At 66.9% G+C, this 56192-nt stretch carries 55 protein-coding genes (1 of these 55 running past the window's edge); 20 read left to right on the top strand and 35 right to left on the bottom strand.

Going from position 1 to position 56192, the window contains the following annotated elements; translation table 11 throughout:
- Positions 1–146: the 5' end (the start) of an MFS transporter gene (locus tag ACT535_RS13405; RefSeq protein WP_476364769.1), read on the bottom strand. 1321 nt of this gene lie to the left of the window's left edge; 146 of the gene's 1467 nt are visible here — the first part of the coding sequence; its start codon is at positions 144–146; the stop codon falls past the left edge of the window.
- A gap of 201 nt (positions 147–347) precedes the next feature.
- Between ACT535_RS13405 and ACT535_RS13400 the strand changes: the two genes are divergently transcribed.
- On the top strand, positions 348–1103 hold the full coding sequence (locus tag ACT535_RS13400; protein ID WP_476364768.1) for an SDR family NAD(P)-dependent oxidoreductase: 756 nt from the start codon (positions 348–350) through the stop codon (positions 1101–1103).
- Between the two features lie 376 nt (positions 1104–1479).
- On the opposite strand, the gene ACT535_RS13395 is transcribed toward ACT535_RS13400, so the two are convergent.
- From ACT535_RS13395 to ACT535_RS13370, 6 genes are all read right to left on the bottom strand, one after another.
- Entirely contained in the window at positions 1480–2526 is a 1047-nt protein-coding gene (locus ACT535_RS13395; protein WP_476364767.1) for an acyl-CoA dehydrogenase family protein, read from the bottom strand.
- A complete protein-coding gene (locus tag ACT535_RS13390) occupies positions 2523–3677 on the bottom strand; it encodes an acyl-CoA dehydrogenase family protein (RefSeq protein ID WP_476364766.1) in 1155 nt (384 codons plus the stop codon). The genes ACT535_RS13395 and ACT535_RS13390 overlap by 4 nt, the downstream gene beginning before the upstream one ends.
- Positions 3664–4104 (bottom strand): Zn-ribbon domain-containing OB-fold protein, encoded by a 441-nt coding sequence (locus ACT535_RS13385; RefSeq protein WP_476364765.1) that lies wholly within the window; start codon positions 4102–4104, stop codon positions 3664–3666. Before ACT535_RS13385 ends, ACT535_RS13390 begins: the two co-directional genes overlap by 14 nt.
- Position 4105: 1 nt before the next feature.
- Positions 4106–5272: a thiolase family protein gene (locus ACT535_RS13380; RefSeq protein WP_476364764.1), complete on the bottom strand. Its 1167-nt coding sequence runs from the start codon at positions 5270–5272 to the stop codon at positions 4106–4108.
- A gap of 106 nt (positions 5273–5378) precedes the next feature.
- Positions 5379–6167, bottom strand: a complete 789-nt coding sequence (locus ACT535_RS13375) for an ABC transporter ATP-binding protein (protein ID WP_476364763.1) — start codon at positions 6165–6167, stop codon at positions 5379–5381.
- Between the two features lie 5 nt (positions 6168–6172).
- Positions 6173–7000: an ABC transporter permease gene (locus ACT535_RS13370; protein WP_476364762.1), complete on the bottom strand. Its 828-nt coding sequence runs from the start codon at positions 6998–7000 to the stop codon at positions 6173–6175.
- Between the two features lie 222 nt (positions 7001–7222).
- Here ACT535_RS13370 and ACT535_RS13365 point away from each other — a divergent pair, with 222 nt between their 5' ends.
- Complete coding sequence (locus ACT535_RS13365; RefSeq protein ID WP_476364761.1) at positions 7223–8194, top strand: LysR family transcriptional regulator; 972 nt, start codon at positions 7223–7225, stop codon at positions 8192–8194.
- Here the strand turns inward: ACT535_RS13365 and ACT535_RS13360 are convergent.
- The 6 genes from ACT535_RS13360 to ACT535_RS13335 form a co-directional block, all read right to left on the bottom strand.
- Complete coding sequence (locus ACT535_RS13360) at positions 8181–9179, bottom strand: ABC transporter substrate-binding protein (protein WP_476364760.1); 999 nt, start codon at positions 9177–9179, stop codon at positions 8181–8183. The genes ACT535_RS13365 and ACT535_RS13360 overlap by 14 nt on opposite strands.
- Positions 9180–9230: 51 nt before the next feature.
- On the bottom strand, positions 9231–10016 hold the full coding sequence (locus tag ACT535_RS13355) for a crotonase/enoyl-CoA hydratase family protein (RefSeq protein WP_476364759.1): 786 nt from the start codon (positions 10014–10016) through the stop codon (positions 9231–9233).
- Positions 10017–10069: 53 nt separating this feature from the next.
- The gene (locus tag ACT535_RS13350) at positions 10070–12208 is read right to left on the bottom strand and encodes an acetate--CoA ligase family protein (protein WP_476364758.1); all 2139 of its coding nucleotides are present in this window, start codon (positions 12206–12208) and stop codon (positions 10070–10072) included.
- A gap of 358 nt (positions 12209–12566) precedes the next feature.
- Complete coding sequence (locus ACT535_RS13345) at positions 12567–13748, bottom strand: thiolase family protein (RefSeq protein ID WP_476364757.1); 1182 nt, start codon at positions 13746–13748, stop codon at positions 12567–12569.
- Positions 13749–13795: 47 nt separating this feature from the next.
- On the bottom strand, positions 13796–14824 hold the full coding sequence (locus ACT535_RS13340) for an aldo/keto reductase (protein ID WP_168458851.1): 1029 nt from the start codon (positions 14822–14824) through the stop codon (positions 13796–13798).
- Between the two features lie 108 nt (positions 14825–14932).
- On the bottom strand, positions 14933–15370 hold the full coding sequence (locus ACT535_RS13335; RefSeq protein ID WP_476364756.1) for a MarR family winged helix-turn-helix transcriptional regulator: 438 nt from the start codon (positions 15368–15370) through the stop codon (positions 14933–14935).
- 130 nt (positions 15371–15500) lie between these two features.
- On the opposite strand from ACT535_RS13335, the gene ACT535_RS13330 reads away from it, so the two are divergent.
- The 5 genes from ACT535_RS13330 (at position 15501) to ACT535_RS13310 (ending at position 21519) form a co-directional block, all read left to right on the top strand.
- Positions 15501–15947: a (2Fe-2S)-binding protein gene (locus ACT535_RS13330; RefSeq protein ID WP_476364755.1), complete on the top strand. Its 447-nt coding sequence runs from the start codon at positions 15501–15503 to the stop codon at positions 15945–15947.
- 4 nt (positions 15948–15951) lie between these two features.
- The gene (locus ACT535_RS13325) at positions 15952–18189 is read left to right on the top strand and encodes a xanthine dehydrogenase family protein molybdopterin-binding subunit (protein WP_476364754.1); all 2238 of its coding nucleotides are present in this window, start codon (positions 15952–15954) and stop codon (positions 18187–18189) included.
- A gap of 155 nt (positions 18190–18344) precedes the next feature.
- Positions 18345–19313, top strand: a complete 969-nt coding sequence (locus ACT535_RS13320; protein ID WP_476364753.1) for a GlxA family transcriptional regulator — start codon at positions 18345–18347, stop codon at positions 19311–19313.
- 74 nt (positions 19314–19387) lie between these two features.
- Positions 19388–20638 carry an MFS transporter gene (locus ACT535_RS13315; protein ID WP_476364752.1) on the top strand — a complete coding sequence of 417 codons (1251 nt, stop codon included), beginning with the start codon at positions 19388–19390 and terminating at the stop codon, positions 20636–20638.
- A gap of 77 nt (positions 20639–20715) precedes the next feature.
- Complete coding sequence (locus tag ACT535_RS13310; RefSeq protein WP_476364751.1) at positions 20716–21519, top strand: SDR family NAD(P)-dependent oxidoreductase; 804 nt, start codon at positions 20716–20718, stop codon at positions 21517–21519.
- Positions 21520–21745: 226 nt separating this feature from the next.
- Here the strand turns inward: ACT535_RS13310 and ACT535_RS13305 are convergent, their stop codons facing one another.
- The 5 genes from ACT535_RS13305 to ACT535_RS13285 are packed head-to-tail and all read right to left on the bottom strand — an operon-like array spanning position 21746 to position 26663.
- Entirely contained in the window at positions 21746–22591 is an 846-nt protein-coding gene (locus ACT535_RS13305; protein ID WP_476364750.1) for a fumarylacetoacetate hydrolase family protein, read from the bottom strand.
- Positions 22592–22628: 37 nt separating this feature from the next.
- Positions 22629–23366 carry an SDR family NAD(P)-dependent oxidoreductase gene (locus ACT535_RS13300; RefSeq protein ID WP_476364749.1) on the bottom strand — a complete coding sequence of 246 codons (738 nt, stop codon included), beginning with the start codon at positions 23364–23366 and terminating at the stop codon, positions 22629–22631.
- Entirely contained in the window at positions 23363–24625 is a 1263-nt protein-coding gene (locus ACT535_RS13295; RefSeq protein WP_476364748.1) for an ABC transporter substrate-binding protein, read from the bottom strand. The genes ACT535_RS13300 and ACT535_RS13295 overlap by 4 nt, the downstream gene beginning before the upstream one ends.
- A 36-nt stretch (positions 24626–24661) precedes the next feature.
- Positions 24662–25426, bottom strand: coding sequence for an acetoacetate decarboxylase family protein (locus tag ACT535_RS13290; RefSeq protein ID WP_476364747.1), 765 nt, complete (start codon positions 25424–25426; stop codon positions 24662–24664).
- A 46-nt stretch (positions 25427–25472) separates the two neighbouring features.
- Entirely contained in the window at positions 25473–26663 is a 1191-nt protein-coding gene (locus tag ACT535_RS13285) for an alpha-hydroxy acid oxidase (protein ID WP_476364746.1), read from the bottom strand.
- A gap of 166 nt (positions 26664–26829) precedes the next feature.
- On the opposite strand from ACT535_RS13285, the gene ACT535_RS13280 reads away from it, so the two are divergent.
- The gene (locus ACT535_RS13280) at positions 26830–27819 is read left to right on the top strand and encodes a GntR family transcriptional regulator (RefSeq protein WP_476364745.1); all 990 of its coding nucleotides are present in this window, start codon (positions 26830–26832) and stop codon (positions 27817–27819) included.
- 78 nt (positions 27820–27897) lie between these two features.
- Here ACT535_RS13280 and ACT535_RS13275 read toward each other — a convergent pair whose 3' ends face one another.
- Positions 27898–28932 (bottom strand): LysR family transcriptional regulator, encoded by a 1035-nt coding sequence (locus tag ACT535_RS13275; protein ID WP_168458841.1) that lies wholly within the window; start codon positions 28930–28932, stop codon positions 27898–27900.
- Between the two features lie 136 nt (positions 28933–29068).
- Between ACT535_RS13275 and ACT535_RS13270 the strand changes: the two genes are divergently transcribed.
- From ACT535_RS13270 to rhmD, 4 genes are all read left to right on the top strand, one after another.
- Positions 29069–29911: a fumarylacetoacetate hydrolase family protein gene (locus tag ACT535_RS13270; protein WP_168458840.1), complete on the top strand. Its 843-nt coding sequence runs from the start codon at positions 29069–29071 to the stop codon at positions 29909–29911.
- Positions 29912–29922: 11 nt separating this feature from the next.
- The gene (locus ACT535_RS13265; RefSeq protein ID WP_476364744.1) at positions 29923–30675 is read left to right on the top strand and encodes an SDR family NAD(P)-dependent oxidoreductase; all 753 of its coding nucleotides are present in this window, start codon (positions 29923–29925) and stop codon (positions 30673–30675) included.
- A 137-nt stretch (positions 30676–30812) separates the two neighbouring features.
- On the top strand, positions 30813–32123 hold the full coding sequence (locus tag ACT535_RS13260; protein WP_476364743.1) for an MFS transporter: 1311 nt from the start codon (positions 30813–30815) through the stop codon (positions 32121–32123).
- A gap of 69 nt (positions 32124–32192) precedes the next feature.
- The gene (gene rhmD / locus ACT535_RS13255; RefSeq protein ID WP_476364742.1) at positions 32193–33377 is read left to right on the top strand and encodes an L-rhamnonate dehydratase; all 1185 of its coding nucleotides are present in this window, start codon (positions 32193–32195) and stop codon (positions 33375–33377) included.
- Between the two features lie 314 nt (positions 33378–33691).
- On the opposite strand, the gene ACT535_RS13250 is transcribed toward rhmD, so the two are convergent.
- From ACT535_RS13250 to ACT535_RS13205, 10 genes are all read right to left on the bottom strand, one after another.
- The gene (locus ACT535_RS13250) at positions 33692–35317 is read right to left on the bottom strand and encodes a gamma-glutamyltransferase family protein (protein ID WP_476364741.1); all 1626 of its coding nucleotides are present in this window, start codon (positions 35315–35317) and stop codon (positions 33692–33694) included.
- Between the two features lie 25 nt (positions 35318–35342).
- A complete protein-coding gene (locus tag ACT535_RS13245; protein WP_476364740.1) occupies positions 35343–36425 on the bottom strand; it encodes a PLP-dependent cysteine synthase family protein in 1083 nt (360 codons plus the stop codon).
- Positions 36422–37960: a class I adenylate-forming enzyme family protein gene (locus ACT535_RS13240; RefSeq protein ID WP_476364739.1), complete on the bottom strand. Its 1539-nt coding sequence runs from the start codon at positions 37958–37960 to the stop codon at positions 36422–36424. Before ACT535_RS13240 ends, ACT535_RS13245 begins: the two co-directional genes overlap by 4 nt.
- Positions 37957–38739, bottom strand: coding sequence for a VOC family protein (locus ACT535_RS13235; RefSeq protein WP_476364738.1), 783 nt, complete (start codon positions 38737–38739; stop codon positions 37957–37959). Before ACT535_RS13235 ends, ACT535_RS13240 begins: the two co-directional genes overlap by 4 nt.
- A gap of 10 nt (positions 38740–38749) precedes the next feature.
- Positions 38750–39169: a PaaI family thioesterase gene (locus ACT535_RS13230; RefSeq protein ID WP_476364737.1), complete on the bottom strand. Its 420-nt coding sequence runs from the start codon at positions 39167–39169 to the stop codon at positions 38750–38752.
- Between the two features lie 11 nt (positions 39170–39180).
- On the bottom strand, positions 39181–40197 hold the full coding sequence (locus tag ACT535_RS13225; protein ID WP_476364736.1) for a quinone oxidoreductase family protein: 1017 nt from the start codon (positions 40195–40197) through the stop codon (positions 39181–39183).
- Positions 40198–40270: 73 nt separating this feature from the next.
- Positions 40271–41248 (bottom strand): ABC transporter substrate-binding protein, encoded by a 978-nt coding sequence (locus ACT535_RS13220; RefSeq protein WP_476364735.1) that lies wholly within the window; start codon positions 41246–41248, stop codon positions 40271–40273.
- Between the two features lie 48 nt (positions 41249–41296).
- Entirely contained in the window at positions 41297–42088 is a 792-nt protein-coding gene (locus ACT535_RS13215; protein WP_476364734.1) for an ABC transporter permease, read from the bottom strand.
- A 56-nt stretch (positions 42089–42144) separates the two neighbouring features.
- A complete protein-coding gene (locus tag ACT535_RS13210) occupies positions 42145–42891 on the bottom strand; it encodes an ABC transporter ATP-binding protein (RefSeq protein WP_476364733.1) in 747 nt (248 codons plus the stop codon).
- The gene (locus ACT535_RS13205; RefSeq protein ID WP_476364732.1) at positions 42888–43658 is read right to left on the bottom strand and encodes a GntR family transcriptional regulator; all 771 of its coding nucleotides are present in this window, start codon (positions 43656–43658) and stop codon (positions 42888–42890) included. The genes ACT535_RS13210 and ACT535_RS13205 overlap by 4 nt, the downstream gene beginning before the upstream one ends.
- A gap of 345 nt (positions 43659–44003) precedes the next feature.
- On the opposite strand from ACT535_RS13205, the gene ACT535_RS13200 reads away from it, so the two are divergent.
- The gene (locus tag ACT535_RS13200; protein WP_476364731.1) at positions 44004–44507 is read left to right on the top strand and encodes a MarR family winged helix-turn-helix transcriptional regulator; all 504 of its coding nucleotides are present in this window, start codon (positions 44004–44006) and stop codon (positions 44505–44507) included.
- A 47-nt stretch (positions 44508–44554) separates the two neighbouring features.
- On the opposite strand, the gene ACT535_RS13195 is transcribed toward ACT535_RS13200, so the two are convergent.
- Together ACT535_RS13195 and ACT535_RS13190 are read right to left on the bottom strand one after the other, a co-directional pair.
- A complete protein-coding gene (locus tag ACT535_RS13195; RefSeq protein ID WP_476364730.1) occupies positions 44555–44785 on the bottom strand; it encodes an AlbA family DNA-binding domain-containing protein in 231 nt (76 codons plus the stop codon).
- A gap of 62 nt (positions 44786–44847) precedes the next feature.
- Positions 44848–45225, bottom strand: coding sequence for a winged helix-turn-helix transcriptional regulator (locus ACT535_RS13190; RefSeq protein ID WP_476364729.1), 378 nt, complete (start codon positions 45223–45225; stop codon positions 44848–44850).
- Positions 45226–45311: 86 nt separating this feature from the next.
- Between ACT535_RS13190 and ACT535_RS13185 the strand changes: the two genes are divergently transcribed.
- Both ACT535_RS13185 and ACT535_RS13180 read left to right on the top strand, forming a co-directional pair.
- Positions 45312–45932, top strand: coding sequence for an FMN-dependent NADH-azoreductase (locus ACT535_RS13185; RefSeq protein ID WP_476364728.1), 621 nt, complete (start codon positions 45312–45314; stop codon positions 45930–45932).
- Between the two features lie 27 nt (positions 45933–45959).
- Positions 45960–46601, top strand: coding sequence for a DsbA family oxidoreductase (locus ACT535_RS13180; protein WP_476364727.1), 642 nt, complete (start codon positions 45960–45962; stop codon positions 46599–46601).
- 330 nt (positions 46602–46931) lie between these two features.
- Here ACT535_RS13180 and ACT535_RS13175 read toward each other — a convergent pair whose 3' ends face one another.
- The 4 genes from ACT535_RS13175 to ACT535_RS13160 are packed head-to-tail and all read right to left on the bottom strand — an operon-like array spanning position 46932 to position 50161.
- Positions 46932–47429 (bottom strand): HPP family protein, encoded by a 498-nt coding sequence (locus ACT535_RS13175; RefSeq protein ID WP_168458823.1) that lies wholly within the window; start codon positions 47427–47429, stop codon positions 46932–46934.
- Between the two features lie 15 nt (positions 47430–47444).
- Positions 47445–48206, bottom strand: a complete 762-nt coding sequence (locus ACT535_RS13170) for a haloacid dehalogenase type II (protein WP_476364726.1) — start codon at positions 48204–48206, stop codon at positions 47445–47447.
- 30 nt (positions 48207–48236) lie between these two features.
- Positions 48237–49787 (bottom strand): solute symporter family protein, encoded by a 1551-nt coding sequence (locus ACT535_RS13165; RefSeq protein WP_476364725.1) that lies wholly within the window; start codon positions 49785–49787, stop codon positions 48237–48239.
- A complete protein-coding gene (locus ACT535_RS13160; protein WP_168458820.1) occupies positions 49784–50161 on the bottom strand; it encodes a DUF485 domain-containing protein in 378 nt (125 codons plus the stop codon). Before ACT535_RS13160 ends, ACT535_RS13165 begins: the two co-directional genes overlap by 4 nt.
- A gap of 173 nt (positions 50162–50334) precedes the next feature.
- On the opposite strand from ACT535_RS13160, the gene ACT535_RS13155 reads away from it, so the two are divergent.
- The 5 genes from ACT535_RS13155 to ACT535_RS13135 all read left to right on the top strand — a co-directional run bounded on the left by ACT535_RS13155 (position 50335) and on the right by ACT535_RS13135 (position 55965).
- The gene (locus ACT535_RS13155) at positions 50335–51729 is read left to right on the top strand and encodes a sigma 54-interacting transcriptional regulator (RefSeq protein WP_210254504.1); all 1395 of its coding nucleotides are present in this window, start codon (positions 50335–50337) and stop codon (positions 51727–51729) included.
- 518 nt (positions 51730–52247) lie between these two features.
- Positions 52248–52706, top strand: a complete 459-nt coding sequence (locus tag ACT535_RS13150) for a YadA-like family protein (protein ID WP_168458818.1) — start codon at positions 52248–52250, stop codon at positions 52704–52706.
- Between the two features lie 424 nt (positions 52707–53130).
- Positions 53131–54372 (top strand): EAL domain-containing protein, encoded by a 1242-nt coding sequence (locus tag ACT535_RS13145; RefSeq protein WP_476364724.1) that lies wholly within the window; start codon positions 53131–53133, stop codon positions 54370–54372.
- Positions 54369–55121, top strand: coding sequence for a MarR family winged helix-turn-helix transcriptional regulator (locus ACT535_RS13140; protein ID WP_476364723.1), 753 nt, complete (start codon positions 54369–54371; stop codon positions 55119–55121). The genes ACT535_RS13145 and ACT535_RS13140 overlap by 4 nt, the downstream gene beginning before the upstream one ends.
- Before the next feature lie 160 nt (positions 55122–55281).
- The gene (locus ACT535_RS13135; protein WP_476364722.1) at positions 55282–55965 is read left to right on the top strand and encodes an FkbM family methyltransferase; all 684 of its coding nucleotides are present in this window, start codon (positions 55282–55284) and stop codon (positions 55963–55965) included.
- Positions 55966–56192 lie beyond the last annotated feature (227 nt).

The raw sequence follows: 56192 nt of genomic DNA, 5'->3' as shown, positions 1-56192 counted from the left end.
ATGGTCGCGTCAAGCTGGCCGACGAAGGCACCAATGCAGACGAGGCCGACGACGATCCAGGAATGCCACGGCAGGGCTTCAAGAGCTGCGAGGGGCGCCGGTTCGTGCGTGAGGCGGGCGAGGCGCGCCCTCAGTGGACTGCGCACGGACCCGTCCTGTGCGGCGCTGCCTGAAAGTCCCTGCTCCATCGATCCATCGTCGCTGTGTACGGCTGTGTTCTAGTCGAAGGCGATATCTCTTGTCATGCGGGTACGGTGCTGCCGCGCAAGGCTGGAGATCGGCCGGGCGATCTTTTATCACCGCCACGGTCGGCCGCTGCGGCGGCGCGACGCAACCGGGGACGGAATATGGCGCGAAGGCTCAATCTGACGGGGCGGGTGGCGGTGGTGACGGGTGGGGCGAGCGGCATCGGCCTTGCCGCCGCAACCGCCATGGCCGAGGTCGGTGCCCGCGTCATCCTCGCCGACCGTGACGGGGACGCGGCCGCGCGCGCCGCCGCCGGCATCCCCGGCGCCGAGGCGCTCGCGCTCGACGTGACCGACGAGGCGGCGGTCGCAGCCGCCTTCGGGCAGGTGGTGGCCGGCCATGGCGGCCTCGACATCCTCGTGAACAATGCCGGCCTCTCCATCCGCAAGGGGCTGACGGAGCTGGACCTCGCCGACTGGGAGAAGGTGTTCGCCGTGAACGTCACCGGCGGCTTCCTCTGCGCGCGGGCGGCGGTGCCGTCCATGACGGCGCGGGGCGGCGGCGCCATCGTGAACGTGTCGTCCATCATGGGGCTGAGCGGCGGGGGGCCTTATCCCAACCCGGCCTATCAGGCGAGCAAGGGGGCGGTGGTGAACTTCACCCGCGCGCTGGCCATTGAACTGGCGCCGGTGAAGATCCGCGTCAATGCGGTTGCGCCCACCTGGGTACGTACGCCCTTCATCGATCCCCTGATGCGCGATCCGGACAAGCTCGCCGCCATCGAGAGGCTGATGCCGCTCGGCCGCATCGCCGAGCCGGAGGAGGTGGCGGACGCCATCCTGTTCCTCGCGAGCCCCATGGCGGCCATGGTGACGGGCCACGTGCTGGCGGTGGACGGAGGGTTCCTGGCGCAGTGAGGAACGGTGGTTCAGGCAGGTCGGGGACGGTGGTGCCGGAATTAGGGATGATCGGAGTGTATAGCTAAGCTGGATGGCCTCGCAGTGGTTCGAATTTCCTGCATGGCGGAGAAAAGGGTTTCAAATTCCGCGAGTTCCATCGGGTCATAACTAAGGTAGTTCCCGGCGTTTCGCACGAGAACGACGTATGAATCTCCGTCACGTCCTTGTTTGAGGCGGAGCGAAATTGTTACGGCACCCCCACCGATTGAGATGTCGATCTTTTTGACTACGCGACCCGTGAAAACGCGCCTTAAGCCGCGGAAAAAGTGCCACACCATTACTTCTCCTGCCAAGGCTGTCGGCCAAAACAGCGTCACATTATCCTGAGTGTCGCTTATCTTTCCAACTGGCTTTGGCTGCGAGGAATCGAGTTGGCGTGAAAGGAAGCCTGCGGCGTGCCGTAGGCGGAGGCGAGGGTCGCCACCCGGCGGAACAGCGGGGCGAGGACGTATTCATCCGAGAAGCCGATGGCCCCGTGCATCTGCACGCAGTCCTTCAGCACCATGCGCGCGGTCGCCGAGGCCTTCGTCTTCGCCATCGCGCAGGCGGTGCGCTCCGTCTCGCCGCCGACGCTCAGGGCGGCCTCGCATACGAGTGCCCAGGCCGCCATATGGGCGACATGCAGCGAGGCCGCCCGGTGCTGGAGCGCCTGGAACGCGCCGATGGGTTGGCCGAATTGGGTGCGCACGCGGAGATAATCCATCGTGAGGGCGAGCGCGCTGCGCACGAGCCCCATCAGGCTGGCAGCTGCGCCGAGGCGCAGCCGGTCGATGGCCATGTGAAACGCGGCCATCGCGCGAGGCCCCTGCGCCAGTTCGCGGCCGGCGCCACGCGGCAGGGAAAAGACGCGTTGCGCGCTGCCGTCGATGGTCCGGCGCAGCGGTACGGCGTCTAGCTCGGCGGTCCGTATGGCGGTGATCCGGAAGGACTGGCCCTCGCCGTCCGCGTAGATGATCTCGTCAGCCCAATGCGCGTCGAACAGCACCAGGTCCGCCCCGGGCGACATGGGGAAGGCGCCGGGTTCCGCCAGCAGGACGATCGCCTCTCCGTCGAGCACCTGCCGCAGGAGAGCCGCCGCCGCTGCGCTTTCGCAATCGGCGAGAAGCGTCGCGATGGCCAGCACGGCCGGCAACGGCTCGGGCGCCAGCGTCGCGGCGGCGCCCTCGAGCAACATTACCATGTCGAGTGCGGTGCCGCCCCATCCGCCGGAGGCCTCGGGAACGAGCAGCCCCGCCCAGCCCGCGCCGGCGATCTCCGCCCACGGAGCCCGGTCGATGCGCGGCCACGCCTCGCCAGCGGCGCGGATCCGCGCCACCCCGTCGCCCAGAAGCTGGACCAGGCTGTCCCGCATGAGAACCTGCTCGGGCGTGGGCTCGATCATGGCCGCTTCCCCTTTGGAAGTTTCAACACGCGGTCGGCAATGAGGCCGCGCTGGATCTCGTTGGTGCCCCCGTAGATGGACAGGCGGCGGGATTGGAGGAACAGCTCGCTAAAGTCGATCATGGTGCCAGCCACCATCTCGGGCGCCTTCAGCGGTGCGGCGGAGCCGGCCAGTTCCTGGGCGATGTCGAGCACGCGCTGGGTGGTCTCCGTGGAGAGAATCTTGAGGCCGGAAGGATCCCCTGCCTTGCCGTGCTCGGCGGCGGTCAGGATCTGCAGAAAGGCCGCAGTCAGCGCTGCCACCTCCATCTCCGCCTCCGCGACCTTGAACTGCCCGTAGTCCCCAAGCGCCGGCCCAAGCGCCCGCGCCATGCGCCGCACACGCTCCAGCGCGCGCAGGGCGTGAGAGGGGGCGCCGAGCTGGATGCGCTCTTCGTCGAGAAGGGCGGTCACGATGTTCCAACCGCCGTCGAGCGTACCCACCACGTTCGCGCGGGGTACCCGAACGTCATCGAAGAACACCTCGCAGAACTCGCACTCATCGGCGAGGGTGCGGATGGGGCGCCGGGAGATGCCGGGCGACTTCAGATCGATGAGGAGGAAGGTGATGCCTTGCCGGCGGGGTAATTCCTCGTTGGTACGCACGAGGGCGTAGATCCAGTCCGCATGATGGCCCCAGGTGGTCCAGATCTTGTGGCCGGTGACGACAATCTCTTCGCCTTCCACGCGCCCGCGCGTCCTCAGCGACGCGAGGTCGGAGCCTGCGCCGGGCTCCGAATAGCCTTGGCACCAGATGACAGCCCCGTTGAGGATCGCCGGCAAATGGCGCGCCTGCTGCTCCGGCGTACCGAAGCGCTGGAGGATGGGGCCGATCTGGTTGAGCCCTTGGGTCGGCAGCTCCGGCGCGCCGATGCGCGCGGCCTCCTCCATCAGGATCACCTGCTCCACCGGCGAGGCACCCATGCCGCCGAACGCCTTCGGCCAATGGGGCGCGATCCATCCGCGCTGTGACAGGCGGCGATACCAGGAAAGCGCCTGCGCCGGCTCGGGCCGGAAGGTGAGGTCGCGCAGGTCATGGGGAAGCTCGGCCGCGTACCAGTCGCGCACCTCGCGGCGGAAGGCCTGCTGTGCCTCGGTCTCAATCCTGAGCATCGGCCGCCCCCTGCGCCAGCGTCCGGAAGGCGGGGTAGGGCGTGCCGTCGCCGAGATGGTCCCATGCCAGCTCCACCGCGGCGCCGATGCACGCGCGCTCGGACGGGCTGTCGATGATGTTGGCGATGAGGCGAACGCCCTCGGCCAGTTCCACCGTGGCCACGGTCAGCGGCAGCCGGCCGGCAAGGCCCGGCCCCGGCACCCGCACCACCGTCACGGCGTAGATGGTGCCGAGGCCGCTGACCTGCCGCCATTCGACGTTCTGGCTGCCGGTATAGAGGCTGAGCGGATGGGGCGGGTGCTGGAAGCGGCCCGTATCGAGGCACATCTGCAGCATCAGCCGCCCCTCGCGGGCACCGTCCCAGAAGGGCTGCGAGGGGACGTAGCGGTTGGCGGCCGGCACCGGCCTTGCTTCGGTTTCGGCCATCTCACACCTCCAGGATCATCGCGGCGCTGCAACCCCAGTTGCGGCCGTAGGGGATGACGCCGATGCCCGTGACCAGCGCGTTGCGCACCCCCGGCACCTGCCGCTCGCCACCCTCGCCGAAGAGCTGCCGCACCGCCTCGGCCAGGTTCAGCCCGCCGCTGGCAAGGCCCGGCTGGCCGGCCGAGATCTGGCCGCCCCCGGTGTTGAGCGGCAGCGTTCCGGTGAAGGAGAAATCTGTGTCGAGGACGAAGGCCGAGCCCTCGCCGGTGGCGCAGAAGCCGAACGCCTCCAGCTGCATCAGCACGGCGATGGTGAAGTCGTCATAGGGCTGGAACATGCCAACACCGGCGGGGGTGAGGCCGGCCTTGGCGAACACCTTCGGCGCGATGCGATAGAAGCCGTTGTCGGTGATGTCCGCCAGCGGATCGGCGCCGTTGTGGTTGGTCACCTCGGCATAGGCGGTGGGATGGGCCACCTTCTCGATGCCGCGCGCGCGGGCCTCCTCTTCGCTCATGACGAGGAAGGCATTGGCGCCGTCGCAATACATCACGCAATCGAGCACGCGCAGCGGATCGGCGATCGGGCGCGAAGCCAGATAGTCGTCCATGGTCAGGGGCTTGCGAAACTTGTCCAAAGCGTTGGGATTGCGCAGCGCGTGCTCGCGCTGGGTGATCGCGATCTTGCCGAGCGCACGGGGATCGAGCCCGTACTGGTGATCGTAGCGGCTCATGAGCAGGCCGAAGGTGGCCGGTGGCCCCTGCACGCCCTGCGGGTCCTGAAATTCAGGCCGGTAGGCCCCGTAGTTCGCTCGGAAGGCGGTGCTCGGCGCGTCGGCGGAGAGGACGACCGCAATGCGGCACGCGCCCTCGCAAATGGCCCACATGGCCCGCGCAACGCCGCCTGCCGCCGAGCAGCCGCCGATGCCGCCGGCATTCAGCCAGGTGGGAGTGAGGCCGAGGGCATCCGCCATGTAGACGGCGAAGAAGGGATTGGTGCCCTCGCTCAGGGCCAAGGTCACCGAAAGGCCGTCGATTTCGTCTTTCCCGATGCCGGTCATCTCAAGCAGCTCGCTCAAGGCAAGGCCGGCGAAATCATAGGCGGATCGGCCGCTCTGGTAGACCACCTTGGTCTCGGCATAGCCGGCGATGACCACGTCTGTCCGTGCCATTCTGGCACCTCCGGATGATGAAGCTGGGACGGCCGGCCCAAGGCACGGCTGGCCGATCACCGGCGGCGCGCGGCTGCCGATGCTGAAAGGGTGATGCGCAGGCGGGTCAGCCGGCGATGACGGGGGCGGTGCTCTCCTCGTCGTCCGCCTCGCCCTCGTCGCCCATGGCCTCGGCGATGCGGGCGTGGCAGGCGCGCACGCGGGACGGGTCGCCGCGCAAATCGGGCGTGATCTCTTCCGTCAGCACGATGCGCGCGCCCGGATTGAGCACGATGGCCCGGTCCGCGATCTCGATGGCATCCTCGATGCGATGGGTCACGAACAGGCAGGTCTTGCCGAACTCCTTGGCGATGCGGTGGAAATCGCGCCGCAGCTTGCCCGCCGTTGCATGATCGAGCTGGCTGAAGGATTCATCGAGGAAGACGATGGCCGGGTCCACCGCCAAAGCGCGGGCCAGCGACACGCGCTGGCGCATGCCGCCGGACAGCTCGTGGACATATTTGTCCTGCGCGCCCTTGAGGTTCACACGCTCCAGCCATGCCAGCGCCCGCGTGCGGGCTTCGGCCTTCGGCACGCCGAGGATGAGGAGGCCGAGCTCGGCATTCTCCACCGCCGTGCGCCACGGCAGCAGCCTGTCAGTCTGGAAGGAGACGGCGATCCGTCCCTTCAGCTCGCGGAACTGGGCATGGGGATCGAAGCCGGCGACGCGGATCGTACCCTGATCGGGGCCGATGGTGCCCATGACCAGATTGAGCACGGTGCTCTTGCCTGCGCCGGTGCGTCCCAAGAGCGCGACGATCTCGCCGGGCTCCACGCGCAGGCTGAAGTCGTCCACCGCGACGAAGCCGCCGAAGCTCTTGTGGATGTTACGGATCTCGATGACCGGATCAACCATGCCCATCACCGCACCGCCACTTCCGGCCGCCACTTCAGGAACAGCTTCTCGATGGCCGAGACGCCCCATTGCAAGGCGATGTTGAGGATGACGAGCAGGAAGGTCCAGGCGAAGACCTGATCGATGCGGAAGCTCGACTGGGCAAGGCTCATGCGCGAGCCGATGCCGATGGCCGAGGCGACGAGTTCAGCGAAGACCGCCATGCGGATGGCGTAGCCGACGACCGATTTGGTGGTGATGAAGATGTAGGGGACGATGTGCGGCATGATCATGTAGCGCAGCATCTGCCAGCGGCTCGGGCGGAAGCTCTCCACCATGTCCACGAGATCCTTCGGCAGCGCGCGGATGCCCTCGTAGACGTTCATGGCGTAGAAGGGCAGCAGGATCACCGTGAGGATAAAGAAGATCCGGGTCTCGGTGTCCTTGAACCAGAACACTGCGATCAGCATCCAGGACAGCGCGGGGATGCCGGTGTCGATGACGATGATGGCGCGCAGGAAGGGGCGCACCAGCGGCACCATGCCCATGATGGCGCCGACGATCACCCCCGCGACCAGCGAGAAGGCCAGCGCCGCGGCGAGGCGCGCCAGTGTCACCAGCACGTGCATGCGGTCGCCGAAGAGGATGTCGCCCGTGGCGTGGAGCACGCTCATGGGCGAGGGCATGATGTAATCGGGAACGTGGCCGCTGGCGATCTGCATCGCGATGACCATGGCCGCGACCACGACAAGCGTCGCTACGACGTCGCTTTGTCCCGAGCCACGCCTCGAAGCCTTGCGGGCGGGCGCAGGCCGCAGGGGCGGCCGCCCTGTCGCAACAAGGTTGTCGCTCATCGTGTGCCTTTTCCTCCCGCATTGCCCGCCTTCGGGTCGCGCACATCGGCGCGGGACCGGCGGATTGGCGCCGTTGCGGCCCTGGGCGCCGAGCGCCCGGAGCCGAAGCACCTTCGTTGGAGGGGACCATAGCACCCCCGCCAGCGGCACAAAGCGCGGATTTGCACAGCGCGTTGTTCCAAAATTGGGACAATGCTAGAAACCATCGCCCGGGAGGAAGAGATGAACTTCGACCTTAACGCGCTGGTGGTGTTCTTCGAGGTGGTCAACCAGGAAAACATTACTCGAGCTGCGCGGTTACTTGGCCAGCCCAAGTCGACCGTCAGCCGGAAGATCAAGCATCTGGAAGATCAGGTCGGCGCGGCTCTGCTCAAGCGCACCAGCCGGCGCATTCTGGTCACCGACGAGGGGCGCCGTTTGCACGATCACTGCTCCCGCATTGCCGCGGAGCTGGAGAGCGCGGGGTTGCAGACCACGCAGCGGCGCACCAGCCTGCGCGGCAAGCTGAGGGTGAGCATGCCCATCGATTTCGGCACTGGCTGGATCAGCAGCGCCATCGCGTCCTTCGCCGAAAAGTACGCGATGATCGACCTCGACGTGCACGTCAACGGTCGGTGGGTGGATGTGACGGAGGAGACCTACGACATCGCCATTCAGCTCGGCAGCCACGTCAATCCGGGCGTCCCGTCGCGCCGGCTGACGGCGCTCACGCGCGGGATTTACGCCAGCCCGAAGTACTTGGGGCGGCTCGCCGCAGCGCCCCGACGCCTTGCCGACGTCAAGGGCGTGCTCACGGAGCAGCAGGTGGCGGAGGGGATCTGGCAGGAGGAGGCGCGCGGAGAGGCGGATCGCCACGGAACGGTGCGCGTCAACAATATCGGCGTCGCGCGCGAACTGGTGATCGCGGGCCTAGGGGCGGGCGTGCTGCCCAATGTGATGTGCCGGGGCGACGTGGCCAACGGCCGTCTGGTGCGGCTCGAAATGGAGGAGGAAATCCCGGCGCTCCAGGCGACGGCGACCTATTTTGCGGGCCGCCATGTGCCGCAGCGCACCCGCGTTTTTCTCGACCACGTGGAGGCCTTCCTGGCCGCCGACGGGCCGGCGCGTCTCGACCGGCGTGACCAGGCCGAGCCGGTGCGCCGCCGCCCGGTGGGCGACGCGCGCAAGGACCCCGCGAACGTCAGGACGCGATGAAGAAGCCCGGATCGATGGACTGCTTCAGCAGTCCGTTCCGCTTCAGGAATTCGCCGGCCTTTGTCATCTGGGCGCGCTCGTCCGCCGAGGCCATGGAGCCGAAGCGGAAGCTCAGCCGCTTCGAGGTCAGCGCATCGAGAAGCACGGGCGCCGGCGCGCCGGCCGAGTCCGCGACAAGGCTCACCGCTTCCTTCGGATCGGCGATGATGCCGTTGATGGCGGCCTCGAACGCTGCGCGGATGCGGCGCACCCGCTCGGGATCGCGTTCCGCCAGCTCGCGCCGCACCGCGATGCCGAAATAGGGCAGCTCCGCGCCGCCGCTGATCTCGCGATAGGCGTTTCCGGCGTTGAAGATGAGCGAGAGGTCCTTCCGCCGCGCCAGCGCCGAGCTGATGTTCGGCTCCCACGAGAGCCCCGCGTCCGCCCGGTTGGCGAGAACCATGGTCATGGACGAGGCCGGATTGTCGACGCCCTGGATGTTGATGTCACGCCCCAGCTCCAGGCCGTAGCGCTCCTTGATGAGGCTCGACACCATGCGGAACGTGCCGGTGGATTGCGGCGCCGCCAGCGTCTTGCCCTTCAGCTCCGGGATACCCTTGATGGATGGCTCGCCGGTCAGGATGGAGATCATGCTCGCGGTGGTGATGGTGCACAGCATGCGGATGGGCACGCCCGCCTCGAAGCGCTGGGCGAAGACGTCCCAGCTGCCGATGCAGACATCGTAATTGCCGGCGGCGAAATCGTTGTAATAAGTGGAAACGGTGGCGTATTCGCTCGGTGCGGCGAGGCCGACGCCGGGCGCGTCGCCGAGCTTCTTCTGCTGCATGTAGCGGGCGATGAGCACGGTGAAGCCGGGCACAAGATAGGCCCAGCGCACGGCATCGCCCTGCGCCCATGCTCCCCGCATCGGAAAGCCCGCCAGCGCGCCCGCGCCGGCACCGAGGCCGGCCCGCAGGAGCGTCCGCCGATCGACGAGATGGCCCATTTCGTCCTCCCTGTTTTTTTATGATGCTGATTTGTGTTCTCGGGTTCTTCTCTATTCGGGCCGCGCGAGGGCGGGTGCGCGCTTTTCAAGGAAGTCTTCCAGGCGCTTCAGGGCCTCGGGCGGCCGCGTCATGGATGTGTTGAGATATTCCATGAACAGCCCGTCGTCGTGCGACAGGTCGTTGATGCGCGGCAGGACGTTGGTGATCATCCAGTTGGTCTGGGGCACGTTGGAGGCGATGACGCGGGCGAGCGCCTTGGCCTTGGCCAGCGCTTCGCCGGCCGGCACCACATATTGCGCGAGGCCGCAGCGGCTGCCCTCCTCGGCGGTAAGGAGGCGGCCGGTCAGCATCATGTCGGCCATCATGGGATAGCCGATGATGCGCTGGGTGCGCACGCTGCCGCCGCCGCCCACGAAGATGCCGCGCTGGCCCTCGGGCAGGCCGAAGAAGGTGGTCTCGTCGGCGACGCGGATGTGCGTCGCGGAGGCAAGCTCCAGCCCGCCACCGATGGTGGCACCGTGGAGCGAACAGACCACCGGAAAGTTGCCGCGGGCGATGAGATCGAAGGTGGAGTGCCACAGATGGCGCGGTCTGCGCTTGCGGGGCGCCTGCCCCTCGGGCGTGAGGCGCTTCGACAGTTCGGCGAGATCGAGCCCGGCGGAGAAATTCTGCCCGTGGCCGAAAAGCACGGCGGCATCGATCTTGTCGCCGGCGTCGTTGAGCACGTCGCGAAGCTCCATCAGCAGCGCGTCGTTCATGGCGTTGCGCTTATCCGGCCGGTTGAGGCCGATCAGCGCGATATTGTCCTCGACCTCGTAGGTCACGAGCGCGGGCATGTCAGGCTCCGATACTTGGTGCGTTACTGTCGCTTTGCTTTCCGCCGGAAGCTCTAGCTTCCGGTGCTGACGATGAGAGCATCGAGCGCGACGGCGCCGCGGCCGCGCTCGTAGACCATGAGCGGGTTGATCTCGACATCGGTGATCTCAGGCGTCGCGAGCAGCAGGCGGCCGATGGCGACTGCCACGTCGGCGGCCGCCTCCACATCGACCGGCGGCTGGTTGCGGAAGCCGTAGAGCATCTTCGACGCCTTCAGCTTCCCGAACTCGGCCACGAACTCCTCGCGGCTGGCGTCCGCCGCGACGAGCCGGACATCGCCCAGCGCCTCGACCATGATGCCGCCGAGGCCGATGAGCACCACCGGGCCCCAGCGCGGATCACGCCGGCCGCCGACCACCAGTTCCAGCCCCTTCGCCGACATCTTCTCCACCAGCACCCCGTCCAGCGCGAGGCCGGGCTGGGCGCGGGAAATGTTCGCGTGCAATGTGGCCCAGGCGGCGGCGAGCGCATCGGCATCGGCGAGGTTGAGGATGACGCCGCCCGCCTCCGTCTTGTGGGCCAGCGCGCCGGCCTGCGCCTTGATGACGACGGGATACCCGATGGCCTCGGCCGCCGCATGCGCCTCATCCAGGGTCTGCACGAGGCGTCCGCCGGGAATTGCTATGCCTTCGCCTTGCAGCAGACTTTTGCCCAGCCATTCCGGCAGGGTGCCCTTCGGCAGATCGCGCGCCCGGGTCGATGCTGCGGCAGCGGGCGCCGGGCGCGGATCGGGCTGGCGGACGATCCGCGCCAGCGCCTTCAGCACCCGGTCCGACGAGCGGGAGACGATCACCTTGCTGGTGCGGGCGATCTCCAGAAACTCAGGCGGCAGGGGCAGTTGATCGCCCAGCATGGCCATCGCCACCGGCTTCGTGCTCTGGCCCCGCGCCTCAACCACCTGCTCCACATAGGCCTTGGCATGAGCAGGAGACACAATGGGGATGGAGATGGCGACGGCGCCGATGGCCGGCTCCTTCAGCAGCGCCGCGACGCCCGCGCCCACCAGTTCCGGCCGCCACACCGCCTCGGTGCCGAGATCGATGGGATTTTTCGGCGAGATGAACGCTGGCAGCAACGCCTTCAGCTCGGCTTCGGTGGCCGGCGAGAGAGCCGGAATGTCCACGCCGATATCGGCGCAAAAATCATGGGCGATGCCGCAGAACGCGCCGGAGAAGGTGAGGATGCCGAGCCCCCCTCGGGAGGGCGCCGGATAGCGCGAGAGAATCTCGGCAACGTCCATGAATTCGTCGAGGGTCTCCACCAGATGGACGCCGGCGCGCTCCACCATGGCCTTCATCACCGCATAGTCGCCGGCCAGCGCGCCGGTGTGCGACTTGGCGGCCTCCTGCGCATGGGGGCTGCGGCCGGGGAACAGCATCACCAGCGGCTTGCCCATGACCCGGGCGCGCGACGCGGCGGCAAGGAACACGTCCGGCCGCCGGATATCCTCCGCATAGATCATGATGACCCGCGTCGCCGGATCGCCCACCAGATGATCGACGAAATCGCCGAGGCCGAGATCCATCTCGTTGCCCGTGGAAATGTTGTAGGAAACCGCCACGCCGCGCGAGTTCAGACCGTGCCGCAGGTGATTGGCGAGGCCGCCGGACTGGGAGACGATCGCGACCGCATCGCGCGTTCCCTCCGGCATCACCGGCACCTTGTTGACGCCCACGAAGGTGATGCTGAAACCGGCCGCGTAATTGGTGAAACCGAGGCAGTTCGGTCCGACGACGACCATGCCCCCCGAGCGCACCCGGGCGCCGATGCGCTCCTGCTCCCGCCGACCCTCCTCGCCCGTCTCGGCAAAGCCCGAGGCGAAGACGATGGCGGAGCCCACCTGCCGCCCCATGCACGCTTCCAGCGTCGCCTCGACGCTCGCCGCCGGGACGGTCAGCACGGCGAGGTCCACGCCGAGCGGCAGCTCGGCCATGTCTGTTGTGACAGTGAGGCCGTCGATGACGCCAGGGGTGCGCCCCACGAGATGGATCGCCCCGGCAAAGCCGTTCTCGCGCAAGTTTCTCAGCACGATCTGGCCCGCCGACTGAGGCTTGGCGGACATCCCGATGATGGCGACCGACTTTGCGTCGAGCAGGCGGTCCAGGCCGTGGGTTCGCTTCGCCTCGGTCGCCAGCTTGATCGGCATTCCCATGTGTTCCTCCGCCGTCGGAAACCCCGCCACAGGTGGGAGAGTCCGGCTGCCAATTGGTTGTTTTGGCAGTTCTCAGAGGTGGGGTATCAGCCGGCGCGGCCAGCGGAAAGCGCGCATTGACTGCCCGCCGCGTTCCAAAATTGAGACGATGACCCAAGAGAAAAACCCGCCGCTCGGCCGGTCTTGCTGTCGCGCATGCGCTATCGCCTGCGACGCGCCACGTCGATGCGGACGGAAATGCGGTGGGGTCGGCCTTGCTCCGCGCAGGACGCTCCTGGCCGACCCCGAGCGGCCTGCATCAGGGGCGGCGTAGGTCGATGAACAGGTAGCACCAGATGGCTAGGACTATCCCGGCCCCTCAGATCGCTTCGAGCGCGAGGGCGATGCCCTGTCCGCCGCCGATGCACAGGGTGACCATGCCGCGCTTCAGCCCGTCTCGCCGCATGGCGTGGAGCAGGCGGGTGATGAGGATGGCTCCCGTGGCGCCGATGGGATGGCCATGCGCCACCGCTCCGCCCTCCACGTTCACGATGTCCTCCGGCAGGCCCAGTTCGCGCGCGACGGCGATGGGCACGGCGGCAAACGCCTCGTTGATCTCAATGCGCTCGATGTCGCCGAGGGACCAGCCGGCGCGCGCCAGCGCCTTGCGCACGGCCGGCACCGGGCCGAGGCCGAACAGGCCCGGCTCGACCCCGGCGATGCCGAAGCCGGCGAGCCGGCCGAGGGGCGCGATGCCCTTCGCCTCGGCGAACGAACGCTCGGCCACGATCATGGCGGCGGCCGCGCTATTGAGCCCCGGCGCGTTGCCGGCCGTGATGGTGCCTTCGGGGCGGAAGGCCGGGCGCAGCTTTGCCAGCGTCTCCATCGTGGTGTCGGGGCGGGGCGCCTCATCCGTGGCGAAGGCTTCGACGCCCCTCTTGCCCTTCACAGCCACCGGGATGATCTCCTCCACGAAATGACCTTCGGCCTGTGCGGCGGCGAAGCGCTGCTGGGAGCGCGCGGCGAAGGCGTCCTGCTCGGCGCGGGTGATCTGGAGCTTTTCGACGAGATCTTCCGTGTGCCAGCCGGAATGCTTGCCGGAGAAGGCGTCGTCGAGCCCGTCCGTGAGCATGCTGTCCAGAATCTGCGCGGGACCCATGCGATAGCCCCAGCGCCCGCCATCCATCAGATAGGGCGCGCGGTCCATGTTCTCCATGCCGCCGGCGATGCCGACGTCGTGGACGCCGGCGGCGATCTCCAGCGCCGCGGAGACGACCGCCTGCGCGCCGGAGCCGCAGACGCGGTTGACGGTCATTGCGGGCACCTCCACAGGCAGGCCGCCATGGATCGCCGCCTGCCGCGCGGGGTTCATGCGGTTTCCGGCCTGGATGACGTTGCCCATCACCACGCTGCCGATGGATGCGGGATCGAGCCCGGAGCGGCGCAGGGTCTCGCGCACGGCGATGGCGCCGAGTTCGGTGGCCGGGGTGCCCTTCAGCGTGCCGTTATAGGTGCCGATGGCAGTACGCACCGGATGGGCGATGATGATGTCTGTGGTCATGATGATCTCCTTGATCGGACGATGCGGCGGCCGGCATCGCGGGAATGTCAGGCGACCGGCAGGGCCGGGCGTTCGGTGTCGCCCGCCGTCTGCGCCACGGCCGGAGCGGTGGAGGCCTTTTCCTCCGCGCTGGCCGCATCGAGGCGGCCAATCTGGTCGGGCGACAGCACCAGCGCGGCGGCGCCGAGATTGCTGGTCAGCTGGGCGAGGGAGCGCGGGCCGATGAGTGGGATGGCGCCGGCGCGGCCGGCTCGGTCCCGCTTTGCCCAGGCGATGGCCACCTGATCGGGGCTCGCGGCCTGCTCGGCCGCCACTGCGAGCACGGCATCGAGAGTAGCGCTGCGCCGGGGAGAATTCTCGGCCTGGAACACGCGCCCGCCCAAGGCCTCGGCGCGCCCCTTTTCACCCCCGCGATACTTGCCCGTGAGCATGCCGCCGCCGAGGGGCGACCAGGTGACGGCGCCGAGGCCTAGCGCCGTGCAAGCCGGCAATAGATCACCCTCCGGCTCCCGGCGCACGAGGCTGTATTCGAACTGCGCCGCGGCGATGGGGACGGCGCGGGTCAGTTCTGCCAGCGTGACGGCACGGGCGAGGCGCCAGGCGGGGAAATTGGAGAGGCCCGCGTAAAGGATCTTGCCGGCACGGGCGAGATCATCGAGGCCGCGCACGATCTCCTCGGCCGGCGTCACGTCATCTGGATGGTGCACCCAGTAGAGATCGATGCGGTCCGTCTTCAGGCGCTTCAGGCTCGCCTCCAGCGAGGCCACCATGGCCTTTCGGCTGTTGCCGGTGACGAGGCGGTTGGCGTTCGGTGCGGCGCCGTTGGTGAACTTGGTGGCGAGGAGGAAATCCTCGCGCCGGCCGTCCAGCAGGGGCGCCAGGAATTCCTCGGACTGGCCGAACTGGTAGACGTCGGCGGTGTCGATGAAATTGCCGCCGGCCTCGGCATAGGCGTTGAAGATGGCGGCGCTCTCGTCCGTATCCGCGCCATGGCCCCAGCGCCCGCCGAAATTGGCGGTGCCGAGGGCGAGTTCGGAAACCCTGAGGCCGGTGCGGCCGAGCAGTCGGTACTTCATCGTGGTCAACTCCTTCTGGGGCGGCGGCAAAGGTCCGGCCGCCTTCGATCGTAAATTACGGGCATATGCCCGTATCTGGCGAAGCAAGTAGTAGGACCATCCTCAGTCTCAGAGGGCGGCGAGGAGATCCCGCAGTTGTTCGAGCCTTTCCTTGCCCAGCCGCTCCTCCATCGTCTTCTGGCCCCGGTTCCAGGCCACGACGGCGGTCGTGAGGAGTTCGGTGCCCTGCTCGGTGAGGGCGATGCAGGACACGCGCTGGTCGTCCTTCCCGTGCCGCATCTCCAGCAGTCCGTGCTTCGACAGGACGCGCACGTTTCGGCCGACGGTGGAGCGGTCCAGCTCGAGCATCCGGCCGAGCTCGGTCATGCTGACCTCGCCCTTGTCCCGCACGGTGCGCAGCAGAGAATACTGCGCGACGTTGATCCCGAGTGGGACGAAACCCTCGTCATAGATAGCGCTGATCCGGCGCGTCGCCCGGCGCAAATGGGCAGAGTGGCAGGGGGTATCCATAATTCGTGTATATACCCGTAACTGACCGCCGTCCATCCTCCGCTGCATGGCGCCCGGGCCCGGCGCATCGCCGGCAACTTGTCCGGAATCGCCTCGTCTTCGTCCTGCGGCGGGGGATCTGGTCGCCCTAGGCTCGGGGCGAACCCCCTTCACACGGAACCAGCGCATGACCACCATCACCGTCAACGGCACGGCCCATAAGGTCGATGCCGAGCCGGACACCCCGCTCCTGTGGGTGCTGCGCGACACGCTCGGCCTCACCGGCACGAAATACGGCTGCGGCATTGCCCAGTGCGGCGCCTGCACGGTGCTGATGGACGGGCAGGCCGCGCGCTCCTGCCAGATGCCTCTGGAGAGCATCGGCACCGCCGACATCCGCACCATCGAGGCCATCGGCGAGGATGCCGTTGGCCAGAAGGTGGTGGAGGCGTGGGTGGCGCAGCAGGTGCCGCAATGCGGCTACTGCCAGTCCGGGCAGGTGATGGCGGCGACCGCCCTCCTCAAGCAGACACCCAAGCCCACCGACGCCGACATCCTCGACGCCATGACCAATCTCTGCCGGTGCGGCACCTACAACCGCATCGCGGCGGCCATCCATCAGGCGGCGGGGTGAGGCCATGGAAGCGCTGACGAAAGTCCGACCGGCCCACGCCGTCCCGCTGATGCCCTCAGAGGGCATCGCCAACCTGTCCCGCCGTGGCGTGCTCGGCCTCGGCGGCGCCGCGCTGATACTCGGCGTGCTGATGCCGGCGCTTCCGGGCCGGGCGCAGGCACCGGCCGCCATCAAGCCCGGCACCCGCGTGCCGGCTTTCCTCGTCATCGGCCGGGACAACAGCTTCAAGATCCTAAGCGCCTTCGTCGAGGGCGGACAGGGGATCAGCACCGGCATCGCCCAGACCATCGGCGAGGAGCTGGACGTGGACCCCGCCCGCTTCACGGTGGAGTGCGCCCCGCCCGGTCCGGACTATGCGGTGATCGACGGGCTGCGCATGACCGGCGGCAGCTTTTCCACCCGCTCCAGCTACACCGTCATGCGCCGGCTCGGCGCCACCGCGCGGGAGATGCTGATCCGTGTCGCCGCGGCCCGCCTCGGCGTGACGGCAGAGAGCCTCACCACCCGCGACGGCGAGGTGATCCATGCGGCGACCGGCCGGCGCATTCCATACGGCGCGCTGGCCGGGGAGGCTCTAGCCCTCGATCCGCCGGTCGAGGTGAAGCTGCGCGATCCGGCCACCTTCCGCTGGCTCGGCAAGGCCGTGCCGCGCATTGATGTGCGGGCCAAGTCCACCGGCAAGGCGGTCTATGCCATCGACCAGAAGCTCGACGGCATGCTCTACGCCGCCGTCCAGCACGCCCCGCATCTTGGCACAGAGCCCACCGCCATCGCCAACGAAGCCGCGCTGAAGGCGATGCCGGGCGTTCATGGCATCCATCGCCTGCCAGGTGCCGTCGCCGTTACGGCGGACAGCTGGTATCGCGCCCGGAAGGCGGTGGAGGCGGCCGAGGTCTTGTGGTCCGCCCCGCCAGCGACGGGGTTCGATGCGGTGGCGGCGGATTTCTCCTCCGCCGGCTTCCTCAGTGCCCTCAAAGCGAGCAAGGCGCCTGCCGTGCCGGCCGAGCAGGACGGCAAGGCCGAGGCAGCTTTCGCCAACGCCGCCAACGTCATCGAGGCGGAGTATGACGCCCCCTATCTGGTCCACGGCCAGCTGGAGCCGGCCTCCTCCATGGCGCGCTTCAACGCCGACGGCACGCTGGAGCTGTGGGTGCCGAACCAGATGCCCGAGGTGTTCCAGCAAGTGGCCGCCAAGGTCTCCGGCCTGCCGCCGGAGAAGGTGATCCTCCATTCGCCCATCCTCGGCGGGTTCTTCGGCCGGCATTTCATGTACGGCCCGGGCAATCCGTTCCCGCAGGCGATCATCCTGGCGAAGGAGACGGGGCGGCCGGTGAAGGTGCTGTGGTCGCGGGAGGAGGAGTTCAAGCGGGATGCGCTGCGCCCGCTCAGCTACAGCCGTTTCCGCGCGGCCATCGGGGCGGATGGCAAGCCGCAGGCCATCGAGGTGCGCACGGTAGGGGAGGGGCCGCTCGGCCGCTATTTCGGCTTCGGCGCCAATGGCGGGGTGGACCCCTCGGCGGTGGAGGGCATCATCGAGAAGCCGTACGCCATCCCCAACCGCCGGATGGACTATGCCAAGGTGGCCCATCCCGTCACCATCGCCTTCTGGCGGTCGGTGGGACACTCCATGAACGACTTCTTCTACGAAGGCTTCTTCGACGAGATGGCCCTGGCCGGCGGGCAGGACCCCTTCGAGCTGCGCCGCGCGCTGCTGAAGGAGAAGCCTCGCCACCTGAAGCTGCTGGAGACGGTGGCCGCCATGTCCGGCGGCTGGAAGCGGGGGCCGTTCGAGGCTCCGGGCGGCAAGCGCGCGCGGGGCGTCGCCATGGCCTCCCCGTTCGGATCGGAGACGGCGACCATCGCCGAGGTCTCGCTGGAGGGCGGCGAGGTGAAGGTCCACGAGCTGTGGATCGCCTTTGATCCCGGCAGCGTGGTCAATCCGGCCATCGTGAAGGCACAGGTGGAATCGGCCGCCGCTCTGGGCCTCTCCGCCACCTTGTTCGAGGAACTGGCCTACGCGGATGGCGTGCGGCAATCGCATAATTTCGACGACTATCCCATCCTGTCGCGCGCCAACATGCCGAAGGTGAACGTGGAGATCGTCGAGAGCGGCGCACCCATGGGCGGCGTCGGCGAGCCTGGCCTGCCCGGCGTGCCGCCAGCCGTTGTGAACGCCGTCGCGGCGCTTACGGGGCGGCGCATCCGCACGTTGCCGCTGGCGAAGACGAAGCTCGGGGCTTGAGGCTCGGGGCTTGATACCCCGCGCAGACGGACGAAAACGCGGCGATTCCGGTCATCTGCCCCGTATGGCCCACTGCGACGGGGCAGGGCGACTTGCATTCTCGATGCTATGTCCCAGATTGCCTTAAGCGGCAAAACGGGACATCGGAGCGGGACATGCGGCACATCGGCTTCATGGTCGAGGATGGGTTCCAGATGATGGGGCTCGCTGCGGTCTCGGCCTTCGAGCTTGCCAATACGGTGCTGGAGCAGCCGGGCTATTCCCTCACGCTGATGTCGCAAAAGGGCGGGGGCGTCTCCTCCTCCCTCGGGGTCTCGGTGACTACCCAGCCCCTCGGCGCCTATCCCGACACGCTGGTGGTGCTGGGTGAACTGGTGCCCGGCCCCACGCCGGAGGCATTGCGCGCCTACATCGCACAAGCGGGCGAGCGGTCGCGTCGTGTGGCCGGCATCTGCACCGGGGCCTTCCGCCTCGCCGAGGCCGGCCTGCTGGAGGGCAGGGCCGCGACCACTCATTGGGCGCACGCCCGTGCCCTGCAGGAGCGCTATCCCGCCATCCGTGTGGAAGACGACCGCATCTTCATCCGCGACGGCAACGTCTGGACCTCCGCCGGCATGAGCGCGGGCATCGATCTCGCCCTCGCTTTGATCGAGGACGATCACGACGCCGCGCTCGCCCGGTCCATCGCCCGCAAGCTGGTGGTCTATCATCGCCGACCGGGCGGACAGTCGCAGTTTTCCGCGCTGCTGGAGCTGGAGCCGCGCTCCGACCGGGTCCGCCGCGCGCTGACCTATGCCAAGGAGCACCTGCGCAACCCGCTCACCGTGGAAGAGCTGGCCGAGGCCGCGAGCCTGAGCCCACGGCAGTTCAGCCGGGTGTTCCGCGAGGAGACGGGGGAATCTCCCGCGAAGGCGGTGGAGCGGCTGCGCCTCGAGGCGGCGAAGGCCATGCTGGAGGAGGGGCGTTACGCCATGGATGTGGTGGCCCGCGACACCGGCTTCGACGACCGCGACCGCATGCGGCGCGCCTTCCTGCGCCACTTCGGCCATCCGCCCCAGAGTCTGCGCCGCAGCCTGCGCTACATCGAGGGGGCCAAAGACGGCTCCGAAAGTGGCGCGAATTGACGTTTGCATGTCATTTGAGACATGACTGACCGCGCCTAGGGTCCAGCCATCGCACGATGCGTCTGGAGGCCGTGATGGCCAATCTCATTTCGGAAGACACTCCGGCGGCTTCGGCCGCCTTTGCGCCGGCCAAGGCGCCGGCGATGCCCTACGCGGCCAGTTCGTCGCTGATGCCTGCGGTTTTCCTCGCTTTGGGGACGGCCGCCATCGGCACCGAGGGCTTCATGATCGCGCCGCTCCTGCCGACCATCGCGGCGGACCTCGGCATGAGCCTGTCGGCCACGGCGACCCTCGTCGTGGTGTTTACCCTGATGATGGCCGTGTCCTCGCCCATCACCACGGTGGCGACGGCGGGCCTCGGGCGGCGGAGCGCGCTGCTGCTCGCCATGGGGCTGTTCACAGCCGCGAACCTCGCGGCGGCTTTCTCCTCATCTTTCACGACGCTGCTTATCGCACGGATGGCCATGGCCATCGCCTCGGGCCTGTATGTGCCCGGCGCCAACGCGCTGGCGGGCGTCATCGTGGCGCCGGAGAAGCGCGGGCGGGCGCTCGCCATCGTCAGCGGCGGGATGACCGTCGCCATCGCCCTCGGCCTGCCCCTTGGTGCACTGGTGGGGCACGCCTTCGGCTGGCGCGCGACGTTCCTCGGCGTTGCAGGGATGGGGCTCGTCGCCATCATCGGCATATTGCTGGGCATCCGGCGCGATGCGGGCGCGCAGGTGGCGGTGGCGAGCCTGTCGGAGCGGCTGGGCGTGGTGCGCCAGCCCGCAGCGCTTGGCCTGCTCGGCGTCACGCTGTTCTGGTCGGTGGGCGCCTTCGTCGCCTATCCCTACATCGCGCCCTATCTGGCCGAGGTGCTGGGCTTCGGGCCCGCCGGCATCAGTGCCAGCGTGTCGGCCTGGGGCCTTGCTGCGGCGGTGGGCGTCTCCGTGGGTGGCAGCCTCAACGACCGGCTCGGCTCGCGTCGGGTGGTGATGGGCTCCCTTGCGGTGCTCGCTTTGTCCTTCCTGACGCTCGCGCTGGCGACGCGGCTTCCCCCCGCGCTCGCCCTCGTGCCAGTGCTGGCCGGCGTGGTGGGATGGGGTTTCAGCGTATGGTCCTTCTATCCCGCCCAACTCGCACGGCTCATCGCGGCCGGGCCGGCGGCACAGGCGCCCGTTGCCCTCGCGCTCAACACCTCCACCATGTACCTGGGCTTTTCCCTCGGCTCGGCGCTGGGCGCGGGCCTTGTCGCCGGCGGGCTCATCTGGGCCATCGGCGCAGTCGCCGCCGCGTCCGAGATCATTGCCCTTGTACTCGATCGACGTCGCACGCTCATGTCCTGATTTGCCGTTTCTTTGACATTCAAGACATGCCGCCTCACGCCTAGTCTCCCCGCATCACGAACGACCGGGGATCGGCCATGAACACGCAACAGAATAAGGGCATCGCGCTGGTCACCGGCGCCTCCGGCGGCATCGGCGCCATCTATGCGGAGCGGCTGGCGCGCCGCGGCTATGACCTCATCCTCGTCGCCCGCAACGCGGCGCGGCTGGATGAGGTGGCGGCCCGCATCAAGGCTGCCACCGGACGCGCGGTGAAGACGGTGCCCGCCGATCTCAACGATGCAGCCGACCTCCGCCGCATCGAGGCGCTGCTGCGCGAGGACGCCGGCATTTCCCTGCTCGTCAACAATGCCGGCTTCGGTGCCGCGACCGCACTGCTCGACAGCGATGTCACCCGCATGGAGGAGATGATCGCCCTCAACGTCACGGCCCTGACCCGCCTGACCTACGCGGCGGCGCCGGCCTTCGTGGCGCGGGGCGGCGGTACCATCATCAACGTCTCCTCCATCGTGGCGCTGGCGCCGGAGGTGCTGAACGGGGTCTATGGGGCGAGCAAGGCGTATGTGCTGGCGCTCACCCAGTCGCTCCAGCACGAACTCAGCGCGCGTGGCCTGCGTGTACAGGCGGTGTTGCCCGGCGCCACGGCCACCGAATTCTGGAACATCCCCGGCGTGGGCGGCCACGGGAACCTGCCCAAGGAAATCGTGATGTCCGCGGAGGAGATGGTGGACGCCGCGCTCGCCGGCCTCGATGCCGGAGAGGTCGTCACGATCCCGGCCCTGCAGGACGGCGGTGAATGGCTCGCCTATGACGCCACCCGCCGGGCCATGGCGCAGCACCTGGGCGGCTCCGTCCCGGCACAGCGCTATCGCGCCGCCTGAACGCCTGTGCCGGCGCTGCGTTCTTGACGCCGGTGAGGATCAGCCAAGGGGGAAGCGGGCCGGGTGAGGGCGCTCAGTTCTCATCAAGCTATCTGGAAATGGTTGGAAGACTTCCCCCTGTCGATGCCGACAGTGCCAACCCGCAGGCGGAGAGCGCGGGAAGCATCCCAAGCTTGAGCCGGAACATGGCGAGCAGGCCATCGGCTTTGCGAGGGCTGGCCGCCCCTCACCTGTAGGCGGTCACCTGCTGCCGCTGCCGGCCAAGCCCAGCGATTTCCAGTTCCACAACGTCCCCGGGGCGCAGCCATACCGGCTCGGGTTTCATCCCCATGCCGACACCCGGCGGGGTACCGGTGGCGATGATGTCGCCGGGAAGGAGCGTCATGTAGCGGCTGCAATACGCGACGAGTTCGCGCACGCCGAAGATCATGGTGCGCGTGTTGCCGGCCTGCATGCGCCGCCCGTTCACGTCGAGCCGCATGTCGAGGTCCTGCGGATCCGGCACCTCGTCTTTGGTTACGAGGAACGGCCCCACGGGGCCGAATGTGTCACAGCCCTTGCCCTTGTCCCATTGGGACGACTGCATCTGGAAGGCGCGCTCCGACACGTCATTCACCACGCAATAGCCGGCGACGTGATCGAGCGCCTGCGCCTCGTCCACGTAACGGGCGGTGGTGCCGATGACGACGCCCAGTTCCACCTCCCAATCGAGCTTCGTCGTGTGCGGCGGCGCGATGATGGGATCGTCAGGGCCCGACAGCGCGGACGGCGCCTTGAGGAAGATGATGGGCTCGCCCGGCACCGCCATGCCGGCTTCCGCCGCGTGGTCCGAATAGTTCAGGCCGATGCAGATGAACTTGCTCATGCCGGTGAACGGCACGCCGAGCCGCGGCTCACCCTCGACCACCGGCAGAGTGGCGGGATCGATCGCAGCAAGGGAGGCGAGCCCCTCGGGGGACAGTTCGCGCGGGCCGATATCCGCACAGACGCTGGAGAGATCGCGCATCCGGCCATCGCGGTCGACGAGCGCCGGCATCTCGGCGCCGGGAGCGCCATGGCGGCATAGCTTCATGGGGGAAATCCTCGGGTAGGGACGGGCTTAGAGGGGGTCAGGGCACCGTGGCGCCGGCATCGATGGTCCAGGCGGCACCGTTGACGTGGGCGGCCGCCGGCGAAAGGAGGAAGGCGACCACCGCCGCCACATCCTCCGGCGCGCCATAGGCGGCGGTCCCCGCCCGGCGGATGCCGCCGGCAGCGGCCGCCTTCTCGTCCAGCGCATGGATCATCCGCGTCTCCACCGGACCCGGCAGGACGGCGTTGACCCGGATGGCCGTGCCCGCGACATCCAGCGCTGCGACGCGGGTGAGGCCGAGCACCGCGTGCTTGCTCGCCACATAGCCGGCGAGCCCCGGCCGGCCGCGGATGGAGGAGGTGGAAGCGGTGTTGACGACAGCCCCCCTTCCTCTCGGCCTCATCCGTGCCAGCACGTGCTTGAGCCCGAGGAAGACGCCCCGCACATTCACCGCCATCACGGCGTCGAAGGCGTCGTCCGGATAGTCGTAGATGGGCGCGACAGCGCCCTCGATCCCGGCATTGTTCGCGAAAAGCGCGATGGGGCCGAGCTGCCCTTCGGTCTCCGCCACGAAGTCCGCGACCTCTGCGGAGGAGGAAACGTCGGCAGCGAGAAACAGGGCGGCGGTTCCAGCCTTCTCGACCAGCCGTGCCGTCTCGGCCCCGAGCGCCACGTCGCGGTCGATCACCGCCACGTCGTGACCGGCGGCGGCGAGCTTCAGTGCGATGGCGCGCCCGATGCCGCCACCGCCGCCCGTGACCAGCGCGACGCTCACGACTTGACCAGCGCACAGCCGCCTTCCGACAGCGGACGCCACACCTGCTCCGGCGGAATGGACTTCACCACCGTGTAATAGTCCCACGGATACTTGGACTCGGCTGGCGTCTTGACCTGGAACAGGAACATCGGGTGGATCTTGCGGCCATCGATACGGATCGAGCCCTTGCCGAACAGCGGATCATCGGTGGGCAGCGCCTTCATCTTGTCCACCACCGCCACGCCGTCGGTGGCACCTCCAAGGGCAGACACGGCCTTGAGATAGTGCAGGGTCGAGGCATAGGCCCCGGCGTGCAGGGCGCTGGGATAGCGCCCGTCGTTGCGCGGCGCGAAGCGCTTGGTCCAGGCGCGGGTGCCCTCGTTCAGGTCCCAGTAAAAGGATTCCGTGAACTGGAGTCCCTGCGCCACCTTCAGCCCCAGCGAATGCACATCGGTGACATAGAGCACTGTGGCGACCAGCCGCTGGCCGCCCTGCGGAATGCCGAATTCCACCGCCTGCTTGATGGAATTGATGGTGTCGCCGCCGGCATTGATGAGGCCGACCACCTGCGCGCCGGATGCCTGCGCCTGCAGCAGGAAGGATGAGAAGTCCTGCGTGTTCAGCGGGGCACGGACGCCGCCGATCACCTTGCCGCCGGTGCGGGCGACTACGTTGCGGACGTCCTGCTCCATGGCATGGCCGAAGGCGTAGTCCGCGGTGAGCGTGAACCAGTTCTTGCCGCCGGATTCCACCACCGCGGTGGCGGCGCCGGTGGCGAGGGCATAGGTGTCGTAGGTCCAGTGCACGGTATTGGGCGAGCAGGCCTTTCCGGTGAGGTCCGAGGAGGAGGGACCGGAGGCGATCATCACCTTGTTCTTCTCGCGGGCAATCGCGGCCACGGCGAGCGCGACGGCCGAGTTCGGCACGTCCACGATCATGTCGACTCCCTCGGTGTCGAACCACTTGCGGGCGATGCCGGCGGCGACATCGGCCTTGTTCTGGTGGTCGGCGGCGATCACCTCCACCTTGAGCGGCTTGGCGGCCGCGTTGAAGTCCTCGACCGCCATCTGGGTCGCGACCACCGAGCCCTTGCCGGTCACGTCCGCATAGAGGCTGGACATGTCGGTGAGCACGCCGATCTTGATCGTCTTCTGGTCCTGCGCGAGAGCGAGCCCCGGCATCGCCAGCATCAGCGCGCCGGCGGCCACCATGGCCCGGCGGGAGAGCGTTGGCGGGCGTCGGAGCCGGGGGATGGTCTCGTCTGTCTTTCGGGTCATGGATAGTCCTCCCTTCGTTCTTGTTCTGGGGGCAGCTCAGGGAATGAGCCGCTTGAGCAGACGACGGTCCTCCACCGCAAAGCCGCCGCCGTACACGTCGGAGACCATGAACTGCGCGGAGAGGACTTCCGGCTCCAGCTCGGTCAGCGGATCGAAGGCGCTTTCGTGTAGGTTCATGACCGCGCGGCCGGCGACCGGCGCGGAGTAGGCGATGGGCGTGCGGCGGTAGACGACATCGGCATAGGCCGTCTCAAGGCGCTCGGGGTGCGGCAGCCGACGCACATGGATCTCGCCGCCGGGCTGCTCTGCGCCGTCCACGAGGCGCACGATGGGGGCCTCCGGGTCCGGCGTGAACGACACCTCCGCAAGCGGCACGCCCCGCCGGATCACCGCGCTTTCGATGGCGCCGGTCTCGGCCTCGTCGAAGCGATAGGTGCAGTCCTTCTTGGTGTAGCCGAACAGCTCGCGGCCGGCCGCGATGCCCATGGGGTCGGAGCAGTACATGTAGATGTGTGTCTGCGTGAACAGATCCTCATAGCGGACCGCCACCGTCACCATCAGGTCGAACATGCGGCCCTGATGGAGAGATAGAGTGTGTCCCGGCGAGGCCATGAATCGGAAGGCGACGCGGTCGTTCACCAGCTCGAACGGCGTTTCCGCGAGCAGCGCCCGCGTCTTCGCGGGATCGACGCGGGTCATCACCTCCAGCGTCCGCAAGGCGCATTCCCACTCCACCGGATAGGCCGGGGAATAAGGCGGGTTGACCCCGCTGCCGGGGTGCATCTGATACTTGCCGAACATCGGTCGTCTCCTGTGGTCGCGGGCCCCGGCGTGCGGGGCATGTCGGTCAGACGGGTGCCGCCAGGCGCGCGGCGGGTTCGCGATAAGCGGGCGCGTCCAGCAAGGCGCGCGCGGCGTCGGCCGTGTCGGTGATGCCGCAGAGCGCCATGGTAAGGTCCAGTTCCCGGCGGATGAGGTCCAGGCAGCGCGTCACCCCGGCTTCTCCCATGGCTCCGAGGCCGTAGAGGAAGGCCCGGCCGATGAGCACGCCGCCGGCGCCCAGCGCCAGCGCCTTCAGCACGTCCTGCCCCGAGCGGACGCCGCCATCGAACAGCACCTCGGTGCGCGCCCCCACCGCCTCGGCAATGCCCGGCAGAGCGGAAATGCTGGAGGGCGCCCCGTCCAACTGGCGACCGCCATGGTTGGACACGACGATGGCATCCGCCCCCGCGCGAGTGGCGGCCCGGGCATCCTCCGGGTCCATGATGCCCTTCACGATGAGCTTGCGGTCCCAGATGCGCCGCAGCCACCGCACATGCTCCCAGCTGAGGGTCTGGTCGAATTGCTCGGACACCCAGTGGGCGAGGGAGGAGGCATCGCTCACCCCCTCCACATGGCCGACGATGTTGCGGAAGGTGAGCCGCTCGGTCCGCGACATGTTCAGGCACCAGCGCGGCTTGGTGGCGAGGTTGACGAGATTGCGCAGCGTGGGGCGCGGCGGGGTCGAGAGCCCGTTCTTGATGTCGAGGTGGCGCTGGCCCTGCACCGGCAAATCCATGGTCAGCACCAGCGCCGAGCAGCCGGCATCGCGGGCGCGGGCGACCAGCCGCTCCATGAAGGCGCGGTCCTTCATCAGATAGAGCTGGAACCAGAAGGGGCGCGAGGTGTGGGCGGCCACATCCTCGATGGAGCAAACGCTGACGGTGGACAGGGTGAACGGCACGCCGAAGCGCTCGGCGGCGCGCGCGGCGAGGATCTCCCCGTCCGCCCACTGCATCCCCGCAAGACCGGTGGGGGCGAGCGCCACCGGCATGGCGACATCCTCGCCCAGCATGCGGCTGGAGAGATTGCGCCGGGAGATGTCGATGCCGACCCGCTGGCGCAGGCGAATGGCGGCAAGGTCTTCCTCATTCGCCCGATAGGTCGCGCCGGTCCAGGAGCCGCAATCCACGTAGTCGTAGAACATGCGCGGCACCCGGCGCGCGGCCAGGCGGCGGAGGTCCTCGACGCAGGTGATGGGCGCGTTCGGGAAGATCACTCTGGCTGTCCTGAGGTGCGGCAAAAACGTACTTTGGATTCAAAGTACGTTTTATGTTAAATGCCATGCGACAGTCCCTGTCAAGGGCGCGGGCCTCTTGCAACGGATCGTCGCTGCCGATAGGCGCGGGCTATGCTGCGCAGGGCCCGGAGGAACGGAGCAGGCCATGGGGGACGCAAGAACCGGCAAGGACGCTGATGCCGCGGCGGGCGGCTCCCTCCAGGATCGGACCTATCTCCAGCTCCGCGAGATGATCGCCGCCGGCCAGATCCGTCCCGGCGAGCGCCTGCTGGAGGCGGAGGTGGTCCGCGCGTTCGGCATCAGCCGGTCGCCGGCGCGCCAGGCGCTGGAGCGGCTGCGCGAGGATGGCGTGGTGGAGCCGCTCGAAGGGCGCGGCTACCGCGTTCCGGGCGGCGAAGCCTCCGACACCGCGGTGCTCGATCCTGTGGACGTGTCGGCGCCCCGGCAGTGGGAGCGCATGTATCAGGAGGTCGAGCAGGAATTGTTCGTACGCACCCTTTTCGGCTCGGTGCGGCTGAACGAACTGCGCCTGGCGGAGCATTTCGGCGTCAGCCGGACGGTGACGCGGGACCTGCTGGCGCGAATGCACGGCGTTGGCCTCATCGCCAAGGACCACGCCGGCCACTGGATCGCCGAGCAGATGACGCCGGATCGCATCCGCCATCTCTACGAACTGCGCTGCCTACTGGAGCCGGCAGCCCTGCGCCAGGCGGCCTCTCACGTGCCTGCCGCCGTGCTCGCGGACATGCGCGCCCGCATCCTCGCCACCCGCGCCGAGACGCCCATTAGCAGCACGCGCTTCGATGAGGCGGAAACCGACCTTCACATCACGCTGCTCGGCTATTGCGAGAACCCGGAGATCATGCGCGCCCTGAAGCGCACGCACCTGCTGTTCGGCCCCACCCGTCACCTCTTCGATCCATTCCTGGGGATCCCCATCCGGCTGATCGTGGCGGCCCTGGACGAGCACATCGGGATCATCGACCTGCTGCTGGATGCACAGCCGGAACAGGCCGCGAAGGCGCTCGAATCCCATCTCAGGGACGCTGTCGAGCGCTGGCTCGGCCGCTTCGAGATCACCGCCAAGGGCAAGCCGATCCCCGTCCCGTCCTATCTGCAGACCGTGGCGGACTGAAGGGCCGGGCGGCCATGCCTCGTAGCGTCCATCAAATGCTGGTCCGTGGCACTAGATTCTTACTGAGCGCGTGGAGGTTCACGTGCAGTCATTCTTGCTGGGGTTTCGCTGACGGGAAGGGAGATGAGCCCGAGGCCGAGGCATGCGACCTGCGCCACTGGCATTCGTGCCCTCCCGCTCCTTCCCCGCGACGAGCACCTTCAGGATGGCGAGGAATTCGGCCGCGTTCGGCGTCATCATCACGCCCTTTCGCGTGACGATGCCGTAGGGCTCCAGCTCTCCCTTCACCTCCAGCGGCAGGCGGACGAACCCGCCGCTCGCCACTTCCTGCGCAACGATGGTGCTCGGCAGCATGGAAACCATGCCCGCGTGCCGCACCAGATTGAGCGTGGCGAAGATGGAGGAGGTCTCCACGAGATTGTCGAGCGTCCTGAGGCCAGCAGCGGCAAACGCGGTGTCGATGAGCCGCCGCATGGGGCTCGGGGCCGGCTGGAGCACCCAGGGCAGATCGCCCATGTCGGCGAGGTCGAGATGGGGCCGCCCGGCCAGCGGATGCGAAGCCGCTGCGAACGCCCACAGATCCTCCATGGACAGCGGCTCGAAATCGAACTTCGCCCGGTCCTCGCTGGTGGGCAGCCGGCCTATGACGAGATCCAGCTCGCCCCGTCCGAGCGCTGCGATCAACTGGTCGGAGGTGGTCGCGAGCACCTGGATGGTCATGAGCGGCCGCTGGCGCTTCAGTTCGGCGATGGCGCGGGGCAGAAGGTCGGACGCGGTTGCCATGATGGCCCCGAGCGCCAGCGCGCCATAGCCGCCGCGCTTGAGATTGGCGAGGGCGCCGGCGAAGCGTTCGCCGTCCGTCAGCGCCCGGCGGGCATAGTCCACCACATGGGTGCCGATCTCCGTGGCGAGCATCGCGCGCGGCGTGCGCTCGAACAGCTTCACCCCAAGCGTGTCCTCAAGATCCTGGAGGATCTTGGTGGCGGCCGGCTGCGTCATGTTCAGCTCTGCCGCCGTGCGGCGGAGATTTCCCGTACGTCCAAGAACGTCCACGAGGCGCAATTGCTTGAAGCGCAGGCGCGAGAGAAGGGCGGCAGGTCCGAGGTCGCGCATCGCGATAACCTGATGGAATTAGCTGAACAGATTTTCTCATTATCCCGTTATCGCGCAGTCGGCTAGCGTCCGCCCGAATTGGCTCGAACCGGTCCGGCCCATAACGGACGAACGGCGGACCGATGGGAGGAAACACATGAAGCTCGTTCGCCATGGCGCGGCGGGGCAGGAGCGCCCCGGCCTCATCGATGCGGAAGGCCGCCTGCGCGACCTTACTGGCATCGTCCCGGACATCGCCGGAGCCGCCCTCCTTCCCGAAAGCCTAGATCGCCTGAAGGCCATCGATCCGGCGACCCTGCCGCTGGTAGACGGCAATCCCCGGCTGGGCGCCTGCGTCGGTGCCGTGGGCAAGCTCGTCTGCGTCGGCCTCAACTATTCCGATCATGCGGCCGAGAGCGGTCTGCCCGTACCGTCCGAGCCGGTCCTGTTCATGAAGGCCACCAGCTCCATCGTCGGCCCCAATGACGACGTTGAAATCCCCCGCGGCTCGAAGAAGACCGACTGGGAAGTGGAACTGGGCATCGTCATCGGCAAGCCTGCGAAGTACGTGAGTGAAGAGGACGCCCTCTCCCATGTCGCCGGCTACTGCGTCATCAACGATGTGTCCGAGCGCGAATTCCAGATCGAGCGCGGCGGCCAGTGGGACAAGGGCAAGGGCTGCGACACCTTCGGCCCCATGGGCCCCTGGCTCGTGACCGCCGACGAGGTGGCCGACCCGCAGGATCTCCACATGTGGCTGGAGGTGGACGGCAAGCGCTTCCAGGACGGCTCCACCCGCACGATGATCTTCGGCGTCGCACACCTCGTGAGCTACATCAGCCAGTTCATGAGCCTGCAGCCGGGGGATGTGATCTCCACCGGCACCCCGCCTGGCGTCGGCCTCGGGCAGAAGCCCCCGCTCTATCTCACGCCGGGCCAGACCATGCGCCTCGGCATCCAGGGCCTCGGCGAGCAGCGCCAGACTACCGTGCAGGGCTGAGGAACAGCGCCATGACCAATATCGATCTCAAGGGCCGCGTGGCCATCATCACCGGCGGCGCGCGCGGCATCGGCTATGCCACCGCGCAGCGCATGCTCGCCTCCGGCGCCGAGGTGTCGCTCTGGGACATCGACGCCGCCCGTCTCGCCGAGGCTGCCGCCGAGCTCGCCAAAGCCGGTAACGTCTCCACCGAGATGGTGGAACTGACCGACGAGGTTTCGGTCACGGCCGCCGCAGCGAATGTCGTCGCCAAGCACGGCAAGATCGACATCCTCGTCAACAATGCCGGCATCACCGGCGGCAACGGCAAGACGTGGGAACTGGCCACCGACGTGTGGCGGCGGGTGATCGACGTGAACCTCGTCGGCCCCTTCCTCACCTCCAAGGCGGTGGTGCCGCACCTGCTGGCGAACGGCTGGGGACGCATCGTCAACGTCGCCTCCATCGCCGGCAAGGAAGGCAACCCCAACGCCTCCCATTATTCGGCGTCGAAGGCCGGCCTCATCGGCCTCACCAAGTCGCTGGGCAAGGAACTGGCGCAGTCCAACGTGCTGGTGAACTGCATCACGCCGGCCGCCGCGCGCACCGAGATCTTCAACCAGATGAAGCAGGAGCACATCGACTTCATGCTGTCGAAGATCCCCATGGGCCGCTTCCTGGAAGTAGACGAGGCGGCTGCCCTCATCACCTGGCTATCGTCGGAAGACTGCGCCTTCTCCACCGGAGCGGTGTTCGACATCTCCGGCGGCCGGGCCGTTTACTGAGCGCATCGCAAGACATGCTGGCGGCCCAAAGCCGCCGTCTCCCCGCGCGTCCCGGCTTGACCGGGCGCGCCAAAAAAAGAGCCGTCCGGGAATGACCCCGAGACGGCCGGAGGCAACGTTTCCAAAAGGAGAGGCTCATGCCCGCCCCGTCCGAGTCGCTTCAGGCGACGATTTCCAAGGTCACCAAGCGGCTCCTGCCGTTCCTTCTGCTCATGTACGTGCTCGCCTTCCTCGACCGGGCGAACGTGGGCTTCGCCAAGAAGGCGTTCCAGGCGGACACCGGCATCTCGGATGCCGCCTTCGCGCTGGGCGCCTCCATCTTCTTCCTGAGCTACGCGCTGTTCGAGGTGCCCTCGAACATCATCATGCACAAGGTGGGCGCGCGCATCTGGATGGCGCGCATCATGGTCACCTGGGGCCTCATCTCGGCCGCCATGATGTTCGCGCACAACGAATTAACCTTCTACGTGCTGCGCGTGCTGCTGGGCGCGGCGGAAGCCGGCTTCTTCCCGGGCGTGATCCTCTATCTCACCCTGTGGTTCCCGTCGTTCGCTCGCGGGCGGGCCATGGGCCTGTTCTATTTCGGCGCGCCGCTCGCCTTCATCTTCGGCTCGCCGCTCTCCGGCCTGCTGCTGGACTGGCACGGCCTCGGCGGACTGCACGGCTGGCAGTGGATGTTCATGGTGGAAGGGTTGCTCGCCACCGTGGTGGGCGTGTGGGCCTATTTCTACCTCGACAACAAGCCGGCCGACGCCAAGTGGCTCAACGCCGCCGAGAAGGACGAGCTGACGCGCGTGCTCGCCGCCGAGGAGAGCCACAAGACCACGCACGGTCCCGCGCATCTCCTCTCCGCCATGCGCAACATGAAGGTGCTGCACTTCGCGCTCATCTATTTCCTCATCCAGATGAGCGTGTACGGCGTGGTGTTCTACCTGCCGACGCAGGTGGCGAACCTGCTGGGCACCAAGGTGGGCCTCCAGGTGGGCTTCGTCTCGGCTATCCCGTGGGTGTGCGCGCTGGTGGCCGCCTATGTGCTGCCGCGCATGGCGGATGCCTCCGGCAACCGCCGCGGTTATGCGGCGGCGATCCTCGCGGTCTCCGGTCTCGGCATCGCGGCCTCTGTCGCCACCACCTCGCCTGCGCTGGCGCTGATCGCGCTCTGCTTTGCCGCGGCGGGCTTCATCTCGGTGCAGCCCATCTTCTGGACCTTCCCCACCGACTATCTCGGCGGCGTGGCGGCGGCGGGCGGCATCGCCCTCATCAATTCGCTCGGCGCGCTGGGCGGCTTCGTCGCGCCGAACGTGAAGACCTGGGCGGAGGCGTCCTTCGCCTCTCAGTCCGCAGGCCTCTATCTGCTCGCCGGCACGACGCTCATCGGCGCAGTGCTGATCCTCGCCATCGGCCAGTCCCGGGCCCTTCCCGTTGCTCCGGCCACGCGCCGCGCGTGAGCCGCGACGCCTGATTTCGACCATGTGACGCCCCGCGCCAAGAGCGGGGGGCGAAGAGGAGACAAGACCATGGCCATGCCGACCATCAAGGCGGTCCGCGCCTACACCGTGCGCGGCGGCGGCGCCGACTATCACGACACCCAGGGCTATCACTGGATCGACGACCACATCGCCACCCCCATGGCGCGCTACGAGGAATACCGGCAGAGCCGCCGCTCCTTCGGCATCAACGTGCTCGGCACGCTGGTGGTGGAAGTGGAGGCCTCCGACGGCACCATCGGCCTCGGCGTGACCACCGCGGGCGAGATCGGCGCCTTCATCGTGGAGAAGCACCTCTCGCGCTTCCTCATCGGCCGGCAGGTGACCGAGATCGAGAAGATCTGGGACCAGATGTATTTCTCCACCCAGTTCTACGGCCGCAAGGGCGTGGTGGTGAACACCATCTCGGGCGTGGACATCGCCTTGTGGGATCTGCTCGGCAAGCTGCGCGGCGAGCCGGTGCATGCGCTGCTCGGCGGCCCTGTGCGCGATGAGCTGCAGTTCTACGCCACCGGCGCGCGGCCGGACCTCGCCAAGGAAATGGGCTTCATCGGCGGCAAGCTGCCTCTGCTGCACGGCCCGGCGGAGGGCGACGAGGGCCTGAAGAAGAACATCGAGAAGCTCGCCGACATGCGCGCCAAGGTCGGCGACGACTTCTGGCTCATGTACGACTGCTGGATGAGCCTTGACCTCAACTATTCCATCAAGCTCGCCCAGAAGGCGCAGGAGTTCGGCCTCAAGTGGATCGAGGAATGCCTCTCCCCCGATGACTATTGGGGCTATGCGGACCTGAAGCGCAACGTGCCCAAGGGCATGCTGGTGACCACCGGCGAGCACGAGGCCACCCGCTGGGGCTTCCGCATGCTCCTTGAGATGGACTGCTGCGACATCATCCAGCCCGACGTGAACTGGTGCGGCGGCATCACCGAGCTGATCAAGATCTCGGCGCTGGCGGACGCCCACGGCAAGCTCATGGTGCCCCACGGCTCGGGCGTCTACAGCTACCATTTCGTCATCACGCGCCATAACAGCCCGTTCACCGAGATCATCATGAGCGCGCCGAATGCGGACGAGGTGCGTCCCGCCTTCAGCCCGCTGCTGCTCGATGAGCCGGTTCCTGTGAACGGCCGCATGAAGGCCTCCGCCCTCGACAAGCCGGGCTTCGGCGTCCGGCTCAACCCCGAGGTCGAACTGCACCGCCCTTACGGCAACTGAGCGGCGTTCCGTCTCTCCACAGCCTGGCCGGCGCCCCGTGCGCCGGCCTTTTCTATTGGGCGTCCTCCCATCCGTTCCGCGAGGCCGAGGGCATTTCGGTCTGGGATCCGCTCGAGACAGGGTGGAGGGCGATGGGTCTTCTCTGCGCGGTGATCTCGAAGGGCCAGCGCAGGAGCGCGGCCTTCTCCGCCTTTGCCTTGGCCGCTGGATCGACGCCTGCTGCCAAGGACACCTTTGCTGCGTCCGTGCTCTTCTGGCTTCGGCGAGCCCGACCGCCGGGGAGCATCGCGTGATGAAGGCGTCGCCGCCGCCCTTCAGCTCACCGCCGCCTGACCATCCCGGCGCGGATCGCTGGCCGCCGCGTAGCCTTCCACCGCCGGATCGCCCATGCGCCAGATGAACTGGCCGGCGCCGAAGTCCTGATAGGTGTCGTTGAGCACCGCCACCTCGTGGCCGAGCGCGGCGAGGCCGTCCAGCAGCTCCGGTGAATTGCCAGGTTCGAGGTTGATGGAGAGGCCCTCGTCGAAGCGCCAGCGCGGCGCGTCGCAGGCGGCCTGCGGGTTCTGGGCGAAGTCGAGCATCCGCACCAGCGTCTGCACATGGCCCTGCGGCTGCATGTTGCCGCCCATCACGCCGAAGCTCATCACCGGCTGGCCGTCCTTGGTGAGGAAGCCGGGAATGATGGTCTGGAACGGCCGTTTGCGGGGGGCGACCACGTTCGCTCGCTCCGGGTTCAGGCTGAAGCCGAAGCCGCGGTTCTGCAGCGACACGCCCCACTCCGGCAGCACCACGCCGGAGCCGAAGCCCTGGTAGTTGCTCTGGATGAAGCTCACCATCATGCCCGACGCATCCGCCGCCGTGAGATAGATGGTGCCGCCCCGCACCGGATTGCCCGGCGCAAAACGCTGTGCGCGGCGCGGATCGATACGGCGGGCGCGGGAGGCGATATAATCCTTGTCCAGCATGTCCGCCGGGCTGATCTCCATGGCCCGGGGGTCCGCCACGTAGCGATAGACATCGGCGAAGGCCAGCTTGATGGCCTCGATCTGGAGGTGCTGCGCCTCCACCCCGTCCACATGCATCCCCGAAAGATCGAAATAGGAGAGGATGCCCAGCGCCATCAGCGCGGTGATGCCCTGCCCATTGGGCGGGATCTCGTGGACGGTGTAGCCGCGATAGTCCTGCGCCACGGGCGTCACCCAGTCCGGCGCGTAGGCGGCCATGTCGGCGGCGGTGAGGGCGCCGCCATTGGCCTTGGCGTTCGCTTCCAGAGCCTCGGCGATCTCGCCGCGATAGAAGGCTTCGCCCTTGGTCTCGCCGATCAGCCGCAGCGCGCGGGCGGCGCCGGGCATGCGCACATGTTCGCCCACGAAGGGCGCGCGTCCCTTGGGCAGGAACACTTCCTTGAAACCGGGCTGCGAGGTGAGCTGCGGGAGGGTCGCGGCGGCGGCCCATTTGTGCTGCACATTGGTGGAGACGAGGAAGCCGCGCTCGGCGATGGCGATGGCGGGTTCGAGCAGGTCCGCGAACGGCAGCTTGCCGAAGCGCTCGGAGAGCGCCACCCAGCTCGCCACCGCGCCGGGCACCGTCACCGCGTCCCAGCCGCGCTGGGGCAGGGTTTTTGCGTCGGCGCCGTACTTGGCGCGGAAGTAGTCGGGCGTCCAGGCGGCGGGCGAAAAGCCCGAGGCGTTGAGGCCGTGCAGGCCCTTGCCGTCCCACAGGATGCAGAAGGCGTCCGAGCCGAGGCCGTTGCTGCACGGCTCCACGATGGCCATGACGGCGGCGGCGGCGATGGCGGCGTCCACCGCATTGCCGCCCCGCGCGATCATGGAGAGCCCCGCCTGCGCTGCGCGCGGATGGGAGGTGGAGACCACATTGTTGCCGAACACGGGCAGGCGCCGCGAGGGATAGCCGGCGGACCAATCGAACGACGCAGTCATGGTGCAGTCCCGGAAAGAGGGAAATTCAGCGCTCGGGGCCAAACACGGCATCGAGCCGCGCGATGTGGGGCGACAGATCGATGCCGTGGTCGGCGAGCCAGGCATCGTCATACAGGGTGGAGCGGTAGCGCGCGCCGGAATCGCACAGCAGGGTCACGATGGACCCGCCTTTCCCCTCCGCCGCCATCTCCTCGATGAGATCCACGCAGGCGGAGATGTTGGTGCCGGTGGAGCCGCCGCAGGCGCGGCCGATCACGGCGGTGATCCGCCGCGCGGCGGCGATGCTCGCGGCGTCGGAGATCACCGCCATGCGGTCTACCACCGAGGGGATGAAGGAGGGCTCCACCACGGTACGGCCGATGCCCTCGATGACGCTCTTGCAGGCATCCACCTGCATCACCGAGCGGTCGGCATAGTGGCGGTGGAAGACGGAGGCTTCCGGGTCCGCCACGCACAGCCGCGTGGGGAACTTGCGGTACCGGATGAAGCGCCCGATGGTCGCCGCCGTGCCGCCCGTGCCGGCGCTGCACACCACCCAGTCGGGGATCGGATACGGCTCGAACGCCATCTGCGAGAAGATGCTCTCGGCGATGTTGTTGTTGCCGCGCCAGTCGGTGGCGCGCTCGGCGAAGGTGAACTGGTCCATGTAATGGCCGTCCAGCTCCTCGGCGAGCCGGCGCGCTTCTTCCGAGGTGTTCCAGCCGTCGATGAGGTGGGGCTCGCCGCCCTCGAAGGCGATGGCCGCCACCTTCTCCGCCGAGGTGCGCCGGGGCATCACCGCGATGAAGCGCAGGCCGAGCAGCCGGGCGAAATAGGCCTCCGAGATGGCGGTGGAGCCGGAGGAGGATTCGATGATGGTCGTGTCCGGCCCGATCCAGCCGTTACACAGGGCATAGAGGAAGAGCGAGCGCGCCAGCCGGTGCTTGAGGCTGCCGGTGGGGTGGCTCGATTCGTCCTTCAGATAGAGCGTGATGCCGGGCACGCGCGGCAGCGGGATGCGGATGAGGTGGGTGTCGGCCGAGCGGTTGATGTCGGCCTCGATGCGGGCGATGGCCTCGGCCACCCACGCCTGGTCCGGCACCGCGCGGGGCGGGGCGATGATGTTCATGCGGGGCTCCCCGCGCTGATTTCGGCCGGGCTCATCTCGGCCATCGCGCGCCGCTTGAGCGCGCTGCGGTCGATCTTGTTGGTGGTGGCGAGCGGCATCTGCTCCAGGAACCAGATGCGGCGGGGATGCTGGTAGGCGGGGGCGTTGGCGAGCATGAACTGCTTGAGGGCTTCCTCGCCGATGTCGGTGCCCGGCCGGCGCACCACGAAGGCCACGGGCTTCTCGCCCTTGATCTCGTCCGGCACCGGCACGACGCAGGATTGGAGCACCTGCGGGTGCTTGTCGAGCATCGCCTCCACCTCGCCGGGGAAGATGTTCTCGCCGCCGCAGACGAACATGTCGTCGGTGCGGCCGAGGAAATAATAGAAGCCGTCCGCGTCACGGCGGAACACGTCGCCGGTCCGGTAGAAGCCGTCCGCCGTGAGGGGCGAGCGCACGTCCGGGCGGTTGTGATAGCCGAGCATCACCGCCGGGCTCTTCATCTCCAGCTCCCCGCTCTCCGGCGCCTCCGGCCCCACGAGGCGCACGGCGACCTGAGGATGGGGATAGCCTACCGAGCCCATGGGCACGGGCCGCCTGTCCGGATGGCCGGAGAACACGGTGGGACCGCCTTCCGTCGTGCCGTAGGCGTTGATGATGGCGGCGTTGGGCAGAAGCTGGCGGATCTGCTGGGCGAGGGAATCCGTGACCGGCGCCGAGCCCATGCGCAGCAGGCGCACGCCGGAAAGGTCCGCCTCAGCCAGTGCCGCCTTCTCCCGCAGCATCATGGCGATCATGGGCGGCACGGCGGTGAGGAAGGTGCAGCCATGGCTGGCGATGGCCTCGATATAGGGCACCGCGCGGAACTGGGGCAGCAGCACCGCCGTGCTGCCGGCGGCGCAGGCGAGGAAGGCCAGCGCCAGCGCGTTCATGTGGTAGAGCGGCGCGGCAATAAGCATGCGCTCGCGGGAGAGGTCGATCTCGGCGCGGCGGGTGTCCGCCACCCAGCGGTGGGCGGCGTGGGAGAGCAGCACGCCCTTCGGCCGCCCGGTGGAGCCGGAGGTGTAGAGGCTGAGCGCCGGCTCGTCGGGCGCGGGCACCACGGGCTCGAACGCGCCGGGATCGAGGAGGGCGGCGAGCGTGCCCGGTCCGGTGCAGTCGAAATCCACGAAGGCCACGCCCTCGGGCGCCTCGGCGGGCAGGAGCGCGCGGCGCTCGCCGTCATGGACCACGAGGCGCGCGCCGCAATCGGCGATCACGTCGGCGATGGTGGCGGCCGGGAACTTGAAGTTCACGGGCACCGGCACGATGCCGGCGCGCATGGCGCCCATCACCACCGCCATATAATCCGGCCGGTTCGCCGCGAGGATGGCGACGCGGTCGCCGCGCCCGAGGCCGTGCTTGAGAAGACCCCGCGCCACGGCGTCGGCGAGGGCGTCGAAGCCGGCGCGGGTGAGCACGGTGGTTGTGCCGTCGAAATCGAGGCCGATGAACAGGGGATGGTCCGGCGCGGTGGTGCGGCAGACGAAATCCCCGAGATTCGCGGGCAAGCTCATCGGCCGCTCCTGCAGGTCAGGTTCAGGTCAAAGGCGGGCAGGGTGAGGCGGCCCATGTCGGGGCCGAGCGCCTCCCAGCGGGCGTCCCTCAGCGCGTTGGCGCGGGCGGCGATGTCGTCGAGGGATGAGAAGCGCAGAGCCGTCGTGCGACAGGCGGCCTTCTCGCCCGGCACCACGCGCACGTCGGCATCCTCCAGCGGCACGCGCCAGCCATCGCCATCCGGCTCGGCCGTGCTGTCGAAGGCGCTCGCGAGGCGGCGGGCTTCGGCTTCGGGATCGGGTGAGGCGATGGTGAAGGCGTCGATGGCGCAAAAGCCGTTGGGATGGCTCATCCACTCATCCCGCCAGACCAGCTCCGGCGTCAGGTGCTCGCAGAAATAGACGCGCCCGGCCGGAAATGTCTCCGGCGGCAGGCGCACGGTGCGGAAGCGGGCCTCGTGCTCCACGCCGGCCAGATCCACCGGGCGCGAGAAGGCCACCGGACCGGTCGGGGCGAAGCCCGAGGCCGCGAGGCGGTCGCGGGTGGCGTCGGCATCGAAGGTGCGCAGCACCAGGCCGTTGAGGCCGAAGGGGCTGTCCAGCACCTCCTGGCGCTGGCGGCCGGTATCCGGCACCCCCACCAGCTCCAGATAGGCGCCGGGCGTCATCATCAGATGGTTGATAGACCCGAGCGAATGGTACCCCCGCGGCGTGAGCGTGAAGCCCAGCGCCGCAAAGAGGTCCGCGGCCGCGTCCATGGACTTGAGGGTGTTGATCACCACATGGTCGAGCGCGGCCACGGGCGCCTCCTCAGGCCTTGGGCGGGATCATGTAGACCCCGCGCCCGGAGGCGAGCAGCTTGCCGTCCTCGTCCAGAACCTGCGCCTCGGAGACGCAGAGCTGGCCGCCGAACTTGATGACCTTGCCCACGCAGATGAGGTCGTGCTGCATGGCGGCGCGGTGATAGTCCACCCGCAGGTCGACGGTGGGCACGCCGCGCCCGGTCTTGGAGACGAGCGCCCAGTCGGCGGTGAGGTCGACGAGCGTGGCGAGGATGCCGCCGTGGGCATAGCCCCGGTCGGCGTTCACCACCCATTCCGGGCGCCACTTGGCGCGCAGGCGGATGGTGCCCTCGCCCACGTCCTCGACGGTGAGGCCGAGCCACTGGTGGAAGGGGCCCTTCAGCAGGAGGGCTTCGACCTGTTCCTTGGTCAGGGGAGCGTCAGACATGATGAAGCCTCTCAGGGGGTGACGACGATCTTGCCCATGACCTCGCGGTCGCGGATCATGCGCAGGCCCTCGGCGGCCTCTTCGAGCGGGAGAACCTTGTCCACCACCGGCTTCAGCTCGCCCTTCTGGATCATGTCCATGAGGGCGGAGAGGTTCTCGTGGTAGAAGCTGTTGGAGCCGATGACCTTCAGCTCGAAGCTCCAGATGTAGCGAAGGTCTTCCTTCGGATCGTGCCCGGCGGTGGCGCCGCACACGAGGATGGTGCCGCCGCGCTTCACGCAGCGCAGCGAGGGCACCCAGGTGTCGCCGCCGGTGAAGTTCACCACCACGTCCACGCCGCCCTCATAGGTGCGGCGCTGGGGCTTGCCATACTTCTCGACCGCCCACTTGGAAAAGTCGGTGGTGCGGTAGTTCACGACATGGTCCGCGCCCAGTTCCTTCAGGCGGGCCATCTTGTCGTCGGAGCCGGCACAGGCGATGACCTCGCAGCCCATCTGCTTGGCCAGCATCACGCAGCCGGTGCCCACGCCGCCCGAGGCGCCGAGGATGAGCACCTTGTCGCCCGCCTTCACCGTGTTGTGGGTCACGAGCATGCGGTGCGCCGTGCCGTAGGCGACGGGAAGGGAGGCGGCGTCGGTGAAGCTCACGCCGTCGGGCATCTTGATGAGCTGGCCGGCGGTGACGGCGCAGTATTCCGCCATGCCGCCGTCCATCATCTCGCCCATCAGCCCCACCTTGGGGTTGAGCGGGTTCACGAGCACGCGGTCGCCCACCGACCAGCCGGTGACGCCCTCGCCCAGCTCCACGATCTCGCCGGCCATGTCGAGGCCGATGATGACGGGCAGGGGCACCTTGATGCCGGGCATGCCCTTCACCGTGAACACGTCGTGATAGTTGAAGGACGAGGCGCCGACCCGGATCACCACCTCGCCCGGCTTGGCGCTGGGCACCGGATAGTCATTGATGACCTGGAGGTCGCTCACGTCGCCATGTTGCTTCAGCAGCAGGGCCTTCATGGTCTTTGTCATTTCACTTCTCTCTTCTTGGACGTTTCTTTGGTCCGTTTCTCTGGGACGTTCGGCGGCTTGCGCGCCAGGGCGACTACTTGATGGCCTTGGACGCCTCGTAGGGGGCGGGGTCCAGGGCCGCGTCGGGCAGGTCGCCCTTTACTGCGCCGACGCTTTTGAAGACTTCGAACTCGGCCTTCATCGAGGCGATGTCGGCCGGCTCCATGGAGACGGTGTAGATGCCGTCCCACAGGGCGGCGTAGGCCTTGGCGTCATCCTCGGGGATGTTGCCGGCGGCCATGAGCGCCTTGGCGACGGCGGCCTTGTCGGCCTTGCCGGCCTCGAAGGCGTTGCGCATTCCGGCGATGACCTTCGCAGGGCCGTCTGGATTTTCCTTCATCCAGGCGTTGCGCATGAGGCCGACGCCGAGCACGGGCGGGGCCTCTTTGCCGGTGACCTTCGCCCACTCGGTGCGGAAGGAGGCGAGCTTGCGCAGCTTCACGTCTGGCAGGAGGGCGATGGTAACGGTGCGCAGCGCCGCGGCATCGATGTTCTTCTGCACCAGGAACTGCGCGAGGCGCGGGTCGGCGCCCGGCACGGCCTCGAAATCCGAGGCGGTCATGCCGTAATTCTTGATGAGGATGGCCGCGCTGATGGCCGCCGTGGCGCTGCCGGCGGGCGACATGCCGATTTTCTTGCCCTTCAGCTCCTCCATCTTGGTGATGGGGGAATCCGCCATCACCACGAAATCGAGGTCGGCCACCTGGGTTGCGAGCACGATGGTCAGGGGCAGGCCATCGGTGGCGACCGAGAAGGCGCTGCCAGCGCTGGCGCCGATGGCGAAGTCGATGGCGCCGGCGGCCATGGCCTTGGTGGGGGCATTCACATCGGGAAACTTCACGAACTCGGCTTCGAGCCCCTGCTTCTCCATGAACTTGCCGGCTTCCAGGAAGGAGCCGAAGCCGAGGCTGACGCCCGAGCTCCAGTAGCCGATCCGCACCTTCGCGGCTTCGGCGGGAAGAGACGACAGGCCGATTGCGACTGCGGCGGCCAGTAAAGCAAGACGCTTCATATCGAAATCCCCGTGTTGGAAGGTTGTCTTTTTTTTGATTTATAGGTTTCAGGCCGGGCGCGGCTTGCGCCAGGCGAAGAGATGCGTTTCGAGGGGCTTCAGCAGCACGGCCTCGATGAAAATCATCAGGATGACGAGTGTCGCGGTCCACGCGAACACCTGGTCCGTCTGCACGAGATCCGCCGCCTGCCGCAGCCGGTAGCCGATGCCGCTCGATGCGCCGAGCGCTTCCGCCACGATGGAGACGCGGGCGCCGAAGCCGAAGGCGAGGCGGGCGCCGGCGAAGAACTGGGGCAGGATGGTGGGCAGGTAGATCTTCAGAAGAACCTGCAGCCGCGACATGCGGAACGTCTGCGCCAGCTCGATGAATTCGCGGTTTACCGTGCTCGTGCCCTGCCAGACATTGGTGAGGATGAGTGGCATCGCCGTCATGAACACCACGAAGATGGTGGACCAGTTGGACAGGCCGAACCAGATGAGCGCGAAGATCGCCCAGATGGACGAGGACACCGTGTTGATGACCACCAGCAGAGGTTGGAAGAAATCGCCCAGTGTGCGGCTCGCCCCGAGCAGGAGGCCCAGCACCACGCCCACCACGGTGGCGAAGGCGAAGCCCATGGCGATGCGGTAGAAGGTGATGCCGAAATCCGCCCAGAAGCCGGGCGTGACCACGAGCTGCGTCCACACCCCGAACACCCGGCGCGGGCTCGGCAGGATGAAGGCGGGCGCCCCGAGGGAGCCGAGGCCCCAGAGGCCGACCACAACGGCGATGAGCAGCAGCCTGAGGCCGATAAGGCGCAGCCGGCGGTCCTGGGTCATCTGGAGGGGGGAGCGCTTCATCTGGCTCGGCTTCTGCGAAGGAGGACGGACGCGGCGGAACGCGGCAGGGAACGGATTCACAGGCTGAGGCGCAGCAGGCGCACCTCTTCGGCGACCTCGGGCGACAGCGGATTGCGGGGGTAGGGCAGGGCGATCTCGCGGGTTTCCTTCACCCGCCCGGGACGCGGCATCAGCACCACGATCTTGTTGGCGAGCACCACGGCCTCCTCCACATCGTGGGTAACGAACAGCACCGACATCTGCCGGAGCGCGGCGATGCGCAGCACCTCGTCGTGCATCTGGGTGCGGATGGAGGGATCGAGCTTGGAGAAGGGCTCGTCCATGAGCAGGATGGACGGCTCGGTGACGAGGCTGCGGCCCAATGCGGCGCGCGAGCGCATGCCGCCGGACAGCTCGTGGGGGAAGGAATCGGCGAACTTTTCGAGCCCCACCAGCTCCAGCACCTGCATCACCCGCTCGCGCCGCTCAGCGCGGGCGATGCCGGCGGCCTCGAGGCCAAGGGCGACGTTCTGCGCGGTGGTGCGCCAGGGGAAGAGACGGTCCTCCTGGAACATGTAGGTCATGGTGCGCCAGTCATTGAAGGCGCTGGATTTCTGGCCGTTCAGGAACACCGCGCCCTGATCCGGCGGGATGAGGCCGGCGACGATGTTGAGCAACGTGCTCTTGCCGCAGCCCGAGGCGCCGACGAGGGCAACGATGGAGCGCTCCGGCACGTCAAGATCGATGTTGCGCAGCACTTCAAGCTGCTCGCCATCGCGGCGCATGAAGCTCTTGCCGACGCTTTCCAGCTGGACGACGCTCACCGCTCCCTCCCGCTCAGGCTGGAGAGCGGGGCGACGGGCACCACCGCGGCGGAGTCCTTCAGCGAGGCGATGACCTTCTCCATGGTCATCTCGCGGAACGTCTCCACATGGCGCCGCGCCACTTCGGCGGCGGCGGCCGCATCCCCCGCGGAGAGATATTCGATGAGCAGGACGTGATCGTTGGCGATGTTGGGGCGCACGCCCTGCACGCCGAAGCCGAGCGCCACGAGGCGTGTCATCTCGTCGAGAAGGCCGGAAAGCGTGCGGACCAGGCGCTGGTTGCCGGCCGCCTCGGCGATGGCCATGTGGAAGCTGCGGTTGGCCTCCAGAAAGAAGTCGATCTGGTTGCCCACATCGGTCGTCAGCTTCACGCGGCAGGCTTGCTCCAGGCGTTCCAGATGGGCCCGGTTGACCCGCCCGGCGGCACCCCGCGCGGCCAGCGGCTCCAGCACCAGCCGGAGCGCGAAAACCTCTTCCACATCCTTCACGGTGATGGGTGTGACGCGGTAGCCGTGGCGTGGCATGGAGGCGACGAAGCCGTCCTGGATGAGCCGCTGGAGGGCGATGCGGCAGCTGGCCTTGCCGATCTCCAGCCGCTCCATCAGCTCCGCCTCGGTGAAGCGGGTGCCCGGCAAGATGCGGCAGGAGACGATCTCGCGCCGGAGCAGGTCATAGGCCTGCCGGCCCTTCAGGGTCGCGCTTGGAATTTCGAGGACATGCCCCGCTTCCGACCCCCTGTCGCTCTCGCGCTCATCGGTCACGCTCATCACCTCTCGGCTGACTGGTGAGAAGCCTACAGAAGGGGTCGCTAAGGGAGAAGGCTAAATAGATAGCACGCTATGAAAAAATTTATCGATGTAAATCAATAATTTAATGCGCCCTTGTCGCAAAAGCAGGCGTCTTTGGTGGGAGGCTCACAGCGCGCTGCCCAAGAATGCTCCAGTCCCGGTGCCTCCCTTGGCTCCGGAGGGGGCAAAAGAGCGGAGCCTTGGAAATCCGGCGTCTCTTCCTCTAAAACCAAAAGGGGGAAGCGGCCCGCGGGGGCTGCAGAAGGTGGTACGTGGTGCTCGACGCCCGCCCGGACGGGTCTGCAATCGAGCGGAGGGGTGGTGATGGCGGCCGAAGGTAAGCATGAGGCGCAGGAGACGCCGGCGCCAGAGGGCTTCGAGGTCGCCCCGCAGCATCGGATGACGCTTGGCTATCTCATCAGCCTGCTGGCGCGGCTGCTCGCCCAATCCTTGAAGGTCCGCAACGGGCCGGATGGAATCCTGCCCGGCCAGTATCCGATCGCCGTGGAACTGCTCGCCCAGGACGGAATGAGTCAGCGCGATCTGTGCGAGGTGGTGCGCATCGAGCAGGCCACCATGGCCAATACCCTGAAGCGCATGGAGCGCGATGGGCTGATTACCCGTCGCCAGAGCGCGGAAGACGGGCGGCTCGCCACCATCCATCTCACCGAGGAAGGCACCCGCCTCGCCCGCGATGCCGTCCGCAACGCCGCCGAGGTGAACCGCGCGGCGCTGGAGGGGCTCGATCTGGCCGCCCAGATTGCCCTGCGGGACATGCTGATTGATCTCACGGAGCGGCTGGAGGCGGATATCAAGCGGCGCGGGTGAATGGCTGCCCAATATTTTCAGGCAAGACGATTATACAGACTTACATATCAAGCGATGTAATATGCCTTGCTGTGGTGCTGGTCTCCAAGTGTCGCCTTCGAGCAACCGACCGCCTCGCCAAGATCGTCTGCGCCGTAGATCAGAACTCCTCCATCGGGCGTGTTTGAAAAAGCGCTGAGATAGGTCGCGTAGGCTTCGAAATCGATCTTCTCCGCTCTCTTGTATTCGATCCAGCGATCTTCCCCAAAGTGTGCCAGGAACCGTTGGCTCAGCCTCACCCAAATGTCCCTCGGCGTCCCCTAACGGCGCGCCAAAGCCGGCAAGTGGCATCCCATCCCAACTAGCCGGCGTCGTATCGGACGCGAGCGCCTTTGATGTTATCCCGGTTGTCGTTCGCCCAGGTCACGAGAGTCATGACGGGCGCGAGAAGCGTCCGCCCTACATCCGTCAGCTCATAGTCGACGCGCGGCGGAATAGTGGGAAACAAGGTCCGCTTCACCAGCCCGTCACGTTCCAGTCCGCGCAGGTTAATCGTCAGCATCCGTTGTGAGATGCCGTCGATCCGACGCCGCAGTTCATTGAACCGCACGGGACCATCCTTGAGCGTCGCGATGATGTACAGGGTCCACTTGTCGCCTATGAGATCAAGGATTTCCCGAACCATCCGGCAGTCGTCCCCATCACCGGGGGTAGGAAAATCGATGTCACTAAGGGTCATGGGAGTACCTTCTTGCGAGCGGCGGGACAGTCACCTTAATAGCGTCGGTAACAAGAAATTACCGCCCTGTTCCCATCGGAGCAATCATGACGCGCATCCTCCTCGTGACGTCCAGCCCTCGCGGCGCCGATAGCCTGTCCACCCGTTTCGCGTCCGAGATCGCCAAAGGCCTCAACGCTCGCTTGGGCGGCACGCTGTTGGCGCGCGATCTCGCGGCCAACCCGCCGCCGCATATCACACAGGCCTATATTCACGGCCGCATCACGCCGCTCGAGGCGCGCACGCCCGAGCAGGTCAAGGCGGTGGCCCTTGCCCAGGAGCTCGTCGATGAGGTGAAGGCCGCCGACGTGATTGTATTGGGTTCGGCTATGATCAATTTCGGCCCGTCCTCGCAGCTCAAGGCCTGGTTCGATCATATCACCTGGCCTGGCGTGACCTTCGGTTATGGCGAGGCCGGCAGGCCGCAGGGATCGCTGACTGGCAAGAAGGTCTATCTCGTCACCGCTGCGGGTGGGGTCTTTTCGGAAGGCGATTGGGCGCCCTTTGATTTCCAGACCGGCAATCTACGCCACCTCCTAAGCTTCATCGGCCTGACCGACATCGAAATCATCCGCGTGGAAGGCACCGTCTTCGGGCCCGAGGCGGCCAAGGCCGCTATCACCGCCGCCGAAGCCCAAGTTCGCTCGGTCCTGGAAAAGGCCGCCTAGCGACGGACAAAGCGGAGGGATCGAAAAATGCTGCAGATCGATCTTTACACCGAGATTACCTGCCCCTGGTGCATCATCGGGCAACACCGTCTCGACAAGGTCCTGGCGGAACGCTTCCCTGATCTGGACGCCGATATCCGCCACCATCCCGTGCTTCTGCTCCCCGATGCGCCGGCGGAAGGCCTCTACATCCCCGATCTTCTCCGCGCGCGCTATGGCGTGACCGATCCGAAGGCGTCATTCGCTCGGCCGGAAGCGGAAGCAAGGGCATCCGGGCTTGACCTCGATCTAAGCCGCCAGCCCTGGACTTACAGGACGCAGGCAGCGCACGGGCTTATCCTGGCGGCGCGAGCCCGAGGTACGCAGCACCAACTGGCGGTCGCGATCACCGATGTCCATTTTCTGGAAGCAAGGAATATCTCGGACGCCGATGTCCTCGCGGATATCGCCGTAGCCCACGGTTTCGAACGCGAAGAAGCTCGCACGATTGCGCTCGATCCCGAGCAACATCGACGCGTCGAGCAGGAGGCCGCGCGATCGACGGCGGACGGGGTGAGGTCCGTTCCCCACTTCGTCTTCGGCGGGCGCATCGCCATAAACGGGGGACGCAGCGAAGACGAGATCGCATCGGCCATCCGCCAGGCAGTCCACGCCGCCGCGTCCTCCTAACAGGTCTCGCCAGGCGCAAAAGGCCGCCTATGGATCGACACTCGAACTAGGCTGGCCCGCCATCGTCGTCAATCGACATCATAAAATAGGGAAATGGTGCCGGGTGAGGGCGCTTAATTATTCCATCAAGATACTGAGAAAATTGAGAGAATTTTCCCGCATTGCCCTTCGGTGCCAACAGAAGTGCCAACAAGCCTGATCGCTGCCCCAAGGCGCGCTATCTGGGATTTGTCGGGACCAAGTGGGATTGGGCGGACGCGGCCGCTCAGCACACCTCCCACCCTAGGTTGAGGATTTGCGATCATCCTTCCGCGCGATGGCTCTGCTCGCTCATCGGGCCGATGGTTTGACGCTCGTTCGCAAGCGTTCCAGAGCGCGAGCCAACACCGCTGCTGCGAGCGCGCCCGTTAGGACGGGCCAGATCAGGAAGTCCCAGCCGGGGTTGAACTGAGCCACGATCAGTGGCGTGATCCCGGCCGGCGGGTGGAAACAGCGGGTGGCGAGCATGAGCGCCACGGCAAGGCCCACCGCCAAGGCGGTTTCAACGTCCGATGGCGGGAACAGCGCGAGCCCGCCCAGTGCGACCACCCCGCAAATGAGATGGCCGCCGAGGATGGCGCGGGTGCCGGCAGGCGCGCTTGCAGGCGCGCCGCAGACCAGTACCAGCGTCGTGATGAAGGGAAAGGCTGGTAGCGCCATCCCCGAGCCTGCGGCGATTCGGTGGAGTATGAAGACTGCAACCGCGGCCGAGAGGGCGGCGACCATGATGGCGGCGACAGTGCCGCCACGCTCCCGGTCATGCCAATGGCCGCCGCCCATCTTCTCCATCGGGGCCCTGCCTCGTCACACCGCTGGCGCGAGATGAGCGCCGGCCATCCCGCGAACCAGCCGCGGCAGGTCGCAAAGGGCGGGCACCACGAAATCAGGCGCCTCCGCATAGGTTTCTTCCCGCATCCTCAGCGCCTTGAACATGGTGAGGGGCGCGATGGTACCGGAGACGAGTTCGCGCGCCAGCGCCTCCTGCGGCAGGCGCGCGACTCGGGCGACACGGAAGCCGAAATTCTTCGCGCCGCCGACGTCGAAGCCGTTGGAGGACACGAAGAGTACCTCCGCCGGTTTAACGCCAAGGACCTCTTCCACTAGCGCGTAGGCGTCGGGATGAGGCTTGAACACGCGCTTGGCATCGACGCTGATGACGGCATCGAAGCTGTCCGTCAGGCCCGCATTGGCCACGAGCGCCCGCAGCATGTCGGGCGCGCCGTTGGAGAGGATGGCGCGCTTGAGGGGCGCCAGCTCCGCAAGGCATTGCGCGGCGTCCGGATAGGGCGTGAGGCGATTATAGGCCTGCGCCATGTTGGCGAGGAAGGCCTCGTCCGGTTCCAGCCCGAGCGTTCCGAGGGTGTAGGCCAGCGCCTCCCGCGTCACGCTCCAAAAGTCGGCATAGCGACCCATCAGCGCGCGGAGCCAGCTGTATTCCAGCTGCTTCTGCCGCCACACCTGCGTGATGTATTCGCCCCGGCCGGGATACGCCTGCTCTGTGGCATCGGCCACCGACTGGACGTCGAAGAGCGTGCCGTAAGCGTCGAACACGACTGCCTTGATCATGTCGTTCCTCTTGCTGTCTCAGGATCTTGATCAGTGAAGGCTCTTGCCGGCCTGCGCATCATCGCGCAGCCCGGTGTTGGCGCGAAAGACCACCTCGTCGAACTGCGCCTCGGAAACCGCATCCCGCGGCGAGAGCAGCGCGCCGAGAATGGCGCCGAGGAAGCCAATGGGCACGCTCGCAATGGCCGGATTCACGACTGGGAACAGCGCGTCAGCCCCCATGAAGGCCGGCCCGGTGAGCGCCAGAGCGACGGCAGAGACAAGCCCGGCCACCATGCCTGTCACCACGCCCGCCGTATTGAACCGCCGCCAGAACAACGACAGCACGATCACCGGGAAGTTGGCGCTCGCCGCCACTGAGATGGCGAGAATCACCAGCACGGCGACATTGATGCCCTGCGCCAGCAGCCCGAATAGGATCGCGAAGGCGCTGACGATCACTGTCGAGATGCGCGCGACCTTCACCTGCTCCTGCTCGCTCACATGCCCGCCGCGCAGGACGTTGACATAGAGGTCGTGGGCGATGGCGCCCGAGGTGGAGAGCGTCAGCGCCGCCACCACCGCGAGGATGGTCGCGAACGCCACCGCGACCACCACGGCGAGAAACACCTGCCCGCCGATGCTGTCCGGCCCGCCGCCTAGATGCTGCGCCAGAAGCGGCAGGGCGAGGTTGCCGCCCTTGTCTGCCGCGCGGATCGCATCCTGTCCCACGAGGACCGCCGAGCCGAGGCCAATCAGGGTGGTGACGAGGAAGAAGGAGCCGGCGAGGAACATGAGCCACACCGCTGAGCGGCGCGCTGTCTGCGCGTCGGGCACGGTGTAAAAGCGCGTCATGACATGGGGCAGGCCGGCTGTTCCGAAGGCGAAGCTGAGGCCGAGGGAAAGCTGGTCCAGCGGGTGCTTCAGATAATTGCCGGGCGCGAGGATCTTGGCACCGTACCTGTCTTCTGCCGCGGCAAAGACGGAGAGCGGATCGAAGCCGAAATGAGCCAACAGCAGTGCCACCAAAATCACTGCCGCGCCCAGAAGCAGGACCGCCTTGATGATCTGCACCCAGGTGGTCGCGATCATGCCGCCGAACACCACGTAGACCAACATTCCTAGTCCGACGACGACGATGGAGATGGCGTAGGGCACCCCCAAAAGGAGCTTGATGAGCGCCGCCCCACCCGCCATCTGCGGCACCAGATAGGCGAGGCTGACCACCACCGTGCCGAGCACCGCGGCGAGCCGCGCCTGCGGCCGCTGCATGCGGAAGGCGATGACGTCGCCGAGCGTGAAGCGGCCGGTGTTGCGGATTGGCTCCGCCACCAGCATCAAGATGGCGAGGAAGGCCACCAGCGCCCCCGCCGCATAGAGCGAGCCGTCCATGCCGTAGAGCGCGGCAAGGCCGGAGAAGCCGAGGAACGCGGCGGCGCTCATCCAGTCGCCGGCGAGGGCGAAGCCGTTTTGGATCGGTCCGAGCGTGCCGTCGGCGGTGTAGAAGTCGCTGGCCGTGCGCGTGCGCCGCGCTGCCCACCACGTGATCGCGAGCGTAAGCGCCAGGATGGCGACGAAGATGGCGAGGGCGAGCAGTTTCATTGCGCCGTCCTCCCCGCTTCCGCTTCGCGCACGGCTTCCCGCGCCAGGGGATCGAAGACGTGATAGGCAGCATAGGTGTAGAGCAGCGCCGCGCCCCAGCTGACCGCATAGATGGCGAGCAGCAGCGCGTATCCCACGTTCAGCGGGCCAGCGAACGGCGCGGCCATCAGCGGCCGGGCATAGCCCGCGAGCACGAGCACCAGGAAGAAGAAGCCGAGCGAGCCGCCGAGAAGCAGAGTGATGACGCGGCGCTTGGCATCGATCAGGCGGCGGAAGGCGGGCAGGTCCACACGGGCGGTCCATTCGGACGCGCGAGGAATGGGGACAGCCGCAGGGGGCGCTCGCCGGCCGGCTGGCGCGCTCTCGATAGTCATTTGGCGTTTCCTTCGATCTCGTTGTGGACCCGGCGTGAGACCGGGTCGCCTCCTTGATCGCAACCGCCGTGCCAATCCGGATGCCACGCAATTTCAAGGCTTTGTGGAAAGCGGATCGACAGATGCGAACCGATGATGAATCGTTTGATGCAAATTCGCATCGAGGAAACGCAATGCCCCGCACCCGCGCCGAGCCCGACAGCCCCCAGCCGCCTCCATTGTCAGAGCGTGACTTCGGCGAGATCGTCCGCAATTCGTTCGACGGCATCTTCGTGGCCGACGGCGAGGGACGCACGTTGCTGGTCAATCCCGGCTGCGAGCGCAATTACGACATCCACGCCGCGGACGTGGTGGGCCGGCCGGTCAGCGATCTGGAGGCGGACGGCATCATCCGGCCGGTCATCGCGCCGCGGGTCATCGCCACCGGCGAGCGCGTCACCGCGATCCAGCGCACCCACAGGGGCAAGACCATCCTTGCCACCGGCATTCCGCTGTTCGACGAGGAGGGGCGGGTCCGCCGGGTCATCATCAACTCCCGCGACACCACCGAGCTGGACCAACTCCAGGCCGAGCTGTCGCGCATCCGCCGGGATCTCGCCCGTGCGGAAACGGAAGTGGCGCAGCTGCGTGAGGAAGGGCTCGGGGCGGGCGGGCCGGTGGTGCATGGCGAGACGACGCGGCGCATCGCCGACCTGCTGCGGCGGGTGGCGGGATCGGACGCCACTGTCCTGCTCACCGGCGAGTCCGGCGTCGGCAAGGAGGTGTTCGCCCGCTTCGTCCACCGCGAGAGCGCGCGGGCGAAGGCGCCCTTCATCAAGATCAATTGCGGCGCCCTTCCCCGCGACCTGATCGAATCGGAATTGTTCGGCTACGAGGCCGGCGCCTTCACCGGCGCCCAGCGCAGCGGCAAGCCGGGCATGATCGAGATGGCCAACACCGGCACGTTGTTCCTCGACGAGATCGGCGAGCTGCCGCTGGACATGCAGGTGAAGCTCCTGCACGTGCTCCAGGATCGGGTCGTCACCCGACTCGGGGCCACCCGCCCCATTCCGCTGGACATTCGGGTGGTCGCCGCCACCAATCGCGATCTGGAGAAGGCGGTGGAGGCCGGCGCCTTCCGCGGCGACCTCTATTATCGGCTCAATGTGGTGCCGGTGGTTGTGCCGCCGCTGCGCGAGCGGCGCGACGACATCCTGCCACTGCTGCGGCAGGCGCTGGCCGGCTTCAATGCCCAGTACCGCACAGCAAAGCTGCTCTCCCGTGCCGCCGCCCGCGCCCTCGTCGCTCATGATTGGCCCGGCAACATCCGCGAGCTGCGCAACATGGTGGAGCGTCTCGTGGTCACGGCGCCCCATGACGTCATCGATGTCGGCGACCTTGCAATTCCTACGGCTGCGCCGCGCGTGGCCGGCGGCGCCTCGCTTGACGAGCAGGTGCGCCGCTTCGAGCTTGCGCTGATCGAGGATGCCCTGCGCCGCTTTACCACCACCCGCGCAGCTGCCCGCCATCTGGGCGTCAGCCAGTCCACCATTGTGCGCAAGCTGAAGGGTGGAGGGTTCGGCGCGTGAAACCAGCGCACCGCCTGCGCGCTCGCGACCCAGAGATGGCCGATACCGTTGGCCCAAGTCCTTAGTGCGAGATCGCTCGGCCTCAACTTCCACGAGGACGATGCTTTGCTTAAAAAGAGCACCGGACGGCGATTGAGGTCCACCGTCCGGCTGCCTACCCCGGGTGAAACTTGGGCCGTGGTAGGCGCGTTCGCGGCGCTGACGCGGCTGGGCGCAGCGGCCGAGGAACTGCGCCTTTCGCCCAATGGGGTTGACGCCCTGCTGGGCGACCTCCTCGCGGCCGCCCTTGCCCAGCGAGGCCGGACCGTGGTGCGACTTCCCCGGCGGCCCAAGAGCATACCGCCAGCACCGAGCGACTGTCTCGCCCCCTGCCGTACCGATACTTGAGCCTAACCATGAGTATAGTGCCGCTCCGTAATATGTGTCATAAGTTGGGCAAAACGCCCATTTTCGAGCATAATTATTGACAGGAGGTATCTTTTGACCAAGATCCCGACACGCTCGATGTGGGGGTCATCATGTTTACGAAGCTTGCAACCGTTGCTGCCGTTGGCTTTTTCGCAGTTGGCCTTCAGGCGGCGCCAGCCTACGCGGCTACTGACTACGTTAAGGTCTGCTCGCAGGACGGCGCCGGCTATATCTACATTCCGGGCACGAGCACGTGCCTCAACATGTTCGATGTGAAGAACGCTGTTCAGGAAATCGGCCAGATCAGCAATCAGGTCAACGAGCTTACTAACCAAGTCAACAAGGCAAACGAAGGTGTAGCGATCGGTTTTGCCATGCCCGCACCCTTCGTTCCCGAAGGCAAGACTTTCGCTGTGAGCGCCAACTGGGGCAACTTCGAGGGCTCCAACGCCTTGGCGATCGGCGCGGTGATGAAGATGAACGATTCGTTCTACCTTACCGGTGGCGTCGGCGTGGGCACGGATCACGGCACTGTGGGCAGCCGCGCAGGTGTGATGTTTGCTTGGTGATCTAGGAGGTTCGGTGCATCGGCAGATGAGCCTTGGGGGCCGTCGCGTGCGCCAATGCCCCACCTCGCCATCGATTGGACGCGGAAGGCGCCCTCGCCGTCATCGCGCGAGGGCGTCCCAGTTGGGATGATCGGCTAACCTCGATCGCCTCAAACACGTAGGCGACACGCGCCCAAAACATCGCCAATGCCAAGGCTAAGCTTCTGTCCGATATGGAACCAATCGACTCTCAACTTGGAATGAATTCACCGCTGGTCGTTTAAGCGCAGCCGCCTTCTATTCTGCGCGATCGAGCAACAGCCTTATGCAGGCCGGTCAATGAAAATCTGAACCGATATGGTTTAGATCGGAATGAACTGGGATAGCTAAGCGGGAAAGCAAATGTTACGAGATTTACCGGCGGGGCGGCGTCATTAAACTAAAGTTGAACGCGCCCGATGCGGGGGCTGTGGTGCCGTTCAGAGAAGTTGTCATCGTTGACGATGAGGAAGCATTCGTCGAGGCATTGACCTTGGGCTTCACCGCAGCCGGAATCAAAGTCCGGTCTGCGGACAACAATTTGGAGATGCATGTCGCGGGAGACCCCGAAGCCGACTTCGTCATTTTAAATCCATTCATTTCAGGTCGCGACGGCATGCTTTGGCTGAAGGAGCTTGCCGAACTCACGTCGCCACCAAACATCGTTCTGGTGGGCTCAGAGCCCTCCGACGTGCTGAACGCGGCTGGCGCCGTCGCCACGAGCCGCGGGTTGGAAGTGGCCGCGGTCCTTAGAAAGCCGGTTACGCCGGATGACATCCTTTCGGCGATACAATCCGCGGGAAATCGACCCCATCCCGCAGTCGCCATCCTGCCGCCGGACTGCGACATCAAGATCATCGAAGCGATCCATCACGACAGCCTCCAGCTGTATTTCCAGCCAAAGATTGGGATGGGGGACTTCGCGTTCGCCGGAGCTGAGGCTCTGCTCTCCGGGGACGTGCCTGGCGTGGGGTTCGTCGCCCCGAGCTACATCGTCGAGGTCGCCAAGAGAGACCTTGTTACCGCTAACCGGCTGTCTGCCTTTACCTTGAATAAGGGACTTGAAGCATTCCAGTCGTGGACCGCCGAAGGACTGGCTGGGCCAGTCAGCGTGAACATTCCGCTAGCGTCGCTTGAGTCCGACGGCTTCGTCGAGCTTGTAAGCGACCTCGTTGCTGGGCGCGGACTAGCACCTCAAAATTTGATCATAGAGCTTTGCGAAAGCGATCTATACGAAACATCGCCCTGCGGGCTTCAAAATCTGATCAAGCTTAGGATGAAGGAATTCGGCATAGCACTTGACGATTTCGGAAAGAAATACAGCGGCATCGCCCGCTTGGGCGAGTTACCGCTCACCGAAGTCAAGATCGATATCTGCATTGTGCATCTGGCCAGATGGTCCCAACTGTCGCGCGACCTTATTCGACACGTCATAGATCTCTGCGGGTCGAGCGGAATTTCCGTCACGGTCGAGGGCGTGGAGCGACTGAAGGACCTCGGCGCGATTCCGAGGCGATGCGGCATTTCCATCCAAGGCCACATTGCCGTGCCAAAGCTCGCACTCGACGAACTGCTCCTTATGGGTCACGAGATCCCAAACATGATGAACAGGCTCGCGGCCGCTGGCGCTGAAAGGGCCGCGCGATGAATCACACTTCCGCGGTAGCAGTAAACAGCGACCGAGAGTTTCTTTCGCAGCTCAAGGGATGGCTCGCCGAGCGAGGTGTGAGCGCCGTCTGCACCTCGTCAGCCACCAGCGCGTTGGATATCGTCGAGCAAAACCAGGACGTTAATCTGGTCATTACCGATACGGACCTCGATGATCATTCCGGCTTGGTGCTCATTGAAAAGATGAATAGCGTCCTCGCGCCAAGACGTATTTCAACTATTTTCGTCAGCGGGCAGGCCTCGCTAGAGCTCGCCGTTTCAGCCATGCGCCTGGGCGCGTCGGACTTTCTTGCTAGGCCAGTTGATCTATCCAAATTGTCTGAAGCGATCGAGCGTGCCCTGGACAGGGCGGAAAGGACGTTGCGGATCGACTCCTTCACGTGCGATGCAGCGGCCCAAGTCAGGTTGCTGGTGGATCTGCGAAACGATCGACGGTCCCTCCTGCCTGAAATTCCCGGCGGCGACACAGCTTGGGACATGCTCCTTGATCTGGCGCTCGCACACATTTCCCAGCGCTCGTTAACGGTGTCGGCGCTATGCGCCGGCGCCGACGCCTCGACTGCGACGGCGCTGAGGCGGATCGAGGCCCTGGAGGGAATGGGCCTTGTCGCGCGGGTGCAGGACCTGGAGGACCGCCGCCGGATTTGGGTGCGGATCACAGGCAAGGGGGAGGCGGCGGTGCGGCGCGTTGGAAGCCGTCTTGCGGCAAGTCTTCAAGCTCTCTTGTAAGGCCCCCGCGCCACATCCGGCGCTATCGCCGCCATGAAGTTGTGCGCAAATATATATAAAATTGAACCGAATTGAGAAATATTGGATTAGGAAGGTGATTACGTTGGATTCGATGTTGTGGCACTACCGCATCTGAGTATCCAAGCAGTGCGAGATAGATGTGGTTGAAATTGCTGATTCTAGCCGCCCAGTCGTCTATCCGTCCGAGCATGAGAAGGGGCTGATAGGAGCATGGCTCTGCGAGCCCCGAGGCTATTTTGTGGAAGTCGGTGCGGGCGAGCCCGTCCGGGGCAGCCAATCTCACCACTTGGAGATGCGCGGGTGGTCCGGAATTCTCATTGAACCATCGACCCACCTCGCAAAGGACCTCCGCCGATCACGTAAGGCGGAGGTTGTCGAGGTCGCCTGCGCGTCGCCAGGATCACCGAGCCAATTGATGCTATGGATTGCGGGGCGGTCCGTCCAGAAAGCTCCGGCCCGCGGGATCGGGCCAGGAGAACCAGTCCGCATCCGCACTCTAACGCTCGACCAAGTTCTGGCCAATGCCGATGTTCGAGTTGTCGATTTCGTATCGGTGGACGTGGAGGGCATGGAGGCTGACGTTCTGGAGGGCTTCAGTGCAGCCCGCTATCGTCCGCGCCTCGTCCTCGTGGATGACCGCGCCGGGCTCGGGCGTTGCGTGCGGATCATGCAGCGGCAGGGCTACAGTCTGGTTCGCCGCACAGGTCACAATGCCTGGTTTGTCCCGCGCTGCCTGGACTGGACCACGATGACCGATCGCTTGTCCCTCGCATGGCACTATGGGCCGGCCCGATGGGCACGTCGAACGCTACGAACCCGATAAAAGATCGCTCGGGACATTTCCGGCGCCGTCCTTGTTCGCTCCCCTGGCCACGATCTGAAGCGCCCCAGCCGGCAATGGCCGCTGCAGTGCTTTAGCCATTTCCCAAGGGTCGCGCATCCAGGCCTCGATTTCCGGGGCTCCGTCAGGGTCACCGGCATCGCCTTCGGGTGAATGCTGGCGACCGGCTCGCTCGGCTCGGTGGTGAGGAAGCCGAACAGGTCCGCGGT

The sequence above is a fragment of the Xanthobacter sp. DMC12 genome (genome assembly GCF_056314105.1).
Note: the sequence above shows the minus strand (reverse complement) of the source record. Positions and strands in the feature narration are given on the sequence as shown.

Bases quoted from the DNA above. Each gene is read 5' to 3' on its own strand.
- ACT535_RS13355 (WP_476364759.1), bottom strand. From the start codon at position 10,016: ATGCCCGCGCTCGTGACCTACGAGGTCGAGGACAATATCGCGCTGATC.
- ACT535_RS13230 (WP_476364737.1), bottom strand. From the start codon at position 39,169: ATGTCTGACGCTCCCCTGACCAAGGAACAGGTCGAAGCCCTCCTGCTG.
- ACT535_RS13380 (WP_476364764.1), bottom strand. From the start codon at position 5,272: ATGGCACGGACAGACGTGGTCATCGCCGGCTATGCCGAGACCAAGGTG.
- ACT535_RS13220 (WP_476364735.1), bottom strand. From the start codon at position 41,248: ATGAAGCGTCTTGCTTTACTGGCCGCCGCAGTCGCAATCGGCCTGTCG.
- ACT535_RS13200 (WP_476364731.1), top strand. From the start codon at position 44,004: ATGGCGGCCGAAGGTAAGCATGAGGCGCAGGAGACGCCGGCGCCAGAG.
- ACT535_RS13390 (WP_476364766.1), bottom strand. From the start codon at position 3,677: ATGCTCAGGATTGAGACCGAGGCACAGCAGGCCTTCCGCCGCGAGGTG.
- ACT535_RS13245 (WP_476364740.1), bottom strand. From the start codon at position 36,425: ATGAACATCATCGCCCCGCCCCGCGCGGTGCCGGACCAGGCGTGGGTG.
- ACT535_RS13140 (WP_476364723.1), top strand. From the start codon at position 54,369: ATGAATCACACTTCCGCGGTAGCAGTAAACAGCGACCGAGAGTTTCTT.
- ACT535_RS13185 (WP_476364728.1), top strand. From the start codon at position 45,312: ATGACGCGCATCCTCCTCGTGACGTCCAGCCCTCGCGGCGCCGATAGC.
- ACT535_RS13275 (WP_168458841.1), bottom strand. From the start codon at position 28,932: ATGCGCGACCTCGGACCTGCCGCCCTTCTCTCGCGCCTGCGCTTCAAG.
- ACT535_RS13150 (WP_168458818.1), top strand. From the start codon at position 52,248: ATGTTTACGAAGCTTGCAACCGTTGCTGCCGTTGGCTTTTTCGCAGTT.
- ACT535_RS13325 (WP_476364754.1), top strand. From the start codon at position 15,952: ATGGAAGCGCTGACGAAAGTCCGACCGGCCCACGCCGTCCCGCTGATG.
- ACT535_RS13350 (WP_476364758.1), bottom strand. From the start codon at position 12,208: ATGGGAATGCCGATCAAGCTGGCGACCGAGGCGAAGCGAACCCACGGC.
- ACT535_RS13340 (WP_168458851.1), bottom strand. From the start codon at position 14,824: ATGAAGTACCGACTGCTCGGCCGCACCGGCCTCAGGGTTTCCGAACTC.
- ACT535_RS13175 (WP_168458823.1), bottom strand. From the start codon at position 47,429: ATGGAGAAGATGGGCGGCGGCCATTGGCATGACCGGGAGCGTGGCGGC.
- ACT535_RS13375 (WP_476364763.1), bottom strand. From the start codon at position 6,167: ATGGTTGATCCGGTCATCGAGATCCGTAACATCCACAAGAGCTTCGGC.
- ACT535_RS13250 (WP_476364741.1), bottom strand. From the start codon at position 35,317: ATGACTGCGTCGTTCGATTGGTCCGCCGGCTATCCCTCGCGGCGCCTG.
- ACT535_RS13310 (WP_476364751.1), top strand. From the start codon at position 20,716: ATGAACACGCAACAGAATAAGGGCATCGCGCTGGTCACCGGCGCCTCC.
- ACT535_RS13385 (WP_476364765.1), bottom strand. From the start codon at position 4,104: ATGGCCGAAACCGAAGCAAGGCCGGTGCCGGCCGCCAACCGCTACGTC.
- ACT535_RS13160 (WP_168458820.1), bottom strand. From the start codon at position 50,161: ATGACTATCGAGAGCGCGCCAGCCGGCCGGCGAGCGCCCCCTGCGGCT.
- ACT535_RS13215 (WP_476364734.1), bottom strand. From the start codon at position 42,088: ATGAAGCGCTCCCCCCTCCAGATGACCCAGGACCGCCGGCTGCGCCTT.
- ACT535_RS13205 (WP_476364732.1), bottom strand. From the start codon at position 43,658: ATGAGCGTGACCGATGAGCGCGAGAGCGACAGGGGGTCGGAAGCGGGG.
- ACT535_RS13400 (WP_476364768.1), top strand. From the start codon at position 348: ATGGCGCGAAGGCTCAATCTGACGGGGCGGGTGGCGGTGGTGACGGGT.
- ACT535_RS13305 (WP_476364750.1), bottom strand. From the start codon at position 22,591: ATGAAGCTATGCCGCCATGGCGCTCCCGGCGCCGAGATGCCGGCGCTC.
- ACT535_RS13240 (WP_476364739.1), bottom strand. From the start codon at position 37,960: ATGAGCTTGCCCGCGAATCTCGGGGATTTCGTCTGCCGCACCACCGCG.
- ACT535_RS13295 (WP_476364748.1), bottom strand. From the start codon at position 24,625: ATGACCCGAAAGACAGACGAGACCATCCCCCGGCTCCGACGCCCGCCA.
- ACT535_RS13170 (WP_476364726.1), bottom strand. From the start codon at position 48,206: ATGATCAAGGCAGTCGTGTTCGACGCTTACGGCACGCTCTTCGACGTC.
- ACT535_RS13345 (WP_476364757.1), bottom strand. From the start codon at position 13,748: ATGACCACAGACATCATCATCGCCCATCCGGTGCGTACTGCCATCGGC.
- ACT535_RS13290 (WP_476364747.1), bottom strand. From the start codon at position 25,426: ATGTTCGGCAAGTATCAGATGCACCCCGGCAGCGGGGTCAACCCGCCT.
- ACT535_RS13155 (WP_210254504.1), top strand. From the start codon at position 50,335: ATGCCCCGCACCCGCGCCGAGCCCGACAGCCCCCAGCCGCCTCCATTG.
- ACT535_RS13315 (WP_476364752.1), top strand. From the start codon at position 19,388: ATGGCCAATCTCATTTCGGAAGACACTCCGGCGGCTTCGGCCGCCTTT.
- ACT535_RS13270 (WP_168458840.1), top strand. From the start codon at position 29,069: ATGAAGCTCGTTCGCCATGGCGCGGCGGGGCAGGAGCGCCCCGGCCTC.
- ACT535_RS13360 (WP_476364760.1), bottom strand. From the start codon at position 9,179: ATGGGCCATCTCGTCGATCGGCGGACGCTCCTGCGGGCCGGCCTCGGT.
- ACT535_RS13370 (WP_476364762.1), bottom strand. From the start codon at position 7,000: ATGAGCGACAACCTTGTTGCGACAGGGCGGCCGCCCCTGCGGCCTGCG.
- rhmD (WP_476364742.1), top strand. From the start codon at position 32,193: ATGGCCATGCCGACCATCAAGGCGGTCCGCGCCTACACCGTGCGCGGC.
- ACT535_RS13365 (WP_476364761.1), top strand. From the start codon at position 7,223: ATGAACTTCGACCTTAACGCGCTGGTGGTGTTCTTCGAGGTGGTCAAC.
- ACT535_RS13260 (WP_476364743.1), top strand. From the start codon at position 30,813: ATGCCCGCCCCGTCCGAGTCGCTTCAGGCGACGATTTCCAAGGTCACC.
- ACT535_RS13335 (WP_476364756.1), bottom strand. From the start codon at position 15,370: ATGGACGGCGGTCAGTTACGGGTATATACACGAATTATGGATACCCCC.
- ACT535_RS13395 (WP_476364767.1), bottom strand. From the start codon at position 2,526: ATGATCGAGCCCACGCCCGAGCAGGTTCTCATGCGGGACAGCCTGGTC.
- ACT535_RS13225 (WP_476364736.1), bottom strand. From the start codon at position 40,197: ATGACAAAGACCATGAAGGCCCTGCTGCTGAAGCAACATGGCGACGTG.
- ACT535_RS13165 (WP_476364725.1), bottom strand. From the start codon at position 49,787: ATGAAACTGCTCGCCCTCGCCATCTTCGTCGCCATCCTGGCGCTTACG.
- ACT535_RS13190 (WP_476364729.1), bottom strand. From the start codon at position 45,225: ATGACCCTTAGTGACATCGATTTTCCTACCCCCGGTGATGGGGACGAC.
- ACT535_RS13330 (WP_476364755.1), top strand. From the start codon at position 15,501: ATGACCACCATCACCGTCAACGGCACGGCCCATAAGGTCGATGCCGAG.
- ACT535_RS13280 (WP_476364745.1), top strand. From the start codon at position 26,830: ATGGGGGACGCAAGAACCGGCAAGGACGCTGATGCCGCGGCGGGCGGC.
- ACT535_RS13265 (WP_476364744.1), top strand. From the start codon at position 29,923: ATGACCAATATCGATCTCAAGGGCCGCGTGGCCATCATCACCGGCGGC.
- ACT535_RS13180 (WP_476364727.1), top strand. From the start codon at position 45,960: ATGCTGCAGATCGATCTTTACACCGAGATTACCTGCCCCTGGTGCATC.
- ACT535_RS13320 (WP_476364753.1), top strand. From the start codon at position 18,345: ATGCGGCACATCGGCTTCATGGTCGAGGATGGGTTCCAGATGATGGGG.